General features: G+C 48.0%; 49 protein-coding genes and 2 pseudogenes (1 of these 51 only partly in view). 22 read left to right on the plus strand and 29 right to left on the minus strand.

What is annotated here, in order from left to right:
• Window positions 1-51: 51 nt before the first annotated feature.
• A complete protein-coding gene (locus tag DMB88_RS28130) occupies window positions 52-663 on the plus strand; it encodes a hypothetical protein (RefSeq protein ID WP_128103937.1) in 612 nt (203 codons plus the stop codon).
• Window positions 664-849: 186 nt separating this feature from the next.
• Here the strand turns inward: DMB88_RS28130 and DMB88_RS28135 are convergent, their stop codons facing one another.
• The 5 genes from DMB88_RS28135 to uxaC all read right to left on the minus strand — a co-directional run bounded on the left by DMB88_RS28135 (window position 850) and on the right by uxaC (window position 6,670).
• A complete protein-coding gene (locus DMB88_RS28135) occupies window positions 850-2,727 on the minus strand; it encodes an ABC transporter ATP-binding protein (protein ID WP_128103938.1) in 1,878 nt (625 codons plus the stop codon).
• Window positions 2,724-4,451 (minus strand): ABC transporter ATP-binding protein, encoded by a 1,728-nt coding sequence (locus DMB88_RS28140; protein WP_128103939.1) that lies wholly within the window; start codon window positions 4,449-4,451, stop codon window positions 2,724-2,726. Before DMB88_RS28140 ends, DMB88_RS28135 begins: the two co-directional genes overlap by 4 nt.
• The gene (locus tag DMB88_RS28145) at window positions 4,448-4,678 is read right to left on the minus strand and encodes a MarR family winged helix-turn-helix transcriptional regulator (protein ID WP_128103940.1); all 231 of its coding nucleotides are present in this window, start codon (window positions 4,676-4,678) and stop codon (window positions 4,448-4,450) included. Before DMB88_RS28145 ends, DMB88_RS28140 begins: the two co-directional genes overlap by 4 nt.
• Window positions 4,679-4,689: 11 nt before the next feature.
• Window positions 4,690-4,989: a helix-turn-helix domain-containing protein gene (locus DMB88_RS28150; protein WP_128103941.1), complete on the minus strand. Its 300-nt coding sequence runs from the start codon at window positions 4,987-4,989 to the stop codon at window positions 4,690-4,692.
• Between the two features lie 238 nt (window positions 4,990-5,227).
• On the minus strand, window positions 5,228-6,670 hold the full coding sequence (uxaC, locus tag DMB88_RS28155; protein ID WP_128103942.1) for a glucuronate isomerase: 1,443 nt from the start codon (window positions 6,668-6,670) through the stop codon (window positions 5,228-5,230).
• A 205-nt stretch (window positions 6,671-6,875) separates the two neighbouring features.
• Between uxaC and DMB88_RS28160 the strand changes: the two genes are divergently transcribed.
• Window positions 6,876-7,622, plus strand: coding sequence for an MBL fold metallo-hydrolase (locus DMB88_RS28160; protein ID WP_128103943.1), 747 nt, complete (start codon window positions 6,876-6,878; stop codon window positions 7,620-7,622).
• Between the two features lie 140 nt (window positions 7,623-7,762).
• Here DMB88_RS28160 and DMB88_RS28165 read toward each other — a convergent pair whose 3' ends face one another.
• From DMB88_RS28165 to DMB88_RS28175, 3 genes and pseudogenes are all read right to left on the minus strand, one after another.
• Window positions 7,763-8,365: a hypothetical protein gene (locus tag DMB88_RS28165; protein WP_128103944.1), complete on the minus strand. Its 603-nt coding sequence runs from the start codon at window positions 8,363-8,365 to the stop codon at window positions 7,763-7,765.
• Window positions 8,366-8,703: 338 nt separating this feature from the next.
• Window positions 8,704-10,182 carry an alpha-amylase gene (locus DMB88_RS28170; RefSeq protein ID WP_128103945.1) on the minus strand — a complete coding sequence of 493 codons (1,479 nt, stop codon included), beginning with the start codon at window positions 10,180-10,182 and terminating at the stop codon, window positions 8,704-8,706.
• A 200-nt stretch (window positions 10,183-10,382) separates the two neighbouring features.
• Window positions 10,383-12,718: pseudogene (locus DMB88_RS28175) on the minus strand (helicase C-terminal domain-containing protein).
• A 157-nt stretch (window positions 12,719-12,875) separates the two neighbouring features.
• Between DMB88_RS28175 and DMB88_RS31830 the strand changes: the two are divergent.
• Together DMB88_RS31830 and DMB88_RS28185 are read left to right on the plus strand one after the other, a co-directional pair.
• The gene (locus DMB88_RS31830) at window positions 12,876-13,373 is read left to right on the plus strand and encodes an antibiotic biosynthesis monooxygenase family protein (RefSeq protein ID WP_128103946.1); all 498 of its coding nucleotides are present in this window, start codon (window positions 12,876-12,878) and stop codon (window positions 13,371-13,373) included.
• 347 nt (window positions 13,374-13,720) lie between these two features.
• Complete coding sequence (locus tag DMB88_RS28185) at window positions 13,721-15,568, plus strand: LTA synthase family protein (protein ID WP_254438371.1); 1,848 nt, start codon at window positions 13,721-13,723, stop codon at window positions 15,566-15,568.
• A 377-nt stretch (window positions 15,569-15,945) separates the two neighbouring features.
• Here the strand turns inward: DMB88_RS28185 and DMB88_RS28190 are convergent, their stop codons facing one another.
• The 4 genes from DMB88_RS28190 to DMB88_RS28205 form a co-directional block, all read right to left on the minus strand.
• Window positions 15,946-16,617 (minus strand): GNAT family protein, encoded by a 672-nt coding sequence (locus DMB88_RS28190; RefSeq protein WP_128103947.1) that lies wholly within the window; start codon window positions 16,615-16,617, stop codon window positions 15,946-15,948.
• A gap of 63 nt (window positions 16,618-16,680) precedes the next feature.
• On the minus strand, window positions 16,681-17,364 hold the full coding sequence (locus tag DMB88_RS28195) for a GNAT family N-acetyltransferase (protein WP_128103948.1): 684 nt from the start codon (window positions 17,362-17,364) through the stop codon (window positions 16,681-16,683).
• A gap of 32 nt (window positions 17,365-17,396) precedes the next feature.
• Window positions 17,397-18,254 (minus strand): carbon-nitrogen hydrolase family protein, encoded by an 858-nt coding sequence (locus DMB88_RS28200; protein WP_128103949.1) that lies wholly within the window; start codon window positions 18,252-18,254, stop codon window positions 17,397-17,399.
• Between the two features lie 202 nt (window positions 18,255-18,456).
• On the minus strand, window positions 18,457-19,341 hold the full coding sequence (locus tag DMB88_RS28205) for a cidABC operon transcriptional activator CidR (protein ID WP_128103950.1): 885 nt from the start codon (window positions 19,339-19,341) through the stop codon (window positions 18,457-18,459).
• A gap of 163 nt (window positions 19,342-19,504) precedes the next feature.
• Between DMB88_RS28205 and DMB88_RS28210 the strand changes: the two genes are divergently transcribed.
• From DMB88_RS28210 to DMB88_RS28230, 5 genes and pseudogenes are all read left to right on the plus strand, one after another.
• Window positions 19,505-19,876 carry a CidA/LrgA family protein gene (locus DMB88_RS28210; protein ID WP_128103951.1) on the plus strand — a complete coding sequence of 124 codons (372 nt, stop codon included), beginning with the start codon at window positions 19,505-19,507 and terminating at the stop codon, window positions 19,874-19,876.
• Window positions 19,873-20,552 (plus strand): annotated as a pseudogene (locus DMB88_RS28215) (CidB/LrgB family autolysis modulator). The gene DMB88_RS28210 and the pseudogene DMB88_RS28215 overlap by 4 nt, the downstream one beginning before the upstream one ends.
• 105 nt (window positions 20,553-20,657) lie before the next feature.
• Window positions 20,658-21,176 carry an AbrB/MazE/SpoVT family DNA-binding domain-containing protein gene (locus tag DMB88_RS28220; RefSeq protein WP_128103952.1) on the plus strand — a complete coding sequence of 173 codons (519 nt, stop codon included), beginning with the start codon at window positions 20,658-20,660 and terminating at the stop codon, window positions 21,174-21,176.
• Window positions 21,177-21,337: 161 nt separating this feature from the next.
• Complete coding sequence (locus DMB88_RS28225) at window positions 21,338-22,033, plus strand: Crp/Fnr family transcriptional regulator (RefSeq protein ID WP_128103953.1); 696 nt, start codon at window positions 21,338-21,340, stop codon at window positions 22,031-22,033.
• A gap of 74 nt (window positions 22,034-22,107) precedes the next feature.
• Window positions 22,108-22,944, plus strand: coding sequence for a DNA alkylation repair protein (locus DMB88_RS28230; protein WP_254438372.1), 837 nt, complete (start codon window positions 22,108-22,110; stop codon window positions 22,942-22,944).
• 129 nt (window positions 22,945-23,073) lie between these two features.
• Here the strand turns inward: DMB88_RS28230 and DMB88_RS28235 are convergent, their stop codons facing one another.
• On the minus strand, window positions 23,074-23,442 hold the full coding sequence (locus DMB88_RS28235) for a DoxX family protein (RefSeq protein ID WP_128103954.1): 369 nt from the start codon (window positions 23,440-23,442) through the stop codon (window positions 23,074-23,076).
• 459 nt (window positions 23,443-23,901) lie between these two features.
• Between DMB88_RS28235 and DMB88_RS28240 the strand changes: the two genes are divergently transcribed.
• Window positions 23,902-24,174, plus strand: coding sequence for a winged helix-turn-helix transcriptional regulator (locus tag DMB88_RS28240; protein WP_128104642.1), 273 nt, complete (start codon window positions 23,902-23,904; stop codon window positions 24,172-24,174).
• 225 nt (window positions 24,175-24,399) lie between these two features.
• Here DMB88_RS28240 and DMB88_RS28245 read toward each other — a convergent pair whose 3' ends face one another.
• From DMB88_RS28245 to DMB88_RS28265, 5 genes are all read right to left on the minus strand, one after another.
• Window positions 24,400-25,404 (minus strand): Gfo/Idh/MocA family protein, encoded by a 1,005-nt coding sequence (locus DMB88_RS28245; protein ID WP_128103955.1) that lies wholly within the window; start codon window positions 25,402-25,404, stop codon window positions 24,400-24,402.
• Between the two features lie 67 nt (window positions 25,405-25,471).
• Window positions 25,472-27,130, minus strand: coding sequence for a glycerol-3-phosphate dehydrogenase/oxidase (locus DMB88_RS28250; protein WP_128103956.1), 1,659 nt, complete (start codon window positions 27,128-27,130; stop codon window positions 25,472-25,474).
• 390 nt (window positions 27,131-27,520) lie between these two features.
• On the minus strand, window positions 27,521-29,008 hold the full coding sequence (gene glpK, locus DMB88_RS28255) for a glycerol kinase GlpK (RefSeq protein WP_128103957.1): 1,488 nt from the start codon (window positions 29,006-29,008) through the stop codon (window positions 27,521-27,523).
• A 23-nt stretch (window positions 29,009-29,031) separates the two neighbouring features.
• Window positions 29,032-29,598, minus strand: a complete 567-nt coding sequence (locus tag DMB88_RS28260) for a glycerol-3-phosphate responsive antiterminator (RefSeq protein ID WP_128103958.1) — start codon at window positions 29,596-29,598, stop codon at window positions 29,032-29,034.
• A 218-nt stretch (window positions 29,599-29,816) separates the two neighbouring features.
• On the minus strand, window positions 29,817-30,566 hold the full coding sequence (locus DMB88_RS28265) for a GTP cyclohydrolase II (protein ID WP_128103959.1): 750 nt from the start codon (window positions 30,564-30,566) through the stop codon (window positions 29,817-29,819).
• 560 nt (window positions 30,567-31,126) lie between these two features.
• On the opposite strand from DMB88_RS28265, the gene DMB88_RS28270 reads away from it, so the two are divergent.
• The 5 genes from DMB88_RS28270 to gntK all read left to right on the plus strand — a co-directional run bounded on the left by DMB88_RS28270 (window position 31,127) and on the right by gntK (window position 35,937).
• Entirely contained in the window at window positions 31,127-32,188 is a 1,062-nt protein-coding gene (locus DMB88_RS28270; protein ID WP_254438373.1) for an ABC transporter substrate-binding protein, read from the plus strand.
• Window positions 32,185-32,400 (plus strand): hypothetical protein, encoded by a 216-nt coding sequence (locus DMB88_RS31635; RefSeq protein WP_254438374.1) that lies wholly within the window; start codon window positions 32,185-32,187, stop codon window positions 32,398-32,400. The genes DMB88_RS28270 and DMB88_RS31635 overlap by 4 nt, the downstream gene beginning before the upstream one ends.
• Before the next feature lie 122 nt (window positions 32,401-32,522).
• Window positions 32,523-33,452: a carbohydrate ABC transporter permease gene (locus DMB88_RS28275; RefSeq protein WP_128104643.1), complete on the plus strand. Its 930-nt coding sequence runs from the start codon at window positions 32,523-32,525 to the stop codon at window positions 33,450-33,452.
• Between the two features lie 27 nt (window positions 33,453-33,479).
• Window positions 33,480-34,307, plus strand: coding sequence for a carbohydrate ABC transporter permease (locus tag DMB88_RS28280; protein WP_128103960.1), 828 nt, complete (start codon window positions 33,480-33,482; stop codon window positions 34,305-34,307).
• A 79-nt stretch (window positions 34,308-34,386) separates the two neighbouring features.
• Window positions 34,387-35,937, plus strand: a complete 1,551-nt coding sequence (gene gntK / locus DMB88_RS28285) for a gluconokinase (RefSeq protein WP_128103961.1) — start codon at window positions 34,387-34,389, stop codon at window positions 35,935-35,937.
• An 894-nt stretch (window positions 35,938-36,831) separates the two neighbouring features.
• Here the strand turns inward: gntK and DMB88_RS28290 are convergent.
• Window positions 36,832-37,206 carry a nuclear transport factor 2 family protein gene (locus tag DMB88_RS28290; RefSeq protein WP_056701823.1) on the minus strand — a complete coding sequence of 125 codons (375 nt, stop codon included), beginning with the start codon at window positions 37,204-37,206 and terminating at the stop codon, window positions 36,832-36,834.
• 154 nt (window positions 37,207-37,360) lie between these two features.
• On the opposite strand from DMB88_RS28290, the gene DMB88_RS28295 reads away from it, so the two are divergent.
• The 3 genes from DMB88_RS28295 (at window position 37,361) to DMB88_RS28305 (ending at window position 39,888) form a co-directional block, all read left to right on the plus strand.
• Window positions 37,361-37,669, plus strand: a complete 309-nt coding sequence (locus DMB88_RS28295; protein WP_128103962.1) for an ArsR/SmtB family transcription factor — start codon at window positions 37,361-37,363, stop codon at window positions 37,667-37,669.
• A 312-nt stretch (window positions 37,670-37,981) separates the two neighbouring features.
• Window positions 37,982-38,797 (plus strand): hypothetical protein, encoded by an 816-nt coding sequence (locus DMB88_RS28300; protein WP_128103963.1) that lies wholly within the window; start codon window positions 37,982-37,984, stop codon window positions 38,795-38,797.
• Window positions 38,798-38,928: 131 nt separating this feature from the next.
• Window positions 38,929-39,888 carry an MraY family glycosyltransferase gene (locus DMB88_RS28305; protein WP_128103964.1) on the plus strand — a complete coding sequence of 320 codons (960 nt, stop codon included), beginning with the start codon at window positions 38,929-38,931 and terminating at the stop codon, window positions 39,886-39,888.
• A 340-nt stretch (window positions 39,889-40,228) separates the two neighbouring features.
• Here DMB88_RS28305 and cydC read toward each other — a convergent pair whose 3' ends face one another.
• The 4 genes from cydC to DMB88_RS28325 are packed head-to-tail and all read right to left on the minus strand — an operon-like array spanning window position 40,229 to window position 46,385.
• Complete coding sequence (cydC, locus tag DMB88_RS28310; RefSeq protein ID WP_128103965.1) at window positions 40,229-42,112, minus strand: thiol reductant ABC exporter subunit CydC; 1,884 nt, start codon at window positions 42,110-42,112, stop codon at window positions 40,229-40,231.
• 2 nt (window positions 42,113-42,114) lie between these two features.
• A complete protein-coding gene (gene cydD, locus DMB88_RS28315; RefSeq protein WP_128103966.1) occupies window positions 42,115-43,968 on the minus strand; it encodes a thiol reductant ABC exporter subunit CydD in 1,854 nt (617 codons plus the stop codon).
• Between the two features lies 1 nt (window position 43,969).
• Window positions 43,970-44,983 carry a cytochrome d ubiquinol oxidase subunit II gene (cydB, locus tag DMB88_RS28320; protein ID WP_254438375.1) on the minus strand — a complete coding sequence of 338 codons (1,014 nt, stop codon included), beginning with the start codon at window positions 44,981-44,983 and terminating at the stop codon, window positions 43,970-43,972.
• A complete protein-coding gene (locus DMB88_RS28325) occupies window positions 44,970-46,385 on the minus strand; it encodes a cytochrome ubiquinol oxidase subunit I (protein ID WP_128103968.1) in 1,416 nt (471 codons plus the stop codon). The genes cydB and DMB88_RS28325 overlap by 14 nt, the downstream gene beginning before the upstream one ends.
• Window positions 46,386-47,012: 627 nt before the next feature.
• On the opposite strand from DMB88_RS28325, the gene DMB88_RS28330 reads away from it, so the two are divergent.
• Genes DMB88_RS28330 through DMB88_RS28350 form a run of 4 tightly spaced genes read left to right on the plus strand, consistent with a single transcriptional unit; the run spans window position 47,013 to window position 50,971 of the window.
• Window positions 47,013-48,089, plus strand: coding sequence for a hypothetical protein (locus DMB88_RS28330; protein WP_128103969.1), 1,077 nt, complete (start codon window positions 47,013-47,015; stop codon window positions 48,087-48,089).
• Entirely contained in the window at window positions 48,089-48,880 is a 792-nt protein-coding gene (locus DMB88_RS28335; protein WP_254438376.1) for a glycosyltransferase, read from the plus strand. The genes DMB88_RS28330 and DMB88_RS28335 overlap by 1 nt, the downstream gene beginning before the upstream one ends.
• A 1-nt stretch (window position 48,881) precedes the next feature.
• Window positions 48,882-50,300, plus strand: a complete 1,419-nt coding sequence (locus tag DMB88_RS31640; protein WP_254438377.1) for a glycosyltransferase family 4 protein — start codon at window positions 48,882-48,884, stop codon at window positions 50,298-50,300.
• Window positions 50,297-50,971: a class I SAM-dependent methyltransferase gene (locus tag DMB88_RS28350; protein ID WP_254438378.1), complete on the plus strand. Its 675-nt coding sequence runs from the start codon at window positions 50,297-50,299 to the stop codon at window positions 50,969-50,971. Before DMB88_RS31640 ends, DMB88_RS28350 begins: the two co-directional genes overlap by 4 nt.
• 199 nt (window positions 50,972-51,170) lie before the next feature.
• Here DMB88_RS28350 and DMB88_RS30615 read toward each other — a convergent pair whose 3' ends face one another.
• The 6 genes from DMB88_RS30615 to DMB88_RS28375 all read right to left on the minus strand — a co-directional run.
• On the minus strand, window positions 51,171-53,261 hold the full coding sequence (locus DMB88_RS30615) for a glycosyltransferase (protein ID WP_217363762.1): 2,091 nt from the start codon (window positions 53,259-53,261) through the stop codon (window positions 51,171-51,173).
• A gap of 33 nt (window positions 53,262-53,294) precedes the next feature.
• Entirely contained in the window at window positions 53,295-53,435 is a 141-nt protein-coding gene (locus DMB88_RS30385) for a hypothetical protein (RefSeq protein WP_164848808.1), read from the minus strand.
• A complete protein-coding gene (locus tag DMB88_RS28360; protein WP_128103970.1) occupies window positions 53,417-54,505 on the minus strand; it encodes a tetratricopeptide repeat protein in 1,089 nt (362 codons plus the stop codon). The genes DMB88_RS30385 and DMB88_RS28360 overlap by 19 nt, the downstream gene beginning before the upstream one ends.
• Before the next feature lie 11 nt (window positions 54,506-54,516).
• Window positions 54,517-55,188, minus strand: coding sequence for a glycosyltransferase family 2 protein (locus DMB88_RS28365; RefSeq protein WP_164848809.1), 672 nt, complete (start codon window positions 55,186-55,188; stop codon window positions 54,517-54,519).
• Window positions 55,142-57,556, minus strand: coding sequence for a glycosyltransferase family 2 protein (locus tag DMB88_RS28370; RefSeq protein ID WP_164848810.1), 2,415 nt, complete (start codon window positions 57,554-57,556; stop codon window positions 55,142-55,144). Before DMB88_RS28370 ends, DMB88_RS28365 begins: the two co-directional genes overlap by 47 nt.
• Window positions 57,557-57,638: 82 nt before the next feature.
• Window positions 57,639-57,671 carry the 3' portion of a DUF6385 domain-containing protein gene (locus DMB88_RS28375; RefSeq protein WP_254438379.1) on the minus strand. 1,137 nt of this gene lie beyond the right edge of the window, so only the last 33 of its 1,170 coding nucleotides appear in the window; its start codon lies off the right edge, out of view; its stop codon occupies window positions 57,639-57,641.

Raw genomic sequence — 57,671 nt, forward strand, 5'->3', positions numbered from 1 at the left:
AACTCGTTCAAAACGGTTATATGTATACCATAAACGAATGGAGGGATTGCTATGATTCCAGCAACATTGGAACAATTGGAGCAAGTTCGCAAAGAATGCCGCACCATGGTTCGAAAAAGAGCCACCGCTTCCTTCGGCACCACACTCGTTCCGTTGCCTGGTACAGATGTGCTCGCCGATGTAGGAATGCTCATGCAGCTCTTGCCTGCCATTAACAATAAATTCGGATTATCACAAAAACAGCTTGAAGGCATGGATCCGGAGACCAAATCCATGATCTACGGATTCGTGATGTCCATCGGCTCCAAAGTGATTGGACGAATGGTCACCAAAGAACTGGTCGTCCAAATCTTGAAGCGCATTGGCATACGTGTAGCTACCAAATCAGTCGCCAAATTTGTACCCATTGCTGGGCAAGGATTAGCCGCAACGCTCAGCTATACAGGAATGCGTTATGTCGGGAACAAACACGTTGATGACTGCTATGAGGTCGTTAAACGTATGATTGAACAACGCGAAGCCATCCCAGGTGAAATGCCTCCTTCTGCGCTGAGTACATCGGATAAGGATGAAGCTACGCTTCAATTGCATGACTCCACAGAAGTCACTAAAGAGAACAAGGATAAGAGCAGCGCAGTTACGGGCAAAGCCAATCAAGACTAGTATTTCAATAGTCTGACCAACGAATTCATGCATGTATATTGTATGTTTCAGATTGAATGGGGCTTTAATGAAAACATTATAAGCTGAAGCCAAACAAGACTGAGCTCCCACTAGGGTTGCTCAGTCTTGTTTGGTTATTGTTTTTCTTTATATATCAACGATCTAACTTAACCTAACTTAAATATCTTAGATCGCCTGCGGCTGTTGCTCTGCGAACTGGCTATTATACAGATCCGCATAGAAGCCCTGTCGATCCATTAACTCCTCATGGTTACCCTGCTCAATGACATTACCATGATCCATCACGAGGATAAGATCCGCACCACGAATGGTGGACAGTCGATGGGCAATGACGAAGCTGGTGCGATCCTGCATCAGATCATTCATCGCTTTCTGGATGAACACTTCTGTCCGTGTATCGACACTACTTGTTGCCTCATCCAGAATGAGGATAGCTGGGTTAGCCAGAATCGCTCTAGCAATCGTGAGCAGTTGCTTCTGTCCTTGGGAGATGTTCGATGCTTCCTCGTTCAGTACCGTATCATATCCGTCAGGAAGGGTGCGAATGAAATGATCGGCATGCGCGGCTCTTGCAGCCTCATATACTTCCTCACTTGTTGCCCCTTCACGTCCATAAGCAATGTTGTCACGGATGGTTCCGTTGAACAACCAGGTATCTTGAAGCACCATCCCAAACAAGCTACGCAGCTTGCTGCGCTCCATATCCTGAATGTTCACACCATCAATCGTAATTTGCCCGTCTTGAATTTCATAGAAACGCATGAGCAAGTTAATCAATGTCGTTTTACCAGCACCCGTTGGCCCAACAATAGCCACCGTCTGACCTGGCTTCACATCAATGTTCATATTACGGATGAGTAACTCATCGTCTTTGTATCCAAAATTGACACCTTGGAAAGCTACAGCACCTTGCGGTTGCTGCAATGCCACAGGTTTGTTAGACTCAGGGACTTCTTCTTCTTCATCCAACAATTCGAATACCCGCTCTGCCGAAGCAATGGTGGATTGAATAATATTCGAGATGTTCGCAATCTGGTTAATCGGCTGTGTGAACTGACGAGAATATTGCGTGAAGGCAAGAATATCCCCGATGGTAATCGCGCCTCGTGTAACAAAGATCCCGCCGACCACACAGATTAGAACATAACCTAAGTTACCGACAAACGACATCAGCGGCATAATAATCCCCGAGATAAACTGGGCTTTCCAGCCTGATTCATACAGCTCTTCATTGACCTTTTCGAACTGTTCGACAGATTGATTTTCACGCCCAAATGCTTTGACGACCTTATGTCCTGTATACATTTCCTCTACATGACCATTCAGCTCACCGAGTGATTTCTGTTGTCCAGCAAAATGCTTTTGTGAACGGGAAGCCACGGCTACCACCACAACTACACTCAGCGGCAGAGTCAAAAGCGTAATTAATGTCATCCACGGACTAATGGTGAGCATCATAATGATGACCCCAACAATCGTAACGACAGAGGTAATAAACTGCGCCAAACTTTGCTGTAACGTATTACTAATGTTATCCACATCGTTCGTTGCCCGGCTTAATGTCTCCCCGTGAGTACGGGAATCAAAATATTTAAGTGGCAAGCGTCCAACCTTCGCACTGATCTGCTCACGCATGTCGTACACAACACGTTGTGCCACGCCAGCCATTAAGTACTGTTGGACATACATAAATGCAGCACTGAACAGATATAACCCCACAAGCAGATACAACACTTTGATTAATGCAGGAAAATCAACCCCTGCACCTTGTACGCCCTGATAGATGGCAATAGCGCCTTCACTTAATATATTCGTACCTTCTGCCATAATTTTTGGACTGATAATACTGAAGACGGTACTTAAAATAGCTGCGATAAGAACCCCTAGGAGCCGGAAACGGTGTGGCTGCAGATAGCGAACCAACCGACGAAGTGTACCTTTGAAATCCTTCGCTTTCTCCACTGGGGGACGCATTCCCATGCCGCCACCAGGAGGACCGGGCATACCGGATTTGGGCGCCTTGCGTTCTGTACGTTCACTCATGCGATCTCCTCCTCTGTAAGCTGGGACGATACAATTTCACGATACACTTCGTTGTTCGCGAGCAGCTCTTGATGTGTTCCTGAACCAACAATTCGACCTTCATCCATGACAAGAATCCGATCAGCATCCATAACCGTGCTCACCCGTTGAGCAACGATCAGCACTGCCGCTTCCGTCGTCTCTGATTTCAGTGCAGCTCTGAGCTTAGCATCTGTCTTGAAATCGAGTGCAGAGAAGCTATCGTCGAAGATATATACTTCAGGGCGACGCACTAGTGCGCGTGCAATGGACAAACGTTGTTTTTGTCCACCCGAAACGTTATTACCACCTTGTGCAATCAGGCTGTCATAGCCATCTTTCATCTCGGAAATGAAGTTCTCTGCCTGCGCCGTTTGAGCCGCATGTACAACTTCCTCCATCGTGGCATCATCCTTACCATGACGGATATTCTCTGCGATGGTTCCGGTAAACAGCACTGCCTTTTGCGGCACAAATCCAATAATCGCTCGTAAATTTTCCTGTTTCAGTTGACGCACATCCGTCCCATTCACTCGCACAGTACCTTCGGTAACGTCATAGAATCGCGGAATAAGGCTCAATAATGTGGATTTACCTGAACCCGTACCACCGATAATTGCCGTGGTCTCCCCAGGACGAGCCGTAAAAGAAATATTGGATAACGCAGCATTCTCCGCACCCGGGTAACGGAATGTAACATTATCGAATTCAATCGTTCCTTGAAGTGCATTCATCTTACGTGGCTGCGTTGGATCACTCAGATCTGGCTGCATATCAAGCACTTCGTTAATCCGCTCTGCTGAAGCCGATGCTCTTGGAATCATGACAAAGATCATGGAGACCATAATGAGGGAGAACATAATCTGCATCGCATACTGGATAAACGCAATCAGTGAACCGATATCCATATTCCCGCTATCGATTCGCATACCACCAAAGTATAGAATGGCGATCATCGAGAAATTCATAACAAGCATCATGATCGGCATCAGTGTTGCCATAAGTACATTGACCTTAATGGAGACATCTCTTAGATCGGTATTGGCTCCATTAAAGCGAGCACGCTCATGTGCTCCACGATTGAAAGATCGAACAACCCGAATACCCGTTAATTGCTCACGTAACACCAGATTGAGTCGATCAAGCTTCTTCTGGATTTTTTTGAATAGTGGCAGCCCCTTCGAACCAATCAGTGCAATGGCACCACCCAATACAGGAAGCACAACGAGGAAAATGGTAGATAATTTAGCATCCTGAGATACCGCCATGACAATACCACCGATACACATCAATGGAGCCATAATCATCATGCGCAGCATCATCGTTAACACATTCTGAACCTGTGTAATATCATTCGTAGTTCTGGTAATAAGCGAAGCTGTGCCCATCTTATCGAACTCCTGCAGGGAGAAGTTCTCTACGTGGCGGAACACTCTGCTACGAAGTTGTTTGGCAAATCCCCCTGCCGTGCGCGAAGATAGGTAACTGGCAATAATGGAACAGGCGGTTCCAGCAATGGCGATGAGTAGCATAAAGCCACCGATCTTCCAGATATAAGGAATGTCTCCCCGAATGATCCCTTTATTCACGATGTCTCCCATCAGGGTAGGCAGGTATAGTTCAGCCAGAGACTGCAATAGCACCAGACCTAGAATGAAATAAACGGAAATTTGGTATGGCTTCAGCATACGAAACAGTTTCATCATGGCGTATCGTCTCCTTGTGCATTTGCTTCTGATTCTTGGGGAACTTTGCTATCAAAAAAGGAGTACACCTTCGTAAGCAACGCAGCTAACTGAAGGCTGTCTTCCTCGCCTAAATGCTCGACAAGCTTATTGAAAATTTCCATGCGCTCTTCGTGAGCAGCCCGAATGATTGCCCGGCCTGCCTCAGTAATCGTAATGCGCACTGCACGTCGATCCTCTGGATCCATCGTTCGTTCTACTAAACCTTCATCCTCAAGTCCCGTATGACGGGTGTAATGGTTGGTGACTTCACGCGAAGCAAAGCACTAATCTCCGAAACCTTCAGTCCCGGATGATTAGATTTGAAGGAGTGATTGAAGTCAGGCGGATTATCCTGCCAATTCAGACGTTCTCCCGGATGCATACCGTGAAGCAAACACCCCAGTACCATAATTTCATTGTGATTGCGCCCATGCGGTTTATGTTGTCTCCATTTGCCCTTATTAAACTGCATGATGGAATATAAAAGCTTCTGAGCGACCGGATCTATGCCAGCCATATGGTCTTCCCCTTATCAGGCGATCATGCCTGTTGAATTCAATTACCGTAGTATACCTATTATATAGTACTACAATTAAATAGATGACCAATTAATTAGGTAACCTAATTATATTTCCGACAAATATGAAAGTCAACTCTGTTCTATTTTGTTCCAAAACACCAAAAAACCACGGCATAAGATCGCCGTGGTTGGGAAATGTAATTTTAAATGGTCGAGTTAATCGTATACGTTCGAATTAGCTCTGGGAAGCCGAAGCCGTCTGCAGTGCAGGGGAGAACGGGAAATACGTCTTAGCATTGTTGTAGGCAATGCCTTGTACAATCTCACCTAATAGCTCCATATCTTGCGGAGCTTCGCCCTGCTCAGCCCACTCGCCGATTAGATTACATACTAAGCGGCGGAAATATTCATGCCGAGTATAGGATAAGAAGCTGCGTGAATCGGTCAGCATGCCGACAAAGCGACTGATTAAGCCCACGTTCGCAAGTGCTCTCATCTGAGCTAACATGCCGTCCTTGGTATCATTGAACCACCAAGCAGCACCAAGCTGAATTTTACCTGGAATACCTCCGCCTTGGAAGCTGCCCATAATTGCGGCGAGCACTTCATTATCACGTGGGTTCAGAGAATACAGAATCGTTTTGGGCAGTGCCTGCTCTTGCTCAAGCGCATCCAATAGACCGATTACAGCCGAAGAAAGTGGTGTATCATTCACGGAATCATATCCGGTATCTGGCCCCAGCTTCGCAAACATCCGGCTGTTATTATTACGAGCGGCATTGATATGGAACTGCATCACCCAGCCCCGATCGGCATACAGCTTCCCTAGGAAGGTCAGCGTCACCGTCTTGTACTTATCCTCTTCCTCACGGGTGACTTTCTGACCCGCAAATGCTTTGGCAAAAATCGCTCCTGCCTCTTCACGTGTTGCTTCGCCAAATGGAACATAATCGAGCGCATGGTCAGACACACGGCCGCCAACAGAATGGAAGAATTCCACTCGGGATTCTAGTGCCGCAAGGAAGGAATCATAGTCCTCAATTGCCGTACCCGCAGCTTGAGATAGCTTGCCTACCCATTCGGTAAAGGATTCCCGATTCAACTCCAGTCCTTTGTCAGGACGGAAAGACGGCAACACAGCCGTTTCGAATCCTTCGATCTCCTTAATCTTGAGATGGTATTCCAAGGAATCGCACGGATCATCCGTCGTACATACCACTGTCACATTGGACTTCGTGATTAAGTCTCGCGCACCGAACCCTTCACTGTTCAGCTTGGCATTTACTTTTTCCCAGACGGATGGTGCGCTCTTCTCGTTCAATACTTCATAGACACCAAAATAGCGCTGTAGCTCCAGATGAGACCAAGCGTACAATGGGTTGCCAATCATCATCGGTACGGTTTTGGCATATGCCAGAAAACGATCATAGTCGGTAACACCCTCGCCGCCCGTGATGTATTGCTCTTCAATTCCGTTTGCGCGCATGAGACGCCATTTGTAATGATCTCCATATAACCAGGCTTCTGTGATGTTGCCAAAGGTCTTATTCTCATAAATCTCCTGAGGACTGAGGTGGCAATGATAGTCAATAATCGGCATGTCTTTGACGTAGTCCTCATATAACCTTACCGCCGTTTCGTTGTGCAGCAGAAATTGTTCATCAAGAAAAGATTTCATGTATCATGCACGCTCCCTTTAGGTGAGTTTACGTTCATATGGGTTCACTTCCCACCTTGTACGCTACACTGTTTGCCACCAAAGTTCAATACAAAATGATAGCGTTATCAAAAAAGGTTGATTTAGGCATATACGGTTGAACAAGGTATACTGGTTTTAATCACAATTATGCTGATCTGAAGATCGCATGTAAGGAGATGAAGGCATGAAAATTACATTTCTCGGTACAGGAGACATGTTCAGTGTAGACCAACACCATAACAGTGTATTGGCTGAATTCGGTGATACCCATCTAGTGATCGATTTTCCAGAATCGAACGCGAAGGCATTGAAGCAATATGGCTTGCCGATGACAGATATACATAACGTCTTCATTACGCATTTGCACGAAGACCATATTAACGGTGTACAGATGCTTGGATACTATGCTCAGATTGTGGGTGACCGGAAACCACGTCTGTTTATCCATGAAGAGCTGGTCGATCCGCTGTGGAGCATTCTCTCTCCTGGTATGCGTTATACGACAGATGGGGAACGTACGATGAGTGATTATTACGATGTGGTTCCACTACCCGATGGAGGAACGTTCGAGCTGGGCGGTGTTACGTTTGAAACGTTCCGTACGCAGCATGTACCGGGAATGGTCAGCAATGGGCTGATGGCCAAACCTTACTTCTACTACAGTGCAGATAGCACACTTGACTGGAAGCGTGTGGAAGAGGTTGCCGAGAATGTGCAGCTTATATTCCATGAATGCCATATGCATGACCTCGTTATCAAGTCACATACCTCTTTGAAGGATCTGGAGCAATTGCCTGCTCAAGTTAGAGCGAAGACTGTGCTCATGCATTATCACGATGAGTATGCGAATGCCGACAAGCGGGCTGAATTCAATCAACAGCATGACCTACGAATGGCGGGTACACTGGAATCGTTCGAGCTTGATACGTAGGTAAGTATAGGAGATTGCGTTGTTCCTCAAGCTTTCCTTTTCCTATACACCAATACACCAGCATATTTAACAAAATAAATGCCTACATCGACACTTGTCCCACTTCCAATGCTCTACTGGAGCGAGACAAGTGTCTGTTCTTATTCATTAGAAAGTGACTCCATGTATGCCTGAGCCTCTGTGGATGGCTCTGCCTGAATATAAAAGTAATCTTCCGTTCGTTCGTCTTCTGAGCCATACGAAATTTTAATGTACATACTCTGATAGTCAGAAAGGGCGCTCCGGCTGATATCTGCTTTGGGCTTCAATATGTAACTCCGACCTATGCTTAATCCGAGCGGTTCATTGTTCGGTTCTAGGTTAATTTCATAATCATTCGATGTATTGGTGTTCAGCAGATCCGTTGCGTCGATCACATTCATCATAGCGGGTGCAAGCGTAAAGGATTGAATAACGTTGGCAAGTGGGATCTGCACATCATTCACAAGAACATCATAGGTGATCCGATCTCCATCTGCCTCATGACTCACATTAACGGTCGCTGTCAGCGTGTATTTATCAGACATAGTCTGCTGAAAGGAATCTCGATTGTTCTTGATGCGCTCCTCGAGATCTCTCCTTTCACTGTTTAGTGTATAGGAGTCGGTGCGTTTCACCTGGCCCATCGCCGAATCAGAGGTACATGCAGTTAAGCACAGTATGAGCATGATCATGCATAATGCTGTCCATATTGGCCTGCTCAATGTCATCCCTCCCCTCGTCTTCATTGGTGTTGATTTATATATAACTCAAGCCGATCGAACGACCATCGAAAAGTTTAATTCATTTATACATTTGGCTTATAATACCAATTAAGGATATCACAAATAGATAAGGATGGGTTACTTTTTATGCGTATGACCCTACCTATACCTTCTCCTATCCTGTTCCTATTCCCGATCTTGTTATCTCCTCTTTTCTTCTCTAGCTCACACGTACCCAGCACAAAAAGGGCTTCCACGCCAGCCATTCAGGCTAACGCGCAACCCCCTTCTACACTTGAGCTATTGTCCTTGATGTAAGGCTATTACAGTACTAACAACTAGGATGACGTTGAGGTATGTTCCTCATCTGGCAGAGCCCATACCGCTACACTTCCACCATTAACATGGAACGTCGCCCAGCCATCTTCCTCAATCGTTACACTCTCCTCGCGGCTATGTGTAAGATCCGTCCAGACCTCTCCAGCCCGATGTTCACCAATAAACATACGCTTCTCCCCATCGTCTCCGTTGGAGATCACCACAGCACAGCCGGAGCCCTCGAACTCCTCCGCACCACGGCGCACCCAACCAATCGTATTGGCATGGTCGAAGTAGTCTTCCTGCTCGCCATACGCCTTATGACAGCGTGCATAGAGCAGAATGTCTAAGATCTCTTTTTTCCCCTCAACAGGTTCAGGGCCACCGATGCCGTAATAATCTCCGTAAAAGACTACCGGGTACCCGTCACGACGCAGTAGCGTCAGTGCATATGCACTTGGTTTGAACCAATCCCCAACCCAGGATTCAAGTGCCTCATGCGGCTGAGAATCGTGATTATCTACAAATGTCACGGCATGCGTAGGATGTGTGTGCACTAAAGTATCTTCGAAAATTTTGGAGAGATCGAAATCTCTACCCGCCAGAGACGCCTCATGCAATTTATAGTGTAGGGACACATCGAATAGATCGATCTGATAATCCACCGTATCCAAGAACTGCCGGCATGCATCCAGATTGGGGTTCCAGAACTCGCCTACAATGTAGAAATCCTGACCCCGTTTCCGTATCATCTCGGCAGCGAATGCTTTGATGAACTCATGATTGATATGTTTGATCGCATCCAGACGGAAGCCGCCACATTGCAACGTATCAATCAGCCATTTGCCCCACTCGATCATTTCGTCTTTGACTTCCGGATGATTATAGTCGATGTTGGCGAACATGAGATAGTCGTAGTTACCAAACTCATCGTCGACGTTTTCATTCCAATTCTTGCCCTCTTCGGCAATACGGAATACACCTGTGCGCTCTTGCCTTGCATCAAAATCCGTTCCGTTGAAATGCTTATAGTTCCATTTGAAGGAGGAGTACTGGTCTCCCCGACCCGGAAAATCAAACTTGGTCCAGCCCTCGATCTCAAAAGGCTTAGATATCTCCTTCATTCGATCATTCGGATCGACCTCAACCACGGGGAATACTTCCGTCTCGTCCGCGCCTGCCTTATGATTCATCACGAGATCGACATAGACGACAATGCCATTCTTCTGGCACTCGGCAATCGCCTCCACCAATTCTTGCTTCGTGCCATATTTGGTGCGTACAGTGCCCTTTTGATCGAATTCGCCCAGATCGTATAGATCGTAAACACCGTATCCGGTATCCTCGGCCGACACTGCTTTGGTTACAGGGGGTACCCACACCGAGTCAATTCCTATGGCCTTTAGCTCAGGAGCCATCTCGGCCAATCGCTTCCAGTGGTTTCCGTCTGCGCTAAGATGCCATTCAAAAAACTGCATCATCGTATGGTTTCTTTTCATTACAAACAGACCTCCTTTAGTGCTTACGAAGCGGACCTCGGAGTGTATACGTATCCCGTAGTTCGTTCGGTTGCTAACCAAGTAATAACCCGCTAGACCCCCTATTCAATCATGCGAGCAGAAAAATATAACCACTAGCCATGCTATGACAGAGCACATGTAGAGGTCAGTGTTGCCTCCTGATTTTGTTTCAGCCCAGCTTACCTGGCCTTATTCGGGTGAATCAGCGTGTAGTCTCTCCACTCCTCCGGTAACAGCGAATGATACGGTTCCTGCGTGAACCGGTCGTCAATCAATACCAGAATGCCGTGGTCTTGCTCAGTACGAATGAGCCTGCCACCTGCTTGCAGCACTTTGTTCATACCTGGGAAAATATAAGCATAGTTGAACCCTCTGCGCCCTGTGCGATCAAAATAATCTTTAAGCACATTGTTCTCTAGACCAATCTGCGGTAACCCTGCACCGACCACCACGACGCCGTTCAGTCGATCACCAGGTAAATCCACACCTTCGGCAAATACGCCGCCAAGAACAGCAAAGCCCAGTCGAGTTCGCTCCGGATTCGGCTGGAACGCGTTCAAGAACTGATCCCGCTCCTCTTCACTCATACCTTGTTCCTGCATGACAGCATCCACCTGGCTCCCTGCAAACACTCGCATATACGTCTCATGCACTTCACGCATGTACGGATAGGAAGGGAAAAAGACCAACAAATTATGACGCGGGCGTTCAGCAACAAGTTGATCGAGTAGCTGAGCAATGGCAAGCCGTGATGCTTCTCGATCCTTGTAACGAACAGATAATGGCATGAGGCGCACGTCCAACTGTTCGCGAGAGAATGGGGAAGGCACCTGTAACGTATAGTCCTCTTCCCCTGCTCCCAGCATATCCCGGTAATAGCTCATCGGAGATAGCGTTGCTGAGAAATGCACGACGCTGCGGAAACCTTTGGCCGTCTGACGAAGCAGGGCGGACGGATCCAGACAAAATAGCTTAATTCGCACTTCACTGCGCTCACATTCTGCATAAGTCATGAACCGTTCATCATACAACTTGGCGATGCGCAGGAAATTCTGAGCGGTGAAATAGCCATCCAGCAGCAATTCATCTATCTCAGCATGCCCCGATCCTCCCTCCAGAAGACACTGCTCGGCAGCCATCACAAACGGTTCAAGCAGATCAATAAGCTCTTCCGGCATTTCTTGGTTATACAATTTATCCTCATCTCCGCCATTCTTGCGGATGGTTAGCAGGTACGTATCCACACCACCGGCACGATCAGAGATGGCTTTAGCCGCAGGCACACTGCTGGCTAATTCTTTGAATTCTCTTTTTAGTTCAAGAAAAACAGACTTCACCAGCTCAGCCGAGAACATATTCCGGCCACGATCCACTAGATTGTGCGCCTCATCCACCAGAACGACGGTTCTGCGCTTCTGTTCCTCCAGCATGCGTTTTAACGAGATCCGTGGATCAAAAATATAATTGTAATCACAGATGACTGCATCAGCAGCATAGGCTGCGTCGAGTGAGAATTCAAACGGACAGACGCGATGCTTGCGAGCGTACTGCTCAATGACAGGGCGCGTCATTAATGTCTCATGTTCCAGCATGTCCAGTACTGCTCCATTGATACGGTCATAGTATCCCTCGCACATGCTGCACTGCCCTGCATCACAGGATTCTTCTTCTTTGAAGCAGATTTTGTCCTTGGCGGTTAGGCTGATCGCATGAATGTTTAATCCCTGAGCCTGCATTCGTGCGAAGGCTTCTTCTGCGGTAGCTCTTGTTGTCGTTCTTGCCGTCAGGTAGAACAGCCTTTCAGCCTCACCCTCTCCAATGGCTTTGACCGCAGGAAAAAGCACCGACATCGTTTTGCCAATGCCCGTGGGGGCCTTCGCCATCAACCCTTGCCCTCACGGATCGTCTGGTACACGGCTCCTGCTAACTTCCGTTGTCCTTCCCGGTATTTCTGAAAAGGGAACCCAAGCGCGCGTACACTAACATCACGCTTCTCTTCATATGCAGCAATCATCTCTGCATAAGGGGCGTAGCCAGCGATAACCTCTGCCGCAAATTGCTCAAGCTCATGCCGCTCCATCATGCGCCGGAATCGTCGCTCTTCGCTGTTCACCGTGTGCACATATGTTAATTGCACCTGCATTCTTGGCTCATCATTCACTGCTGCATACATATAAGCGTACATGATCGCCTGCGCCCAATGTACCGGAAGACCTTCGCCCAGCTCATCCAGAGGGCCAGCCGTAGACTTGATCTCATCTACCGTTAACTGCCCTTCAAGACGAATGATGCCATCGCAGCGCCCTTCAACAATATAAGTCAGGTCACCATGTTGAAGTTCTGCCTCTAGCACCACTTCCTTCTGGTCTTCCTCGGTGTACCCCTTCTGAACGCGCTGGTGGATTCTGGTTCCTTCCTGCATGGATGCATTGGTGCGGAATCCTGGCCGGATACTGCCACTACGATACACATATTCCACCAAAGGACGCACCGATATTCGAATAGTAGTTGTCATACGATCACCCGTTCTCATAGTATTCTCTATACTTTATCATAAATAGACACATCCTCGTCTATCCCATAATTGGACTCGTCCTATTTCGATGTGCTATGTTGTGGAAGATATGACTAGGGCATATTGAGACATGTCCTATACTAAGGAGGCCGTTACGATGTACATTTATTTGGTTCCTTCCCCTACTCCAGATGCTCTTGCTGCATATCCACACCTCACATTGCGCAGTGAAGATGAAGTTCGACTCGCGCTGGAGTCATCCGAACGATTGATGAACATCGAATCCGATGATCACGTTGCAGCCTATGAGGCTTTTGATGCCGCAGGAAGCTGGACAGGCGGTGGATTTGCTGTACTGAATAATATTCCTGTGACAGAAGACGGACGCGGCGACTTCGAGGAACGATTCAAAAACCGTGCGCGCAAGGTAGAAGAAGAACCCGGTTTTGTCGGTATTCGTGTACTTCGTCCACTTAAGGATGACACATATGTTGTACTTACGCTCTGGCAATCCGAAGCACATTTCAAAGGCTGGCAGGAGTCTCAAGCCTATAGCCACGCCCATCGTAACCGGAGTACGAGCGAAGGACTCACTGCTCAGAAGCCTAACATGTTTCCGCGACCTTCCTTTGTGACCACATATACCATAACGTAACTAGAACAAGATATACATCACGTGTTGTCCTGATGACCTCATCCTATTTGGATGGGGTCTGTTTGGGTTATATAGGCCTATATAGATTGAACAAGGCATTTACACGAGAACGAAAAGGACAGAAATAACATGGAGAAGCGGAGCGTTCGCCTTTATCCCCGGATTTCCCCTTTGGAAAAGGAATTCATAAAAATCTGGGGATAACAGCGATCGGAAGGTTGTTCTGTCATTGGAGTGGTCAGTGTAAATATTTATAGTTCAACCTACATAGGTACTTTTTTGACACAGGAACCCTCTAGATAGGATAATTATTGTTAAACGAAACTTCGGAAGGGAAGGCGGTACGTTTGTCACGCAGTTCACTCACCCGGTTTCTAAAAGGACCGTTTATATGGTTTACCCTGATTATGATCCTCAAAAGCTCACTTGCCTGGATCGTCATCTTCGATGATATCCCGCTGTGGAAACCCTTGCTCACGGAACTACCCATGATCTGGGCTTGCTTCTGTCTGATTGAATGGTTTGCAGCCAAACGGCGAATGTGGTTATACCTTGGGCTTAATCTACTGCTGTCAGGCATCTTCTTCGCCGCGATTATGTATTACAAATATTACGGTGTCATCGTCAACTATCATGCCCTCGCTCAGGTGAACCAGGTTACGTCTGTTAAGAGCAGTATGTTCTCTCTGCTTGACCCGTATTATCTCTTTATTTTCACAGATATCGTTATTATCGGTGGCTTGTTAATCCGTCGCCGGATGAAATTCGGTAAACCAGAACACCCCGCTGAGAAGCTGGTGGAGCGAAAAACGAGAAGGCGGATCGCGTCTGTTGTTCTAGTGATGTCACTCGTCATAGGTATGCTCAACATCTACCCTAACCGGGCAAGCATGAGTGAGATTACCCAAGCAGAACAGATGGGCATTCTTGGCTACGAAGCCTTTACCATTCTGGCAGATCGTCCAGATCAGCCTGTGCCTGTCAATCAGATCACTCAAGATCGAATTGAGGAACTGAAGCAGACAACCGAGCTGCCAGCGATCAATCTATCAGGAGCAGCCAAAGGGCGTAATGTAATCATGCTGCAGCTGGAATCGTTCCAGAATTTCCTGATCGGACTCCAAGTTGATGGACAAGAGATCACACCTCATCTCAACCAGTTGGTAAGGGATAGCATGTATTTTCCGAATTTCTATCAACAGGTGGGACAAGGAAATACGTCGGATGCAGAATTTGTGGTGAACACGTCGTTCTATATTCCGCCCAATGGTGCAGCGGCTACCGTATATGCAGACAAAGCGCTCCCTAGTCTACCCAAACTCATGTCTGCCAATGGGTATCAAACGGCTACTTTTCACACCAACGATGTGCGATTCTGGAATCGGGATCAACTCTATCAGGCTCTGGGCTTCGACAAGTATTATGACATTAATTATTTCGGTACGGATGATACCATCGCCTTCTCTGCTTCAGATGATGTGTTATACGAGAAAACGCTGGATCAACTAGAAGCTATGCAGTCCGCTGGCTCACCCTATTACGCTCATATTATTTCAATGTCGGCGCACCATCCGTATCATTTGCCAGACAGCAAGATTAGTTTAGAATTGCCTGCTCGATATCAAGATACGTTGCCTGGCGATTATCTCATCTCCCAGCATTATGCTGACCAAGCAGTTGGGGCATTTATAGATGGGCTCAAGGAACGTGGATTGTGGGATAACAGTCTGCTCGTAGTATATGGAGATCATCTTGGACTTCCCATCTACTCCCTAGATCCCGATGACGAAGTGTTAATGGAAGAACTCTATGGACGAGCCTATACTTCGGTGGACATGATTAACATTCCCCTCATCGTTAACGCGCCAGGAATAACCCCTGCTGTGCAACTCGAACAGCTCGGGGACAGGTGGATATTTTGCCAACGATTGCGGGACTTACTGGCGTATCTCTGCAAGATCAGCTTCATTTCGGACAAGATCTGCTGCGAGAAGGGGGAAACCTGCTGCCAGAGCGATATTACCTGCCTTCCGGTTCTGTCCTCAATGACGCGTCCTTATTCGTTCCAGCCACAGGCTACGGGGACGGGATGCATTATTCTCTTGCACATGCAGGTAGACATGACGCACCTCAATGGAATATTCCGAGCGAGCCATTGTCCCATCCTAGTGCGGATGAAGCTTCGACCACTTTAAGGGGCTCATCCAGCTCTACCGAGTTACCATCTACATCTTCTGCCGGATATGTAACCAAGGATCAATATGACCGAGCACTACAGCTTATGCACTTATCCAATAGTTATCTGATCCAGTTACCCGAGCATCGCGGAGCGAAATAGCCAAGTCATGTAGATGATAACCTCTTCTAAAAGTGCAACCAGTAGCGACCTTGCCTCCATAACATAGGGGACTGGGTCGCTTTATTTATTTGATAGAACCATAGAACGCCCCACTCTTTGAGTGGTCACTCGACATTCAGACTTGCCTACCATTCTAGCAAGGAATGAATATGTTCCATTTGTGAAAAAAATAACCCGAACCCTAAAAAGTCAGGGCTCAGGTTATTGGGCTTATTACAAAGGCAACAATGGAACGGTTGTACGTGCAGACAGTTTGTCCACCATCTCCAGCCATTCCTTCGGTTTGTTCGGCAATACCGCATAGTAACGATTCAGGAAATCAGCTACGAGGCTCGCTGGCAGTTCACCTTGGTTCTCATCACTTGGCATGAAGCACAGATCAAGTCCGCCTACAGCTTCGCCATCGCCTTGCCAGGATGGATGAACGTAAGGGAAGTCCAAGCGTTGGTAACCGAGGTGTGACAGCACTTCACGACGAACATACGGATTCATCGGTTTAATACCACCAAACTCATGGTCTTGATCCAGATAAGGATTGTAAATCTCAGCGAACATACCGAACAGCTCTTTGCCATTCGCCGCTGCCAGACTCTTCAGATCACGCTCGCGATGGCGAGCAAGGAAACTACCGATGCCCAATCCTTCACGACCGATAATCGTAAAATCAGTCATAGCAACGTTCCAATCCTCATAGTAGCGGTATTCTGTAGCGCCAACTACATTACCTTCATGAACAGCAACGAACACCCGGATGCCCGGATCTTCCAGTGGCTCTTCCCAGAGTGGGAAATCCAATACTTCCTCTGCCGGGAAAATCTCTTGCATTAGCTTGTGCATCTGAGCGAACAATGGGTCTTTAATCGATGTTATACGCGTAAATTCCATATGACCATATTCCTCCTTAATATAGATGCCCTCAGGCATCCTTCGTAATCAAAAGCTTACTTTTTAAACAACCTCTATAAATGGGTTGCTCCACTCCATTAATGCGGCGTAATCACAAGACTCTTCATCATCCAGATAATTGGCCGTCACACCTACCGGCATACGTCCACAACGTAGCAGGAATGATATGACGGGATCATGCAGTTCTCCTGCAACGACTTGCTCTAGATATTGCTCCGCAGACATCTGCTCTGCCACGAGATGGTATCCCGGCATTCTGCCAGCACCAAGCAGTCGATCCATTCCTTGATGAATAACTAATTGATACATCGCCTGCATCATTAACTGGGCAAGTCCCCATTTGCGATACTTCGGACGCACGCACAGATCCACGATGTACAACGTATTACCATCGGGCTGATGATTGCGGATATAACCATCATCTGTAACCTCAGTCCACGAATGATTAACTGGTTGAGCTGGGTCCCATTGCATTCGAAGTGACGTCATGGACCCTGCAAGTTCCCCATCCACTTCAATACAGATGGCTCCGTCCGCATAATGCGTAACATGACTCGCCAGTTGTTCATGGTTCCAGAGCAGCTCCTCCGGGTAGGGTGGAGGGAAGCTCTCTGCCTGAATGCGGATCAATTCATCAAAGTCCGCTTCCGCATAAGTACGAATGACTGCTCTCACCGGCTTGCGCTGGCGATCCGGGCCGGTGATTCGTATTTCTTTATGATACATCCTGACCGACTCCTCCTCTCAGGCAGTTCAATCTATTCCCAATCGGTATACAGATCTGTACGGCGGTCACGCCACGTAGTTACCGAACCACGCTCACGCACCTCATACAGCAAGTCTAGATCCAGATCAGCGGTTACGATCATATCGTTATTGATCTCACCTTCAGCCAGAATACCGCGTGGTGGGAAAGGTACATCGTTCGGTGTAATGATTGCAGCCTGTCCATAGTTGGCACGCATGAAGTCTACTGTTGGCAGATTACCCACCGTTCCAGTCAGCACCACATAGACTTGGTTCTCTACCGCACGAGCATGACTTGTATAACGCACACGGTAGAATCCATGACGGTCGTCCGTGCAGGAAGGACAGAAGATCACATCGGCACCCTTCGCTTTAGCCATACGCACGATCTCTGGGAATTCAATATCGTAACAGGTTAGCATCGCAATGCGGCCTTTATCCGTGTCGAACACTTCTAGCCCATCCCCAGCAGCCATGTTCCACTCTTCCACTTCTGTTGGCGTAATATGAATCTTCGCCTGGCGGGCGATACGACCATCTGGATAGAACATGTGAGCCGTATTATACAGCTTGCCTTCACGGCGAATGACGTGTGTACCGCCGATCAGATACATGCCATATTTGGCAGCGAGCGACGTGAACAATTGCTCATATTGCTCTGTAAAACTTGGCAGATCCTCAATCGTTAATGCATTTCCTTGTTCGTCCCCAATGGACATTAATTGGGTGGTAAAAAATTCGGGGAACAGCACAAATTCGGTTCCGAATTCGTCGGCTGTCCGTATGTAATGCTCTGCCTGTGCAGCGAACTGCTCAAACGAGCTAATCGTCTGTAATTGATACTGTACAGCGGATACCCGCAGTTTCATGACGCCACCTCCAAAATTAGTTAGATCCATTTCATACCATATCAACATGATTCTGATGTAACTATCTATAGATAGATTGAACCGTTCTGATCAATACCTAGCCCTGATTGAAGTAGCTGAAGATATTTATGAAATGGATTCTATTCTGCTCTCATTGTAACAACGAAATGCACGAATTTCTATTTTCATTTGTACAAGCGCCCTACTTATTCAGCATAGACTGGGTGAACCCAATCCACTCCCTCGTGGCAAAAGAAAGATACCGATCCTTCCGCCAGATCATGCCAAGCTGCCATGGGATTACAGGCTCCGTCACGGGGATAATTCGAACACGCATATGATCGACCTCTCGGCAGATCGTCTCTGGTAGCAATGCTACGCCCAGGTTGGCTGCCACCATCGCACTGAGTAGATCCCACTGGGAGCTCTCATAGACAACCCGTGGCTGAAACCCTGCATCCTGACAAGCGGCAATAATGCGATCATGTAACGCAAAATCCTCTCGGAATAACACAAATGCGTCCTGCTCCAGTTCACGAAGTGCAACCGATGGTTTGCCCGCAAGTGGGTGTGTAGGATGCACCAACAGATTAAGCTTCTCTTTTACAAACACAAAATGATCCAAAACCTCATCCATCGTAGGTAATACAGCCACCCCGATATCAAGTGCACCGCTTATGACGTCAGCCTCAACCTTTTTCGCTCCGTCTTCGAATAATTGAATACTCACTTGCGGATAAGCTTTGTGGAATTCACCAATAATCATCGGAAAAAAGCTGGACCCAACCATCGGCGGTAGTCCAATCCGCAAATGCCCCTTCTTCAGGTTCATCAGATCGTCCAATTCGGACGATAGACTGCGGAAGGACTTCTCAATCTCCACGGCCTGACGGAAAAAAACATGCCCTGCATCTGTCAGTTGAACCTTTTTGCCATAACGGTCCAACAGGGTGACACCTAACTCATCTTCTAAGCTTTTGACCGTCTTACTAATCGTTGGTTGTGTGATGAACAAAACTTCAGCGGCTTTGGTGAAGCTCTGTTGCCGAGCAACCTCTAGAAAATATTGCAAATGGCGGATATCCATCGTCTGATTCCAGCCTCTCATAGATAAATGGAATAGAAAACATTCTTAATATGCATTTTACTCATGAAAGGATGCAATGTAAAATTTGTGATATCAAAGCAAGTTTCATTTGTTTTCATAAAAAACGAACGCACCCACGTTGATGATATAAGGAGGGATTCATGTGAAGAAATGGGGTCTTGGCATTCTCCAGGTTGCGATCTTGATGGCCTTCTCACTGCTCATGAACCAGCTTGCTGGTGCTCTCCATCTGCCTGTACCCGGCTCAATTCTTGGTATGGTTGCCCTCTTCCTGCTGCTTCAGACTGGCGTTGTGAAACTGCGCTGGATCGAGGTCGGAGCCGCCTGGTTGCTGGGTGAGCTACTATTGTTCTTCATACCTTCCGCCGTTGGAATTATGAATTACATGCCTATGTTAGAGCATGATGGATTGCAAATTTTATTTATCGTACTGCTTAGCACATTTCTGGTCATGGTCTGCACAGGCCTCGTTGCCACTCGGATTGCCAAACGAAAGGAGCGTCACACGGGATGATTGGATTCCTATGCTTGCTGTTAACTGTCGGAATTTACTGGATTGCCAAACGAATGTATCGCAGCCTGCCCAAAGTGTATCTGTCTCCGCTGCTCATTACGCCTCTTCTTGTCGTTGGTGTACTGCTTGCAACTGGCACAGATTATGCCGCCTACAGCAGTGGTGGCAAGTGGCTTAGTTTATTATTGCAGCCTGCAACGGTTGCCTTTGCGGTGCCGCTCTATACCTTTTTCCATATTCTCAAAAAACATATTTCGGAGATTGTCTTCAGTGTCATGACAGGCTCTATCGTTGCCGTTCTCTCTTCTGCCCTGCTCGCCAAATGGATGCGTCTTGACCCCGGGCTGGTGCACAGCCTTATCCCAAGATCCATCACCACGCCGATTGCCATGAATGTCTCGGCTACGATTGGTGGAATTCCTGCAGTGACTGCCGTATTCGTGATTATCACAGGGCTACTCGGTGCCATTATGGGCCTTCCATTGTTAAAATGCTTCGCATTGATGGAGAGATTGCTCGCGGAACACTGCTTGGAACCGGTGCCCATGGAACGGGAACCTCGAAAGCATTTGAGCTGAGTTCGTTGACTGGAACCATATCAAGTATCTCCATGGTACTTGCCGCGTTGTTCACTTTAGCCGTTGCGCCTCTTCTCTCCAGTCTTATTTTCCCATAATAGATGGAATTATCCCTATTTTTTGAAATATTATTGTTGTATTAAAGCCCTTTCTTCCTTACAATAAGGACAGGTTTTAATTGCTAATATTGCGGGGGAGATGCGATGAAAAGAACCGGAATGAAGAGATCTCTGGACCGCCTTGGACGAATTGTCCTTCCCAAAGAAATGCGGGATACGATGGAAATCCATATCGGCGATCCTCTCGAGTTTTTCATTGAAGGGAAAGAGTTGATTTTGAGAAAGTACAAATCAACATTGTGTATTTTTTGCGGTGACGTGGATACGGAAATGTATTTCAAAGAGCAATTCATCTGCCGGACTTGTGCAATTCAATTAAAGCACCCAGATGACACTCCCGACTGGTTCGTACCTCAGACTAAACAGGCTCCTGCACCCGTGGAGCGTCCTGCTGGCAAACCCGCTACTAACTCATCTTCAGAATGGGAAGAAGGCCAAGCAGCTACAGGAACCGAATACCCGGATCTTCGTCCGAAAACGGCACGTATGCTGCAACAAATGAAGGAAATTGTTGAACAGAATCCTGGTTTAGCCCAACAGCAAATTGCCGAGAAGTTAGGCATTAGCCAAGGTCGTGTCTCTCAGCTCAAGAAACTGCTATAAGAGGTTGTTCAGTCTATTGAACCTGTACTAAAATATAATGCATATATTATTAATATTTTTGGAGACCTTCCGATTCCGGAAGCCCGCCTGCAAGAGAACCCGTTGATCACTGTGGGTTCTTTTTTTTGATTAATACATCCTATGGATTGGAAAGGAATCGTATGGATAACATTCAATATTTATCCCAATTTAATCTCATGGCTTGCCTATCGGAATCCGACCTGATTGAAATGGACAGCATGACGTCGATCACGACCCTCCCCAAAGATACATTGATACAAACTCCCGACCAGTTTAAAGAAGGGTTCTATTTTGTGAAAAAGGGAACCGTTCGCCTATACACGATTAATGTAGAGGGTAAGCAATTTACACTGGATATGTTGGGTGAAGGTAACGTGTTTGGAGAGATGAATGGCATTTCACTTGGCACTCGTATGCTGTATATCGAAACAATGGAGGAATGTGACATATGCCTGATGAACAGGCAACGATTTGAAAAATTTCTTATCGAACATCCCAGATTCATGATGAACCTAATGAAAGTGCTGAGTGAGCGCATCCAGAGTATGAGTGAGCTGACACAGAAGTTCGCTCTGGGGACTCTCCATGATAAAATCATGCATAATCTCATTCGGCTCGCCGCTCAGGTTGGATCAAGCGAAGAAGGCGAATACTTCCGAATGAATTGTGCCATTACTCATCAGGAGATCGCTTGGATGGCGGGAGCCACCCGGGAGTCCGTTACCGTTGCACTTCAGGAGCTTTTGAGAGCAGGCCGCATTCGTACCGGATATAAGACCATATCGGTACATCGCGAAGAAATGGCGGCCAACCGCAGTAGAAGCTCACAATTGTAAGGTTCATTACATCTCTGACCCTCCACACAATGTATCGTGTAGATTAACTACACACTTTTAAGGAGGATATCCTAATGAGCCACAAAACAGCTCAGCCTACAACTGAAGACATTCTTTCGCGCAAAGGTGCACGCACCGCCAAGGACATTCCCAAGCATGTCCTTCAGCTATTACAAGCTGGGCAGATCGAATCTGTAAATCTGACGGAATGGCTGGCGGTGGATCACCTGCTTCTATTTCAACAGATTATTGTTGAATGGAAACTACATAACGAAAGCCATGAAATCATTGAACAGCTAGCTCGAATGAAGGAGCATCGTATTATGAAGATCATTCCCGCTATTGCCAGTGGATGGCTGCAAATTATGGATAATCAAGATCTTCATGGACGATCGTCCCTCTTCTCCGCCCTTGCCGAGCATCGCTCGGATGGTGTACGCTGCTGGGCTGCATATATCATTGGACTGGATCCTCGTCTGAATCTAGCAGATAAATTAGAGCGAATCACTCCATTTGCAGCTGATCATCATTTTGGCGTGAGAGAAATCGCCTGGATGGCTGTTCGATCCCCTGTCACCGCCGAGCTGTCAGAAGCATTAGAACTCCTCGCCCACTGGGTAACCCACCCAGACCCACTTATTCGACGCTTCGCCATAGAAGTGATAAGACCGCATGGTGTCTGGTCCAAACATATTCAGCAGCTAAAAGAACAACCTGAGCTCGCCCTCCCCCTGCTTGAGCATGTAAAGTCAGATACGGTTAAATACGTACAAGACTCCGTCAGTAACTGGCTGAACGATGCCAGCAAGTCCAATCCTGATTGGGTTCGTCAGATATGTAACAACTGGGCTGAACAATCGGATACTAAGCATACACGGCGAATCATTACACGTGCACAACGTAGTCTATAAAGCGGAGCCATTCACCATGCTTGTGATTAGCCTTTGCGGTTGGACGGCTCTAGTGACATAAATCAAAGAGAGGATTGCTGTAAGATAAACAGCAATCCTCTCTTTGATATGCCTATGTGAAATTGAAAGTTAAGCTTGTACCGCTTCAATATCCGTATCTTCCATCTGACGCAGACTTACAATCAGAACAACAATATTAGCTACCAGCAGCACCGCTGGGAAAGGAATAGCTCCATACTGTCCATAGATCAAGTGGCTTCCTACAGCCCCAATCAGTATAAACGTCAGCAAGCCAGCAGCCAGAACACGGGTACGTGGAATTAACAATCCAACGGCACTCAGAAGCTCAACCCCGCCGATCAGATACATGGTCCATTTTGGATAAGAGAAGCTGTCAAAGGTCTGTACCATCATATCCGCACCTACAACCTTGTTATACCCCGTCATTACAAATACACCTGCAAGCACAACTAATAAAATATATCCTAAAATTCTCATATGTATGTTCCTCCGTTTTAATATGTCATGTTAGTTGTTGTACTAATCGTACTTCAATCTAAAGGTCTCTTCGTCTTCATTCTATGTAAAGGTTACCGAGGTAACTCTATCTTTCGCTTCAGCTAAAGGTGATACATCCCAGCATAATTATATGTATACATATAATACAGACTAAAAATCATTAACTTACTTTTATGAAGTGAGTATATAATAATAAGATTATTTAATCAAGTAATTTTTTGATAAATGGTGTATAATACGTACAAAAGGTATGTTACAGTATTATTAGTAGTAACTTAGTAACTTGCGTTGACTTGATTGTCCTTTATTTTCGTTAGAGTGGCAGAGAGCCAATTCTTTATATACATGAACTATGTCATCTATCTTCCTTGAATCGAGGTGAACACGTTGAGATTGAGAAAAGTGAAGTCCCCAAGTCCCTGTCTGATCACACAAGCCATGGATATTATCGGTAAGAAGTGGGTGCTGTTGATCATGTATCAACTCTTATCTGGACCCAAACGGTTTACGGAGCTTGAATCGGAGATGGCTATTAGCGGACGACTATTATCCGAGCGTCTGAAAGAGATGGAGACGGAAGGCATTGTCACAAGGCATATGTATCCTGAAATTCCTCCTCGGGTTGAATACGAGCTAACACCTAAAGGTAGAGCCATTGAACCCGTCATTAATCAGATTTATGGATGGTCGTCTGAATGGTTGAAACGATAGCATCATCCAGTTGGTTAAGCCATCTTATCCGCCAAAGTAATTGTCGTTATTGAGCTTGCTTAGCGATTGGCTGAATAAATATGTGCAACACGAAGACGCCTGACTGCGGTAGATCCTCGGATCACTTCCGCTGTCAGGCGTCTTTCATTACCTTTATATTCACCGATGTAATTTAATTAATAATCAAAGAATATGAATTACGCTTTAACGAGCTTTACCTGCGCTTTAATGAGAAAGCTCCTTCAGGGGCTGTAATTGCACGGGCAATCCAGACTCGGCTGACGCTAATGCTGCGGTCGTAATCTCTTGGGTGCGACATGCATCTGCATAATCGGAGAGAATGCGTGAACGATCCCCTGTGCGAAGAGCGTGGATGAATGCTTCATTTTCCCGTTCATATGGATTATGCCCTGCCGGAATTTCCTGTCCTGCCATTGCATGACGAGCTGCACTTGGAAGCAGAAGACGTTCCGGTGTCCAATCCCACACGCCTGCTTCGGTATAGAACTGTAGCCCTGCACCGCCCTCACCATCGGGTAGTAAGCAAGTGTTCGCAATACTGGCAATCGCACCACTCTGCAGCTTGATGGATACATTAGCTACATCCGATACCGTAACATGGTCGTGCTTCTCATGCATGATACGCTGAGCGGCAACAGCATACACCTCAGTCACTTCACCTGCGCAATACCGTAATAAGTCCACAATATGTGTAGTCTGTTCTACGAATTGACCTCCGGAGCCCTCTTGTCTACGCCACCAAGCCACGCCAGGCATGCCGCCCATCCAGCGTCCAAGCGCCATACCGACTGTCTGCTCTTGGATCGCTTCCCTTAGTACCTGAGCTGCCTCTTGGTATCTGAAGTGATAGCCTACGGAGGTTAGCAATCCCGTCTTTTGTACTTGTGACAAGATTTGTTTCGGGATATCCATGCCTGTGCTGAGTGGTTTCTCCACCAGGAATGGGATGTTACGACGTATCAGTTCAGCTTCTATTGAACCGTGAGACATTGGAGGTACACAGATGTAGACAGCGTCTAACTTCTGACCGTCCAACATATGCTCCAGCTCACCATAACCAGCAGCATCATATACAGAAGCCATTGCCTCCGCTTTCTCTTGTGTTGTACCAAGAACGGCAGCGACACGTACACCTTCCATTTTTGCTAGAATATCTGCATGAACCTTACTGAACCAACCTGTTCCAATGATTCCGATCTGCAATGTCATGGATGTAGCCCCTTTCTAAATTACGCGCTTACATGTTCCATTCGACCCCCAGTGTCGAAATCCTGCCTTACTTTTTGCCAGATGCCTCCAGCAGCAAGCGATCCAGTTCCTGTCTATACCCTTCTGTCTGTTCATCTGTCCACAATAAACGTTCGCTCATATAACGAACAACAGCGGTCTTCCACGCTCGAACTTCGTTAATACGGAAAAATAAATCACCCGTTCTCCTTACGAAGAAATCGGCAGGAGTCACCGTCATTTCTTCTTCTATCGAATACTTGAGCATTAACAACAGCTCCGGTGGCAACCCATGCCACTCGGCTTTCGTTCGTGGATCGGGCATCCGATCATAGAGAGCATCCACATTTGAACCATAGGTACGTGCCAGCCGTTCAGCCGCACGGCGCTCTAACCCAAGTGCAACGCCATCCTTAATTTTACGTTCTGCATAGGATTCGAATCCAGCAGAACCGCCTACATTGCCTCCGGAGATCGGCATCTTTTTGGTCAAGCACGCCTTCACCGATCGCCCTGTTTCCTTCTCCAACTGGCGAGCAGCCAAATCTACGACCATTTCAGCCATTTTACGATACCCCGTTAATTTACCTCCAGCAATCGTAATCAGCCCTGAAGGCGATACCCAAACCTCATCCTTACGAGAAATTTCAGAGGGATCTTTACCCTCTTCATGGATGAGTGGGCGCACCCCTGCCCAGCCAGACTCTACATCCTCCGCACGAATATTCATCTGAGGGAACATGCCGTTGATCGCATGGATCACGTAATCTCGATCAGATTCAGAAATCAATGGATGTGCCGGATCATCCGTATACACGGTGTCTGTTGTGCCTACATAGGTTTTGCCATCTCGCGGAACCGCAAATACCATCCTTCCGTCAGGTGTATCAAAATAAACAGCCTGCCTTAACGGAAATCGTGAACCGTCGAACACTAAGTGAATGCCTTTGGTCATCTGTAAAGTCTTGCCTTCACGGGAACCATCCGCCTTACGCAGCTCATCCACCCACGGACCTGAAGCATTGATGAACTTGCTTGCTCGAAGCTGATAAGAATGACCATGAATTTGATCCGTCGCCTGGATACCGATGATTTGACCGTTTTCTTTAATGAATCCGTCCGCTTTCACATAGTTCACAGCCTGCGCCCCAAAACGTACCGCTTCTTTCATTACTTCAATGGTCAGCCTTGCATCGTCCGTGCGATACTCAACGTAAAGTCCGCTGCCTAACAGTCCCTCTTTGCCCAGTAAAGGCTCCATGTCTGCTGTTGCCCCGGCATTTAACATTTTGCGCCGTTCACTATACTTCACGCCGGCTAATCGGTCATACACCATTAATCCCAGGGATGTACTGAACCGACCGAAAGTACCTGCCGTATAGATCGGCAACAACATCGGTTCAGGTGTGGTCACATGCGGTCCATTTTCATATACGACAGCTCGCTCACGACCTACCTCAGCGACCATCTTCACTTCAAACTGCTTCAAATACCGCAGACCTCCATGAACCAGCTTAGTGGAACGACTGGAGGTTCCCGCCGCAAAATCCTGCATTTCCACAACGGCTGTCTTCAATCCACGGGAAGCTGCATCCAGCGCAATACCTGCTCCCGTGATGCCACCTCCAATAACCAATATGTCAAAATGTGCATTCGCCATGTCTTGCAAATATGCCGTACGATTGATCGCTGAGAAAGAAGCCGTCATCCGTCTCACTCCCATTCATTCCCTTTATTTTATCCGCAAAAGAACAAAAAAAAGACCACGTCATTCGCTACAGCAATTGCTGAGCGGTACGTGGTCTCTCCCGATCTCCAGACATCATTTTTTAACTTGTAACCCAATCCTAACACACATTTTGAACGGCGTGAAGTCCTGAAATGACACATTATTCAAAAAAATTTTAAATTTTTCATAATGACAAGGATGGATTTTCAAACTGAACCACTAAGGCTTAACTTTTCCTAATAGTGGGTATATGGATTTTGTTACACAGGAAGATATCCCCTGTAATTTATGCATCATTTTCCACCAGTAAATCTCAGCCATTCCATATGTTTAATAAAAAAGTGCAAATGTATTTTTTCCTACTGCCACTTATTTAAAAGCCATTGCCGCCGCTACTGCACGCTGCCAACCTGCATATAGCTCGGTTCGTTGCTCAGGTGCCATCACCGGTTGGAATTCTCGCTCCGTGTTCTCATGATCCTTCAATTCCTCCGCGCTATTCCAGTAACCCACAGCAAGCCCTGCCAAGTAAGCTGCGCCTAATGCAGTCGTCTCATTCACTGTAGGGCGTTCAACGGGAATACCCAAAATATCACTTTGGAACTGCATTAAGAAATCATTGGCTGCCGCTCCGCCATCTACTCGCAGTTCATTTACCACAATTCCTGAATCGGTCTGCATTGCAGCAAGCACGTCTCTGGTCTGGTAGGCCAGTGCTTCTAGCGTAGCCCGGATAAAATGCTCCTTCGTCGTCCCACGTGTCAGACCAAAAACGGCTCCCTTCACTTCACTATCCCAGTAGGGACTACCTAATCCAACAAAGGCAGGCACCATGTATACGCCATCCGTTGATGGGACACGCGCAGCATAATCCTCGCTATCTCGGGATGAACGAAGCATTCGAAGACCATCTCGCAACCACTGCACCGCTGAGCCTGCAACAAAGATGCTGCCTTCTAGGGCATACTCCACCTTGCCATTAATCCCCCAAGCAATGGTTGTAATAAGCCCATGGTCGGATTGCACAGGCTCCTCACCTGTATTCATCAACATGAAGCAGCCCGTGCCATAGGTGTTTTTCATACTGCCCTTGGTGTAGCAGCCCTGACCGAATAACGCTGCCTGTTGGTCACCTGCCGCACCTGCAATGGGAATTGTATGACCGAAGAAATGATATTCTGTCGTGTATGCATACACTTCGGATGATCCGCGTACTTCTGGCAACATCACCTTCGGGATATCTAGAATATCCAATATTTCCTCATCCCACTGTAATTCATAAATATTGTACAGGAGTGTACGTGAAGCATTAGACACATCGGTGATGTGTGTGCCCCCGCTTAGCTTCCAGATCAGCCAACTATCAATCGTGCCAAATAACAGTTCTCCCTGTTCCGCACGCTCTCGTGCACCAGGCACATGATCCAGAATCCACTTCACTTTAGTTCCCGAGAAATATGGATTAATAAGCAGACCTGTTTTGCGATGGAAGAGATCGCTGAGTCCTCTCGTTTTCAGCTCGTCGCAGATCTCGGCTGTCTGTATGGACTGCCATACAACCGCGTTATAGATCGGCCGTCCTGTTTCTTTATCCCATACCACGACCGTTTCACGCTGATTCGTGATTCCAATTCCGGCAATCTGAGCTGGTTTAATTCCGCTCTCCGCGAGGCATGATGCCATAACTGCCAGGATGGAGCTCCAGATCTCATTCGCATTTTGCTCAACCCATCCGGGCTTGGGAAAATATTGCGGGAATTCCTGCTGAGCAGTATGCACAATCTCTCCATTCCGGTTAAACAAAATGGCTCGTGAACTCGTTGTTCCCTGATCCAGCGCCATAATATATTTTTCCATCCAAACAACCTCCTGTTTAATGACTATGTAAGCGATTCCCCAAAATGACGGATCAAGTCCGTATTGGACGTCGTAACGGTTGTTGCTCCGGCTTGTAGTGCAAGCTCCACCTCGTGAGCCGAACGAATCAGTCCGCCTGCAATGATCGGTATGCCCGTTCGATCAGATACTTCTGTAATAATATGCGGAATAATGCCAGGCAGCACCTCTATAAAATCAGGCTGAGTCTTCGTCAGCAAATGATAGCTCTTCTCCAAAGCATTGGTATCGAGCAAGAATATTCGCTGAATGGCCGTAATTCCTTTTTGCTTCGCTTTCTGTATAACACTTGCTCGTGTTGAGATCAGCCCTGCTGGGCGAATGTGCTGACACAGATACTCCGCAGCATATTCATCATTTTTGAGTCCCTGGATCAGATCAGCATGCAGCAATATTTGCTTGTCTCGCCGCCGTGCTTCATCCAGCAAACTCTGAAGCTGTGCAATATGCGTATCTAGCATGACCCCATATCGATACGGCCCTTCAATCATCGCTTCAAATTGCTTCATACTCTTGGCAGCTGGCAAAATACGCTGTCCCTGAAAAGGCATGCGGCTCCCCCTACGTAAATCAGATGCCTATATTGTATATTCCATGCTCTGTTAACGGCAAGCGATGCAGGTTATTCAGACCCAAAAAAGCTGCCGTCCCCTCACGAGGAGGTGATGACAGCAGCGTTTATCTAAACTCACATTGCTCTAACGATAAGCATTCCATTATCGAAACCCTTGTCGATCATTTCTAAACGGTACCAGCCTACACGTATACGTTAAGCTTGTGCGTGCGGAAGCAACGTATCCGTGTCCGCCAAGTGACCAGAACGGCTCACTTTGGTCTGCAAATACTTTTCGTTAAAGGCTGAACGATCACCCCATAGCGGAACACGTCCACCTACGTTCAATCCCGCCTCTTGCAGTGCAGCAAGCTTACGAGGATTGTTCGTAATCAAAGTAACCGGTGTTGAACGAAGCGCACGCAATACAGCAATCGCATCATCATAATTACGTGCATCATCAGTGAATCCAAGTTGCAGGTTCGCATCGACCGTATCCAAGCCTTCTTCCTGCAACAGATAAGCCATAGCTTTGCTGAACAGACCAATACCGCGACCTTCATGGTTAGCAAGATAGAACAGTGCACCCGCACCGTGAGCAGCGATCATCTTCATGGATTGCTCCAGTTGGAAGCCGCAGTCACAACGTTTGCTGCCAAAAATGTCGCCTGTATGACAGATGCTATGCATCCGAATCAAAGCTTCTTGTGCTTCAGCGAAATCGCCGTATACCAACACGCTGGATTGTTGACGCTCTGCAAGCTCTGCCGTAGCAAGTGATTCAATCAGTTCGCCACTTTCCATCGCTCGATCAGACTTCAACCAGCTATACCACTGGAATGTGTGTGTCTCTCCATCCAGGTTGACCGGAAGCTTAATCGGTCCCACGAGGTATATGAAGTCTTTTCCACTCGGAAAAGTCTGAATTTTAGGGGCAAGTAGCTTTATAATATGTGAATTAATCATGTTTGTTCCTCCTGTTAAGCCATCTCATCGTACTCTACATAAGTTCAACTTAAAAATGTTAACACTAACCATTCCGATGACAGAATAACCTTCCGATCGCTGTTATCCCCAAATTTTATTGAATCACTCCTCCAAGGATTAAATTCGGGGATAAAGGCGAACACTTCGTTTCTTTAGGTTATTTCTGTCCTCTCCATTATCGTGTAAAACGTTTAATTGAACGTATATTCACTGGCAGCACTATCCGAGAATGTATCTTCATTCTCGTGTGAGTGTTTGAGCAAATATATAGGACAGTACGTATCTATATTTTTGTTATTATCATTAGTTACTTTATGTAAGTTAGTTTAGAATAAAAATTATCATGTGTCAAGTAACTTTTAAATTTAAAGTAACTGTTAAAATAAGTGCAATATACTTTTCGAATAACTTCTCATATCGTCACAAATTCTTGTTTCATTTGAGGAATAATGGGTATGAGTTTAGAAACTACTCATACACTTATGTTGTAGTCCAAAGTAACATCATGCCTTGAACATATCGATGAGGGGGTTATGCACATGATCCGCCGGAAAAGAACATACTGGGTAGCTGTCATCCTGGTCTGCGTCCTGCTGGTAAGCGGATGCTCCATCTGGTCGGAACCAAACGATTCAGCGAACAACAAAAAGGTAGCGCTTACATTATGGTATTGGAATCGTTCTATCGACGACAAGCTGATTGCCAAGGCCAAAGAGAAATTCCCTAATATTGAGCTGACTGCTCAGAAAATTGGCGGTGATTTCAAAGCCAAGCTAAAGACGACACTTGCCGCACGTTCAGGTGAGCCGGATATCGTAGCCCTAAACGATTGGATCATGGAGCTTTTCCCCAGTGAAGATCGCTTTTATAATTTGTATGACCTTGGAGCAGGTGAAATAGAGGATCAATATTTAGAGTGGAAATGGAAGCAAGGCGTCACGCCAAGTGGACAGATGATTGGATTCCCTATGGATACCGGGCCGACCGCACTATTTTATCGTGCTGATCTATTCAAGGAAGCCGGACTTCCCTCAGAACCGGAAGAGGTTGCTCGTCAAATGGATAGCTGGGACGCTTATGCAGCAGCAGGAGAGAAATTGAAGGAAGCACTCGGAGGCAAGGTTTTTCTGACCGATAATATTGGAAGCGTTTACAATCAAGTGTTGTCCCAAGGGACTGAGCGTTACTTCCGACCTGACGGCTCCTTTATTGGCATGGATTCCCCTCTGGTGCGCAAAAGCTGGGATACTGCGGTAGCCTTTAAGCAAAAAGGACTGCTCGCCAATGCAGATGGCTGGACGCCAACCTGGAATGCAGCGATGAATAATGGTGAGATTGCCTCATTTGTCGGTGCGGTGTGGATGAAACAGGTGTTGCAGGAGGCTGCTCCTGATACATCGGGTCAATGGCGTGTAACGCGAGCACCTGGCGGAGATGGGAATAACGGCGGCTCGTTTCTATCTATTCTGAAATCCAGTAAACATCCCCAAGAAGCATTCGAGCTTATTCGCTGGCTGCAAAGCCCTGAAAATCAATTGGAGCAATATCAAACGTTAAACTTATTCCCATCGGCACCGGGGTATTCGATCAACCAGCTATGAAGGAAGAGGAACCTTTCTTCGGCGGGCAAGCGACAGGACCTGTATTTGCTGCCTCAGCACAGCAGGTTCCGGATGCTTTCTTCGGAGAACGTTATCCATCGGTACACAATATCATTACTCGGCGGTTGAATGACATTGCGAAGCAAAATAGTGATCCACAGCAAGTGTGGACAGATACGGTACAGCGCGTTGAACGAGAACTTCAGCGATAGATCAGCTTGGTTCCCTTGATCATGTTGATCAAGGTTGAAGTAGGATCATCGTCTTACCAAAATCCGAAGTCATTGTGAATCGCAAAGGAGGAATTGATATGGCCGCAACCGAAACGACGCGAATGAATCCTGACCCTGGAACTGCACGCCCAGATCTGATTCAAGAAAAGTCACTCCTGTCACGCATCTGGCAGCATCGGGCACTTTATATCGCCATCTCTCCATTTTACCTACTATTTGCCGTCTTTGGTCTATTTCCGATTGGTTTCTCGCTATACCTAGCCTTCCATAAGTGGGATGGCATCGGAGTCATGACGTATAACGGGCTGAACAATTTTAAATATCTACTGACAGATGTAGAGTTCTGGCAAGCGGTGGGCAATACGTTCATGATCTGGATCTACTCGACGATCCCGATGCTCTTCTTTGCCTTAATCGTAGCCTTTCTGCTACATGCACCGTTTGTGAAGTTTAAAACCCTCTTCCGGGTAGGCTACTTCCTCCCCAACGTAACGTCTATTGTTGCTGTCGCTATCATCTTTGGCGCATTATTTGCCAACAACTACGGCTTCCTCAATTATTTGCTGCAATCGGTCGGACTCCCCGTGGTCGAGTGGCTAAATGCACCATGGGGCATTAAGGTCGCGATTTCTTCCATGGTTGTCTGGCGCTGGACGGGATACAATGCCGTCATCTACCTGGCTGGACTACAGAGCATTCCTCATACTTTATACGAAGCTGCCAAGATTGATGGAGCTTCTAGCATTCAATCCTTTTTCCGAATCACCATTCCGATGCTCCGACCTGTCATTCTGTTTACTGTGATCACCTCCACCATTGGGGGCATGCAGCTCTTTACGGAACCACAAATTCTCGTAGGTAACGATGGTGGTGCAGGCGCTGCCGGTATGACGATTGTCCTCTACCTCTACCGCGAATCGTTCATCAACAATTACTTTGGCTATGGTGCTGCTGTAGGTTGGGGAATGTTCCTTATTATCGCTCTATTCTCGATCGTGAACTGGAAGCTCGTTCAAGGCAAATCATCCTGATGTGACCATGACAAGGGGGTAGTGCTCATGACGTCCAGATCTCTCAAATCGGTAGTGTTGTATATCGGACTCATCGGGGGCATGATCATTTCCATGTTCCCGTTCTATTGGCTGATCGTGATGTCTACACGGACAACATCGGATATTTATACTTTCCCACCCAAGCTGTGGTTTGGGGGCGAGATGTGGAACAATATTACGCGTGTGTTGCAGCAGATTGACTTTTGGGGTGCTTTTCTCAATACGTTATTTGTAGCTGGCATGGTCACTATATTGGTACTATTTTTTGATTCTTTGGCAGGGTTTGCGTTTGCGAAGTTCGAATTTCCGGGCAAAAAGTGGCTTTTTGTGCTGCTTATCGCCACCATGATGGTGCCTTCTCAGCTATCCCTGGTTCCATCCTTCGTGCTCATGGCGACGTTTGGCTGGGTCGGCTCGTTCAAAGCACTCATTATACCCGGCATGGTGAATGCCTTCGGTATATTCTGGATCCGTCAGTATGCGACGGAGTCCATTCCGAACGACCTGCTGGATGCTGGTCGAATTGATGGCTGCAACTTCTTCCGCTTGTATTGGAATGTGGCTTTGCCCATTTTGCGGCCTGCCTTTGCTTTCCTTGGGGCATTCACCTTCATTGGGGTATGGAATGACTATCTGTGGCCCTTGATCGTACTGACAGACGAGCGAAAATACACACTGCAGATCGCCCTTTCGCAATTGAATGGTCTGTACAACACGGATTATTCCATGGTCATTGCAGGTACACTGCTCGCCGTTATCCCTTTGATCATTATGTTTCTGTTTATCAGCCGTCAGTTTATTTCCGATATTGCCGCAGGCGCGGTGAAGGACTAAGAATGAATACATTTTGATCCATCCTTCAACTCTGATATTCTTATCTGTAGATAAATACCGCAGAAAGAGGGATGACAAAATGGCTTCTTCACCCTATATGATCGGCGTAGATATCGGCACAACCTCTACCAAAGCGGTTCTGTTCGAGCAAAATGGAACCATTGTATCTCAAGGCAGTGCGGATTATCCGCTGCACACCCCGACACCTGCCATCGCAGAGCAGGATGCGGAGGATATTTTTCAAGCCGTCATCGCATCGGTTAAACAGGCTACCTCCAAAGCCAAGGTAAAGCCGGATGAGGTCCTGTTTGTATCGTTTAGTTCCGCCATGCACAGCATTCTGCCTGTGGATGCACACGGTAAACCATTGATGCGTGCCATGACGTGGGCGGATAATCGCAGCGCCGAATGGACGAAAGCGCTCCAGTCCGATATGAATGGTCATGACATTTATCTTCGAACAGGAACACCCATTCATCCAATGTCGCCTTTGACCAAAATCATGTGGCTCACTCGTGATCAACCGGAACTGTTCCAACAAACACACAAATTGATCTCCATGAAAGAATATGTTTTCTATAAATTGTTCTCCCAATATGTGATTGATCATTCCATGGCTTCAGCGACCGGGCTTATGAATCTGGAGAAGCTGGATTGGGATGAGGAAGCATTGCAGGTGGCGGGCATTACACCGAAACATCTATCAAAGCTTGTACCAACAACGCATGTCCTCCGTCAGGGACTGCATCCAGAATATGCTCAGGAGATGGGCATTGCGGTTACCACACCATTTGTCATTGGAGCTAGTGATGGGGTACTTTCCAATCTAGGTGTAAACGCGATTGATCCTGGTGTTGTAGCTGTAACCATCGGTACGAGCGGAGCGATCCGCACTGTCGTGGATCAACCGGTAACCGATCCGAAAGGTCGGTTCTTCTGTTACGCACTAACAGAGGATCAATGGGTGATTGGTGGTCCTGTGAACAATGGCGGCGTGATCTTCCGCTGGATTCGAGATGAGTTTGCCGCCTCTGAAGTTGAGACAGCGAAACGTCTGGGGATTGATCCGTATGAAGTGCTAACCCGTGTTGCGGAAAATGTACCTGCAGGTTCGGAGGGGTTACTATTCCATCCATATATGACGGGTGAACGTGCACCACTCTGGAATCCAAGCGCTAGAGGCTCCTTTTTCGGGCTGACGCTGCATCACAAGAAGGAACATATGATTCGCGCTGCACTAGAAGGAGTTCTCTTCAACCTATATACTGTCATGCTTGCAATTGAAGAGAAAATTGGTCGCCCCACCAAAATTCAAGCCACTGGCGGTTTCGCTCGTTCCGAGCTCTGGCGTCAGATGATGGCCGATATCTTCGATCAGGATGTGATCATTCCCGAGAGCATTGAGAGCTCTTGCCTTGGTGCCGCAGTGCTAGGACTGTATGCTCTTGGAGAGATTGATTCTCTCAGCGTTGTATCCGAGATGATCGGCTCGACACATCGGCATAAGCCAGATCAGGAGCATGTTCGGGTGTATCGTGAGCTGCTGCCGATCTTCATCCGCATATCCCGTAAGTTCGAGGAAGAATATGCGGACATTGCTGCTTTTCAGAATAGAACGATGCATCAGTAAGAACATTCGTTCAAGGACTGAAACCAACGATTGAACAGCTGAACAACATAAATAACAGGCTTCCTGCTGATGAACAGTGGAGCCTGTTTGTTGTTGTGTTTGTTACGCAGATGGTGTCTTCGTTACACGTTTAGTCTCGCGATTCCTATTTCCTGTCTTCCCTTGGTTTCGTCGGCATCTTATGAACAAAGAATAATAAGGATAACCAAAATAACAAATTAGATATTTTCACGAATAGAGCAATGCCATCGCCCAACGCCTTGAGATCAAATACGATATGAAGTATAGCTATCAAGCCTGTAATAACAAGTGTGACCAGCGCAATAAGATACATAGCCAACCTCACTCTCTTATTCACGTCATCGCCTTGCGTACGTCTTGCGGATAGTAATTCTAATCATCATTTTAATGGAGCTTTGGGATTCATGCTTCAGTCTTTTATTGTTTTTTCTTCCTAAAAACTAAAACGTAAATAAGAATAATCGCGATGATAACAGATACGTCATAGATCACATTCAACACATCATAAGAAGTTCGCGATAGAAAAAAACTACCTGCCCCCATCGCCAAAATGACTAATCCCCATTTCATATTCTTCTCCAATTCAGACCTCCGCTGTATATATTTGGTCTATATTATATCATACAACGATGTCGAATCTCTTATACAGCAGATATGATTACCTCATTACTCCCTATTAGCATTCTCCACTTCTCAGCTCAGCTAAGAAAAGCATACAAAAAACTGCCTTTGCAGGCAGTCTTCTTAGGATTAATTCAGCTAAGTTTCATAATCAATAAGGATCGTTCCGTTAATCATACTTTTTGCATCAAAAGCAAATTCGGAGAACAGCTTCTAAGCGACGCCTAGCCGTCCGAGAATACTTAACCCAAATTACTGATTATATTTACTGAAGGCATCCTTATCGTTCTGCACGTTCTCCAGATATACAATCTGTCCTGCGTCGTTCAACCGGGCAATATCAATCCCTGTTTTGGCATATACGGTACCATCTGCAGACTGCCCGCATACCGCCCAATTCGTCTGATAGCTGCCATCCGGTTGAAGCTCCCATTTCTCCCACATATGTTTGACATCACTGTTGTACTCATAGAACGCCTTCATGAATCCTTCGAATCCTTTTCTGCTCGTTCCGTTTAATACAATCTCTGCATCAGGTGTAAATAGGGACAATAGATCTTGCATTGCACGCTCATCTGCTCGGGAAGCATCGAATAAGCGGAAATAGTTGTTTAATAATGTGGTCATTGTAATCCTCCTAATAGGCTAACTTTATATTTTAGTTCGATTTTTTTCGAAATGAACAAAAAGAAATGTAACACACTTTACAACCTATAACAATACTTAGTTCGAAATTTTTCAAACATTGAAAGAAGACGCTGATTATGCTAACGTCATAGATATGAGAACTCCAACTATTCCTATGGCTTCGGAAATGAAGCTGACTACAGTGTGTAACGCGCTCGGTGACCCCATTCGTATGAAAATTGCACATTGCTTAGCCAGCTCTGGTGAGAAGAACTGTTCCGCCTTCGAAGTAGATCGTATATCGAAATCCACGTTGTCCCATCACATCAAAATTTTGCGTGAAGCTGGCGTGATTAAGCCACGCATTGAAGGCAAGCAACACTTCTATTCCCTACGAAAGGACGATTTGAACACACAGTTTCCTGGTCTTGTAAACATGATTCTGAATACAGCAGAAGAATAAGGGATCTAACCGCTCTAAACTAAACAACTTAACCTATTTATCAAAAAACCTAGATTGAATTACAACTACAATAAGTGCGTGTTCAAAAAGGACGGTTTTCAGTACCGAGAAGATGGGATGAAGCTAGAAATGGAGTAGTGGAGCGTAGGTAAACCTACGTGAGCAACTACATTGTTTCCGAAGGAAACAAACTTCGTAAGCATCCCACTTATTTCGGCTGAATTCCATATTTGATGCTGAGATGCCGTCAGGCATTCTTCGTAATCAAAAGCGGACTTTTTGAATTACATCTACAATAAGGAGGCATCCTGTATGGACAAGAAAGCAGCTAAGATACTGATGAGTACGTTCTGGGGCGGCGGAGGCTGGAAATCCGTGTCCACTCCCTTCTCAGGGGAAGACTTTGAATATGCCAAGAGCCAAGGCGTTATGTTCGACCCGCTGACGATTACGCATGACGAAATCGTGCAACGATTGTATGAGATTCATCAAGACGATACACTCCAAGAGCGAGTGGTCACTGCATTTCTACATAGTTTGTCCACCAAAAAAGTACATTTACGCAGCGCCCTCTCCAGTTGGGCTTTAACATCACAGCTTCCTCTGCACACCTATCTAGAGCGGCGTGCCGTACACGCCAATACTAGTTCTTGTGGAGACTGTAATTTCCTCAGACTTCAATCGAGTCAAGAATATGTGAACGTAGATTTGAATGTACTCAATTTTGAACGGATCAAATGGGGTGGTGTTCGCCACGGCTGGCTTCTCTACTGTCTGATGGATCTAGAGCTTTTATATAAGGACACTGATGCCGTCTCCGAGGTTACCCCTGAAGATCAAGCCATCCTGGTTAGCCTTCTGGAAGCTGCACAGACTGGCGATCCGAAAGATAGTGCTCGTTCACTTGAGAAGCTGTGGAAAGGTCTCTTTCCTTCCAGCAAACAAGAACGGGATGCACTACTTGAGATTTGGGCCGCAGCTGGTCTGCTCGTTCCAACAGATAAGCCGAGAAGAGGCAAAGGCGGCTCTGGTGACTTTATATTTGTCGCAACCTGGCAAGGGGATGATGGCTACAATACAGATGCTGCCCATCGTTACTTTGCTCCGTATCTGCCTCAGAATCTCTAGGACGCGTCTCAAAAACAGACATGTAACACCAGTTTTAATCTAGTCTGGTTACAATAATGACATCGACAGATTTCCTGCTAAGCTCGTATAATAAGAGGAAATGTGAAGATAGGAGTGAACGAAGAGAAGTTATGATATATCTTGTGGCATTTATGTTGTCTTTTGCTGTCGTGCTGGTGCTCATTCCGCCGCTCAGTCGTTTGGCTCATCGCCTGGACTTTGTAGACAAGCCACGTGAAGACGTGGAGAGAAAATTACATAGACAGCCTATTCCATTAACAGCTAGTTACGCGATATTCGTCGGATTTTTCCTTACATATATTATGTTTACCAAAGAACTCTCGTGGGAAACGGCGGCTCTCGTGGCCGGCGGTATACTTCTCTTAACGATTGGTACCATTGATGATTGGTACAAAACCAAAGGTAAAGACTTTCCTGCGCTACCTAAGATGATTATTCAGATCTCCGCAGCTGTGCTTGTGTTCCTTTCGGGAATCGCCTTTACTGGGTTCGTTAACCCACTGAATTCCGAGTACATCATGCTCCCAATCTGGCTTCAGTTCATACTGACGATTCTGTGGATCTTCGGTGTAACTACAGTTATTAATTTCTCGGATGGTATGGATGGACTTGCGGGGGGATTATCGGCAATCTCGGCAGTGACATTGTTCATCGTTGCAGTCGTCAAAGGGCAGAGTGATTCTGCGCTCATGTCTATTATTCTAGTGGGTGTAACCTTGGCTTATCTCAAGTACAACAAACCACCAGCAAAAGTGTTTATGGGGGATGCGGGCGCTACATTCCTTGGTTTTATTCTCGCTGTTATCGCTCTGGATGGAGCATTTAAGCAAGCCACTACGCTATCGCTCTTTATCCCAATTCTAGCACTTGGCGTGCCGATCTTTGACAATATTTTTGTTGTCATCAAACGATTCATCCAAGGCAAAGCAATCTATCAAGCAGATGCAAGTCAGGCGCATTATCGGCTGCTCCGTGCAGGCTTAAATCACAAACAGGTGGTAGCCGTACTGTATCTCGTTAGTACATGCCTCTGTCTATCGTCTATTATTCTTTTGCTTGTAGAGGCCTAGAGTATACAACATTCAACGAACCTCAGTAACGCTATTCCGTCATAAAACGGTGTCAAAAAGTCCAAAATGCACTGAATTAACGATCTAACGACTCTATGATTCGTTAGATCTCTGATTCGGGAAAAGGATAGCGAATAGCGTGTGTCAGATTCATTACTTCCAAAATAACACTAAAAGGGCTATCTCCGTCTGATATGCTCCCCATATAGTAAACAGGTGAAATAATGAAAACCTGTTCCTATATTAGGGTGCATTTCATTACGGGATAGCCCCTTCTAATCTACTATTCACCGAACCAGTGAACCATCGTGCCATCCCCACAAGATTGCCTCCAGCAATCTTATCTGGAAGCTACAGGCGGTAATGGACTCTCTCGTTTCTGTCGATCTGCCCATCCAGGTCGATCAAGCTCAACGAGCCGTCGATAGCGCTCTTCCTTTGCCAGCAGTTGTTCGTGAGAACCCTGCATGACGATCTTTCCCTTTTCCATAAAAATAAGTTCATCCATCTGCTCTGCACCCATCAGATTATGGGTCACCCAGATCATCGTTTTGCCCTGCATGCTGTCCAGAATTGTACGCATCAGTGCACGTTCCGTCATCGGATCAAGCCCTACGGTCGGTTCATCAAAAATCACGATAGGTGTCTCACGGAGCAGAACCCGTGCGAGCGCAATCCGTTGCCGCTCCCCACCAGAGAAACGTAAACCGGTCTCCAGCATCGGCGTATTATACGCCTGTGGCAAAGACTCAATCAGCTCAGCCAGACCTACTTGTGCGGCCACTTGCCGAATCTCATCATTCGTAGCATCCGGACGCCCAATTCGGAGATTATTCGCCACTGTAGTATCAAATAGATGTGGACTTTGGTTCAATACCGCAATGGCATCCGTCATCTCTTCATGTAGCGTTGGCACATCTAAACCATTAATGAGTACTTGCCCACTCGTTGGTACAATTGCACCTTGGATTAGTTTCAGGAGTGTGGATTTCCCCCCACCGCTGCGTCCTAGGATGGCCAATCGTTTCCCCTGGGGAAGATCGAGAGATACTTCTTGAACAGCATCGGCATCACTGGAAGGATAACGGTAACTGACACGGTTAATCTCGATGTCTGCTCTCAGCTTAGGAGATATGCGCAAGCGAATACGTCGATTCGTCTCATTCTCATTCACAATCTCCTGCTCGTGGTCATCTCTCTTCCTTTTCGGAAGGGCATGCTCCTCATGATCTTCAAGCCGATGCAGACGGTTCAGCGATTCACGATATTGCGGAATATGCTCCACAGCATCTGCCACAGGAAGTAGAGCTTCCGTGAGTGGAAATAACACCAAGACAAAGGCCGCAATCATGACTGCAGGCAGCTGCATCGCTGCTACCTCGCCGCCTGCCCATACCGTGACAGATACAACCATAAGCCCAATGACAAGTTGTGCGACGAGATCACGCCATCTTCTCCACTGTCGCAACCTGCGACGAATGGCGTCTGCCTGCCCCTCTGCTTCATCGTGTTGTTGCACAAATTCCACAGCACGACCACTCGCCATCCAATCTCCTAGACCAAGAACGCCATCCGTAAGGCGAGTGTATAACTTACTATTTTCCCGTTTCAGCCTCACGTTTAACTTCCAAGTGACTTTCAGCGATATTACAGGCCATACACCGATCAGGAACAACATATACAGCCCCATCCAGCACGCAAATCCAACATCAACCGTGCCAAAAGTAATCACTGAAGCAGCGTAGATCACAAGCGACGTAATTGCCGGAAAGACGGTTCGTAGATAGATATCCTGAAGACGCTCCACATCCTCTGCAAGTGCCCCGAGTACATCCCCTGTCTGCATGCGGGAACGAAGAAATAGCGCCTGCGGCTCAAAAATTCGATACAGCTTCACACGTTGATCCGCAAGCACGCGCAGTACTGCATCATGCCCAGCCAATCGCTCGACGTACCGGAACACCGCTCGGAAAATCCCGAAGGCACGTACGCCTACAATAGGTACATAAACCATCAGAATATTCTCAGGACGGAGAGCCGATGCAGAGATGAGGTATCCAGAAGTGAAGAGCAGCAATACAGCACATAGCATCGCGGTTGTGCCCAGTGCAATGACCCCTGCAAATCTCCAGCGATACTGCTTCACATAAGGCGTGATCCAATCCCATTTTCTCTCTGGGTGGTGGTCACGTTCTGTCTCTATTGATTGATATCCAGCTCGCATCCTTACACCGCCTCCATCTGAGCCTGAATCATCTGATAATACACGCCTTGACGTGCCATCAATTGTGCATGTGTGCCGGTCTCCGCCACAGTTCCAGCTTCCATGACGATAATCCAATCCATATGTGGCATCCAGTGTAAACGATGGGTAGCGAGGAAGACCAGCTTGTCTTCAAATAGCGGCAACATCGTCTGCTTCAGCTCATATTCTGTCTCGACATCCAGGTGTGCTGTCGGTTCATCCAATAGCAACATGGGTCTCGCACCTAACAAAGCTCTTGCCAGAGCCACACGCTGCTCCTGTCCACCGCTGAGCTGTCGACCGCCAGAACCAATCATTTCATCCATTCCATGTGGCAATGACGACACCAGCGAACTCAATCCCGCTGCACCAATCGCTTCAGCCAGCTCTACGTTTGATGACTCAGGTCTATAGAGACGAATGTTATCTGCTAAACTACCGCTAAAAATATAGGGATGCTGTGGAATGACCGCAGTCTGACTTCTCCACAATTTCACCATCTCCGGCGATATGGGTTTCCCATTAACGACCATGCGACCGGAGGTAGGCAACTGAAAACCAGCCAATACATCAATCAGGGTTGACTTGCCCGCTCCACTGGCTCCGATAATGCCAACTTTGCTCCTGCCCGTAACCTGAAACGTTACGTCTGTAAGCGATGGCGGAGCCCCCTCTTCATGTTGCACCTGTAAATCTGTGAGCGCCAACCGACTGCTCATGCTCCATAGCCCATTGTGTATTGGAAGCTCGCCCTCTTGAGTCGATTGCTTCTGTTGATCTGCCAACCGCTGAGCATCTGTAAGATGAATCTTCACTGTTGCTGACGGCTTGTTTTCCCTCTCGGTATGCAGGATCATCTGATCATAAGCTTGCTTCTGCTCACGTTCTGCTTCCTTGCCTCGTTCAATCATCCGCTGAATCGCTTCTCCTGCTTCCTTGCCATCCAATGTTGCATGGTAATCCGCACCAACCATCCGTACCGGCAAGAAATATTCTGGCGCCAGAATAAGGACCGTTAACGCAGGACCAAGCAGCATATGTCCTTCCGTTAACCGTAGCCCTAGACCAACCGCCACCGAAGCCACCGATAACATTGTGAAGAAATCGAGGGCAAACGACGAAAGAAACGCCATTCGTAGCGTAGACATTGTAGCTTTGCGGTAACGCTGACTAACCAGAATAATCGTCTGTGCATGCCGCTCGCTCTGTCCCAATGTTTTTAGTGTTTCTAACCCACGCAGGGTATCGACAAAGTGATTGGCTAGTGCTTTGTATGATTTGAACTGACCATCTATTTTGCGTTGCGCAGCCAGACCAACCAGGATGAGGAACGTGATCAGAATAGGAAGAGTCAGCATGAGGATCACACCAGACATCATATCCAGTTTGAACACGTATAACAGCAGCACAATCGGTATAAATCCCATCCCTAACATTCGGGGAATGAACAGTTCCAAATACGTTTTATATTGAGCTGTTCCCTCTCGTGCCAAAGTCACCAAATGCCCTGTGCCTTCCGTCTTGGCAAAGCGTGGGCCTAACCGAAACCATTGCTCCACCAACTGTCTTCGTAGATCGGTTCCCGTTCGCTCAGCATATTGTGAGGTCACAAGCTGCAACCAATAAGATATAGCATAGCGGGCGGCAAAAGCAGCCAGGAACAGCAGCAGTACCGGGTACTGCTCTGTTACGGATGAACCTTCAAACAAAGCCGTGATGGCCTGTGCCAGCCATTTGGCCTGCATAATGATCGTCATCGCCTGCAGCAGCACCAGCGCTGAAGCCAGCGCCAGTACAGGCCGGATGCCCGGCAGCTTTATCAGCCCGCGCCCCATATCAGTACTCCAGGTGGTGCTGCTCGTTCAGGCGTTTGCGGAACACATAATAACTCCAGATCTGATAACCAAGGACAAATGGCAGTAAGGTGCACGCTACAATCGTCATTACTTTTAAGGAGTAGCCGCCTGAGGAAGCATTATATACGGTAAGGTCAAATGCAGCGCCTAACGAACTGATCATCACTCTTGGGAACAGACCGATAAATACCGAAGCAAAAGCAATCGCAATTACAGCTCCCGTCATACCAAAGGCCCAGCCTTCACGTTTCTGACGAATGAAGTAAGTTGCCAGAGCGAGCGCTGCCGCTCCAAGGATCACCATGATCCAGAGCGCCCAGCCACGTACAGTGAAAATGTCAGTCATGAGATAGGTCATCACCGCGTAAATGGCAAGTATAGCCGCAAGCGGAAGCATCAATTGGCGCGCTGTATGGAGAGCACGCTCTCTTAGTTCGCCAACAGTGCGCAGTGAGACAAATAATAGTCCATGAACGAGACACAGCAAGGTCACACTTAACCCGCCCACAACCGTATATGGATTAACGATATCTAGAAAACTTGCACGAAGCTGCATCTCTCCATCAATCGGCAGTCCCTTCATCAGCGTTGCAAACACAACACCAAACAGGAATGGCAGCAATGCGCTGGATACAACGATGATGATATCCCACGTTTTGCGCCACTGCTGCTGTTTCATTTTACTGCGGAATTCAAATGCCACCCCGCGTCCGATCAGAGCTAACAGCACCACAACTAGCGGCAGGTAGAAACCACTGAACAGCGTGGCGTACCAGTGCGGGAAAGCCGCAAACATGGCGCCTCCTGCGGTAATCAGCCACACCTCATTTCCATCCCAGAACGGGCCTATCGAATTAATTAGTGTACGACGCTCCCGGTCTGTCTTGGCGATGATGCCTGATGACATCCCCACACCAAAATCGAATCCTTCAAGGAAAAAGAACCCCACAAATAATACGGCGATCAACAAAAACCACAGCTCACTTAGTGACAACGGAATACCCCCCATCCACGCCGAACGGATCGGCTGACTCGTCCTGATCTTCTGGCTTATCTACGGCATATGGCCCTGCTTTGATCTCACGCACAAACAGATAAACCATTACGATACCCAGAACGGTGTACGCAGCCGTGAAGGCAATGGTAGAGAATAAGATCATACCTGCCGATACATTCGGTGAAACACCGGCCTCTGTCGTCATATAGCCAAATACCGTCCAAGGTTGTCTACCTACCTCGGTCATGATCCATCCAGAGGTATTGGCGATAAACGGCAGTGAAATGGCAAATACCATGAGGCGCATAAACCACGGCTTCGCCACTTCCAGCTTCTTGCGCATAGCCAGGTACGTACCGTATAGAGCAAGTGCAATCATCAAACCACCCGCTGCAATCATGATGCGGAAGCTCCAGAAGGTCGTACGCACCGGTGGGATGTAATCTCCAGGGCCGTAGGTCTGCTGGTATTCTGCATTCAATTCCTTCATCCCCTTGACGCTGCCCGAAAATTTACTGTACGAAAGGTAACTTAGCAATCCTGGGATTTTGACCTCCCCTGAATTCTCCTGCTTATCTGGATCGATGAAGGCAACCACCGTCCATGGTGCAGGGTCTTCTGTGGTTGTCCACGTTCCTTCACTGGCTGCCATTTTCATCGGTTGGGTCTCTACCAGGTATTGTGCCTGGAAGTGCCCAGAGAAGGCTACACCGAATGAGGATACAAGACCAATGATGATCGCGATATTGAATGATTTGCGGAAAATCTCAACGTCCTGCTTTTTCATCAACTTATAGGCGCTAATTCCTGTTACAACAAACGCTCCTGTCATTAGTGCTCCAAAGATCGTATGCGGGAACTCGACGAGAAGCTGACCATTGGTAATTAGAGCGAAGAAATCATTCATCTCGGCTCGGCCGTTGTTAATCTCGAAGCCAACCGGGTGCTGCATGAATGAATTGGCTGCCAGAATCCACAGCGCTGATAAGAAGGTGCCGACAAACACCAGCCAAATGCAGGCCAGATGGACTTTTTTGGACAAACGATCCCAGCCGAATATCCATAACCCAATAAAGGTAGACTCCATAAAAAACGCCAGCAAGGCTTCCACAGCCAGTGGCGCACCGAATACATCCCCAACAAAACGGGAGTACTCTGACCAGTTCATACCGAACTGGAACTCTTGCAGGATACCTGTAACGACGCCAACCGCAAAGTTGATCAGGAACAATTTGCCCCAGAACTTGGCCATCGTTTTGTAAATTTCTTTCCCCTTCATGACGTACAACGTCTCCATGATCGCTACCAGCAGCACTAGACCGATGGACAGCGGCACAAAAAAGAAATGGAAGATCGTTGTGAGCGCATATTGGATTCGCGATAGCATGATCGGATCCATACCGTTACCCCTTCTTTCTGTTCTATTCGCATTATTTATGTATGTACTTGGTATTGAAGCTGCACCTTCGCTGTCAGTCCACCAAATACATTGATGAACGTATTGTGCCAGATTACCTATTTTATACATGTGACAATAATCACAAACTTAATCAAAAAATCCACAAAAATGTGACGACGGTCACACATTAGTACAATTTTAAAAATATGGTTTCCAGTTATTTTGAATGCTTGTCAACTTCGTCTATTCACGGAAGTTGCTCATGTTTGAGACGGAATGCCCATATGTTAATGTCAGGCAACCTATTCCTTGTGCGAAACAGGCTTTACATATGGAGTGAGTCGAATGAATTTTATCCGTGTTATCCGAGTCAAAATGCAAACAAAGTGAGGTGATCCAGCCCGTGGAAGTACCTGTACAATCCAGCGAGAGCCAGATTCATCCGAACGAGACTACTCAAAATTATAAGGAGACGCCCCCTCTCTAATTCACTATGTTCTATTTCCCCGTAAAGGGGGATGGTCGACTTTCCCTTATCCAGACATTGCTGCACTACTGGCTGCTGAAGGGGCAGTCTACTATGTTAGCCATCTGGAACGATCAGACGATCTACCCACAGCGATTACGTTGATATCCTTACTGGAGGCGGAAGCACTGCTACAACAGCCTCGTACTGTTGCAGTCGTTGCGCATCCGTACTGGCTTACCGCAGTAGCCTCCATTCAGCCTGATCTGTTCATAACGCTCCTGCCAGAACCTGTCCAAGAGGAAGCTGACTCGCCACTCTGGGAGAGCTGTATTAGCAAGCTGGTAGGCATTTCTAATCTGGTATGTACGTCCTCAGAGACGCGTTATATGAAACTGGTATTTCAAGGTGTCCGCACCGTCTGGCTTGGTGGAGAAGATCCTACACCTACGGGGATGATGCAAAAGGATGAGCTTGAAATTCCGCTACGGGATTACGAAATGCTTTTTCTGCACGCACTCAAACAGATACTCAGCAGTGCCACAGATACGGTTACCCAGCTTCAATGTAAGCTACGAGCGGATTATTATCGTAAGCTCCGTTCCAAAACAGGCGCACATGAGACAATATCCTTTTTGCTCGCTGCTTATGAATATATATTGGAAGACTCGCGGGCAGCCGCCACAGTTCAAGAAGCATTTGCCCATGCAATCACATGTGGGCGCTCTGACTGTGTGCAATCACACTACCGCTTCCTCTCTGCCATTCAGGCAAAAGCCGGGGAGGTGGAGCACGCTCTGCAGGTGTATGGAACTACCGCCGCCACAGATCAGGAACGGCATCATTATGAGCAGCTGTGCCGCTGGCTGGAGGCTGGAGAGCATCAGCTGGTGCAAGCAGAACTATTGCGTCTGAACGATGACTATGGAACGGCATTAAAGGTACTGGATAAGCTCGGCGGAGAAACGGCTCGGCACTGGAAGTTTCGTATTTTCCAGGAAACCGGGCGTGTAGAGGAAGCACTTAAACTGGTTCATGCCGCAGATATTGTTGATCAAGCCAGCCAGCAAGATTATCGCCAATTGTCCGGCACCGCTCTAGCCCTGCGGGGAGAACGCCATGGAGCAGTGAAGTTATTTCTGGAATCAGCTCTTGATGATGAACATGCGCTTGCCCGAATCGTCGAAATGGAACTACTCGAACAAGCGATACAACAGCTGCTTGGGGAGGTGCCCTAATGTTTGACCCGAAAAAACGCAAACAGCATATGCGGGAGCCAATCCTCGAAGTAGAACCAGCCACCTTCCGGCGTATCCGCAAAAGCCAAAACAACAAACTGACCGCCATGCTTCAGGTTCGAAACGAACGTGGGCGATATCTGGAGGAAGTGCTGCACAATCTGAGTGATTTTGTAGATGAGATCGTGATCGTAGATGATGCCAGTACAGATAGAACGCCAGACATCTGCCGTTCCTATCCCAAGGTTGTCCGCTTAGAAGTGCTTGAACAACCGTTATTTGCTGAGGAATGGCGTCTACGCAACGTCCTGTGGCAAGCGGCCGTGAGCACCTCACCAGACTGGCTGCTGTCTGTCGATGCAGATGAATTGTACAGTGCAGAAGCCAAACGAGCCATGCGGGATCTAATTAACCAGAAGCATGCGGACTGGGTGGCATTTCGATTCTACGATATGTGGGGCGGGCGTACTCACTACCGAGAGGATGACCTATGGAACCTGCATCAGAGGCACACGGCCTCACTTGTGCGATATATACCTGAATATCCTTATTTCTATCCACAGCAAAATCATCACGTTCCTCGTCTCCCCCTATCCTGCATGGTCTTGCCTGGCATAAATACCGAATTAAAAGTACAACATCTCGGCTGGGCAGGGAGTCTGGAAGATCGGGTGCGTAAATATCTGCGTTACAAGCGCATTGACCCGGATGGACGATGGGGCAGTCTCGAACACTATGAATCTATTCTTGATCCGGAACCCCGGCTGGTTCCTTGGAAGGAGGAGCAGTGACATGGGGGTAGTCAGCATTCTCACACACAGCTTCACAGACGGGTACAACCGGGAGTTTGCACGGGTATTCGGGGGTGGGCTGGAACGATATATTTTGGATCTATGCAGCGTCATTCATGAGATGGGACACATTCCTGAAGTACATCAACTCTCCTATTTCGAGGCTTTTCAGACACGTACAGGACAGATTGATGTCTTCGGTTACCCATATGATATGAACGATGTTCCTGAAGCTTTCGCTCGAATGGCCGAAGCCGCACGCGGTCCTATCATTTATGCTAGCTGCATCTGGCAACCGATTGCTTATAAACCTGGCAGCCTCGGTATCTGCCACGGGATAAACTGGGATCGACCTGGTCTACCGCTCGAAACGAAGCAGCAGGTTGCCGAGCATATTCAGCAGGCCGTCGATGGTCTGCTGAATATCGTATCTGTGGATTCTCATTTTCAGACCTATTGCCGTGCTTCATGCACGTTCAGTGACCCTGCACAGCTCATTTTAATTCCGAATGCAGTCGACACCTTATACTTCACCCCTGCTCCTCCTAGGCGTCAGATGCAGCAAGATCAGGAGGCACAATGGCTATCCCAGTGGAAGGAAGACCTGGATCAGCAGGAAGACAGTCTGGATCGTATCTTCATCTCCAGCACGCCTGATGCCCCACCTCCTAGTCTAGAGCAAGATCATAATGCAGTTGATGATATACCCGAGAACATGCTTAAACAGGAGCATGAGGTGCAGAGCGAAGAAAATGAAGAAAGTAAAAAAAGTGAAGAGAGTAAAGAACATTCTGCAGGGTTTACTGTAGCTAGTAAGTTAAATGAACAATCTGCCAGCTCCCGTCCGGTACGTATCCTCTATCCTCGTCGTGTCAGCCTGGAACGCGGCATCATTCCGATGATGCTGGCGGCAGATCAGTTGCTTGGAGCCTTTTCTGATCTGGAGATTGAGTTCGCCGGGGAACTGGTTGAAGGCAGTACCGTAGGTCGTTCCTTCCGTTACTGGCATCGTACACACCCTCATGCTGATCGGATATTTCACCGTACGTATGATTTCAGGGATATTCGAGAGGCATATCATCACGCCGATATTGCGGTCATTCCAACGATTTTCTCGGAGGGCACGTCCTATGCCTGCCTGGAAGCGATGAGCTGCGGGTTACCTGTGGTCGCCTCTAATGTGGGTGGGTTAAACGATCTAATTCAGGACGGATTCAATGGGTTGCTCGTTCCGCCAAACCAGGAGGCACTGACAGCGGCTCTCGTCCGACTTGTCCAAGACAGAGCCGAGCGGGAGCGGCTTGGCATCTACGCACGCGAAACAGCACTCGCCTATGACCTATCCCGATGGAAACGCAAATGGAGTGAGGTACTCCGCACATTTCTTGCTGACGCAGATATGAAGGAAGGGGTTCGATGATGATGGATACAGCGGATCAGACAGAATTAATGGAGTCTAGATATGTTCGACGTAACGACCCGAAGATAGATACACTGATATTCCCCTTACATCCGGCATGGTGGAGCAGACCTTATGAATACGAATGGGCACGTCAATTTGCCCGTCCGAGTGATGTTGTTCTAGATGCTGCCTGTGGCATCTCACACCCCTTCAAATTTTGGCTCGCGGAGCAATGCCAGGAGGTTCATGCCTGTGATTGGGATGATCGCATATTGTCGGAGGAAGCCATCCGTCTGGACATCATCTCGGACTTTGGCGAAGAAGCCGCTCGTGAATTCCCTGATTTCTATCTAACCAAACTACACCGTGCACAGGCTAATCTCGCTCAGTTACCCTATGAAGCAAGCACATTTGACCGCGTCTTCTGTATCTCTGTACTGGAGCATCTAGATACAGGCACAATGTTGCGTGCATTTCGAGAGTTTGCACGAGTTATGAAGCCAGATGGAAGGTTAATCGCGACGTTTGACGTGCCCGAAATGCGTCCCGACCTGCTGGAAACCATCATGGCCGTTACCGGATTAACGATTGATGGGAATCTGAACGTAGAAGAGCCTGAGGATGCCATCTGGTCTGACATGTATGGCACCCCCATTCGTTGTTTCCGGGCAGTCATTCGTAAAAGTTAATAGATGAACGCTGGGATCTATAAGCGCGAGTTCAAAAGGGGTGGTTTTCAGTACCGAGAAGATGGGATGAAGTTAGAAATGTATTAGCGGAGCGTAGGCAGAACTTCGTGAGCAAGGATATTTCGGCTAAATCCTAGATTCGATGCTGAGATAACGTTAGGCATCCTTCGTAATCAAAAGCGGACTTTTGGAAAAAACTCTATAAATGTACCCACAGCAGCTGGCATTGCGCTGCATAGCTGCTAGCAGAGGTTGCGCCAGGAGCTGTCAGGCGCAACAATGCACGTACCCCCGGCGTAACGGTCGTCGCCGGGCGGTCTGCGGCGGTGGCTTGCAGCGAGCTGCGCTGGGCCCATTCGGCCCATGCACGCGCGGCATGCCGCCGCCCTGCGAGCAACGCGAGCGTGCCCGCCACAAGAGCCTCCGCTGTGCGGATGGCGGCGGGCACTTCGTCCGCGGAGGGCTGCTCTGCGGCTGGAGGCTCGCCGCCGCAGAGCTGAAGCAGCCCTTCGCGGACGCTCGCGGGTGCGCGCAGCACCCCGCAGCGTGCCGCAGGCGCAAGCGCCGCGAGCAGCGCCGGTGCGGCGCCGGGCGGCAGCGCCGCCAGCAGGCGCAGCCACGCCGCCCAGGCGCCCACGCGCGCAAGCGCATCGGCGGCGGCGTGCACGGCGCCCTGCGGCGCTTGCGCCGGGCTCGCGGCGGCGGACGCACGGTTCCCGCCGTCGCCGTCGTCGCCGCGTGGCGAGGCCTCGCGCAGCAGCGCCTCCGCTGCGCAGGCTGCCGCAGGCCACGGCGGCGTAGCCGCATGGCTGTGCGCGAGGCCACCGGCATGCGCACAGCCTGTTGCCTCGCCTGCACCGCCTACTGCATCACCTGACGCTGCGGCAGGCACACCGCGCCGCTTGCAGGCGAGCGCCCATAGCGCCAGCGTTGCGGCTGGCCTGTGCTGCGCATGCAACGCCCAAGGGCGCAGCTCCACTTCGGCGGCAGCATCCTCGCCGAGCTGAGCCAGGGCAAGCCCTGGTGCCAGCGGCTGTGCCTGCATCACACCAGCGAGCGAGCCCGCATGGCGCAGCAGCCATTCTGGCCGGTGTGCATCCAGCGCAGTCTGGAGCATCACATGCCATGCCACTAGTGGCAGGTGATGCCTTGTAGCAACGCGTGCCACCGCATTGGATCGTCCTGTAACCGCAGCCAGCCATAGCAACCGCTGCCATGCAGCCATGCTGTCTGACTTGGTCTCGATTGCAGCCGTATAGGCATCTTCTGCATACTGCCACTGACCAAGTTGCTCATACACCATGCCCTCTAAGATCAAACTGCGATATGATCCAGCTCCCGAAACAGACGTGTACTTTGAGCCTGATCCAGCAACAGATTTGGCTTGCTTCAACCAATCCAGCGCGTCTTCTTCATGTCCCAGATCGAGCTGGAGCACAGCTCCAAGCTCCAACAGATCAGGGAAGTCCTCATAAACAGGCGCCCAGACCTGCACAATAGCTAGTGCCCGTTCAGGATGTCCGTACTCTCGCCAGGCATACGCTGTCTTGAGTACCAGATCAGAGTGGTATCCACAACCCGGTTCAAGTCGTGCTAACAGAGGAACCAGTAAGCGCAATGCTTCCTCGTAATTTTCTTGTTGAAACCACTCGGCAGCGAGTGCATACAACAATTCAGGTTGGTCTGGTGTTTGATTTAGAGCGGAGCGGATTAACCGCATGTTCCGCTCTATTTTATTTTTACTCGTAATGACCTTATCTAGATATCCATCATGTAGAATCTCTAGCTTACACGCTGCAATCCCTTGTGGTGCAAAGGCATAGATGGAAGAAGCGACCTCCTCATGAATCATCCCCGTAAAGGCAATCCGTGGATCGTTCCTGAATAGACGACATACTGCATCTGTTACTCGTTCTTCACCGGAGTGACCGAGCAAGCTCGTAATTTGTATCCAGTATCCCCATATCTCATCCTGGTCACTTGATAGTAGACGCTGTAGCTCAGTATGCATTGACTCTGTTGGCAGCCACACTTCATCTGCATCCAGCACTAGAATCCACGGATTTGTCGCTAAGGCGAGGGATTGGTTACGCGCTCTAGCAAAATCTCCCGACCAGGCGGCACGCATCACGATTGCACCGTAGCGACGGGCAATGTCAGGCGTATCATCGGTTGACCCTGTGTCCACAACGATAATTTCATCGACCACATTACGGACTGCGTTCAGACACCGCTCAAGATGCTGCGCTTCATCCTTAACGATCATACACAAGCTGATTCCCATCCCCATGTTTATCCCCGCCCTTATCCGCCTCTACTCTACTTAAGACCCGAAACCATCCGGCCCTGGCAGTTCCAATCGAAGCCGTTGCACCAGCGGCCAACACCGCTGCCGTTGTCCATTTACGCCTTCACTCCAGTCACGAAGCTGTTCATCCGCTGCACTCAAGAGCCCACGAACCAACCAACTCGTACCCGCTGCCGTATTGGCTGCCCCAACAAAAGGCTCTTCTGCTTGCTCCTGATGCGTCTCTCCCCCGATGAGACCCCAGTCGCGAGCTGTTGCCGACCCATCTGAATCAGCGCATGAAACTCTCCCCACTGGCCTGATTGTACACAGCCTTCCATTAGCAACCCAAATGCCTGCCATCCCTCGTATCCGGCATTGGCTGAATCTCCTTTGGTCACAGGTGTGTTACTTTCCTCATCCTTGCCATGCCCTTCTCCCTCCAGTCTATCCGGTCGGGAATGATGATAGAGCCAATTGCATAGTCCATCATTTCCTGCTATGGGTCTTCCCTGAGCCCAATGTAATCGATCTAGCCATCGGGAAGCTTGCCCTGCATACAGACCCTTTTTGCGCTGAATTGGCTCCAGCTTGAGTCTGGCAGCCTTCCATTTTCCCCTCTGAATCTGAAGCAATGCCTCTGCCATGGATAATCGCTCTCGTTTCTCTATTGAATCACCCGATGATGTAAGCTCTGTTAACCACTCGACTGCCGCCTCATAACAGCGGCTTTGCTCCATTACACCCAGCACTTTGTATATCGCTTCTTCCGACTCCAGTGCAAAGCGTTCTTTAATTAGTTGGGGTATCTGCTGCTCTTGCCCCGATACCCGCATAATGCGGAATATCCGGTACAACGGGGGCAACAGGCTCGATTTAGCACGAACAGCCTCTACGTAGGCATCTACCGCACCCTCCAGATCTGCCTTTCCTTCCAGCAGTCTTCCCAGTGTATACCACGTCTGATAGGTTCCAAGGCCTTCTTCCGTATGGTACATTGGCGGCGGCGCTCCCACACGAACAGCTTCACGTAGCCAGAATTCTGCCTTCTCCACGTGTCCGAGCGCATCCTCACATACCCCGCGATGATGGATTAAGTCCGTATAATCCGGAAATAGCTCCAGCGCTGCATCAATATGCTCCAACGCCTCCTGCCAGCGATTCAGATGTTCGAGACATCTGATCTCATACTTGCATAGCAGATGCGCATAACTTGTTATGGTTGGATCAATGCCAGCCTTAGCCACGCCAAATGTCTTCAGTGCCCGCTCTGCTTCCCCACACGTAAATATTCGACACCTAGGTTATAGTGATGAAACGGCTGCTCCGGCTCTTCCTTCACCGCTTGTTCTAACAAACGTAAATTGCGATTCACTTTGTCCTTATGCTCCACCACAGCCGTCTGGTAGCCATAGTGATGGATAATCATATCCGTTAGGTGAAACGCCGCCTCTGGATTCCTACGGCAAATAGCCGCCGCGATCTGCTCATGTATCCGTCCTTCGAATCGGTGCTCTGGTGCATTCCTGAACAACCTCAACACCGGATTAACCGTAGCCCCTTGCTCACCCGAACCTGTATAGTTATGGATATTTAAAAACAATCCGTCACATCCGCTGACTGCCGTCCAGCTCCTGATCTGCTCCTGAGCAGCCTGATCCAGCGCTTCATCCGCATCCAGAAAGAGAATCCAATCGCCGGAAGCTCGCGCGAGTCCAGCATTACGTGCCGCAGCAAAATCATCGCTCCACGCCAAATGCACAACCATTGCTCCATACGACTTCGCAATTGCTACACTACGATCCGAAGAACCTGTGTCTACAATGATGATTTCATCGACCGCTGCTTGCACGCTGTCCAGACATTGAGGTAGCCACTGTTCCTCATCCTTTACGATCATGCATAGCGAAATGAGATTGTTCGGCAACATGATTCCTCCTTTCCTTCGCATGGAAAACGGTACGCCAAGGGAGCCCATCGGCAATTCGCAATTTTTGCTCCAGCACCGTCAGTTGAGCTGTCAGCTCAGCGACAGAAGGAGAGCGTGTTATCTCCTGCTTCATGACCTCCGTAGCCAACTGCAAATAACAGTGAGATGCTCCTGCTCTGGCTCGCTGTAGTCCTGGTTCTTGCTCTAATGCTTGTTGAAACAGAGCTAGAGATTGATCATAATGCCCTCTGGTATACACTGTTTCTCCCAGAATAAATAGACTTTGCGCCTGTAACTCCCCTTCTGCCATACACTGAATTAACATCTCAGCCGCTGCCATCGTATATCCGGCTCGATACAGCACCTCGGCGATCCATTGCTTGTGCAACAAACGTTCATGAGGTTCCACATACAGCTCTGCGACCTTCATATGCAACCGTTTCGCAAGGGGTAACTGTCCTGTATGCACAGCCCGTTCTATGATTGTTCTTGCTAGCGTTCGTACGCCTGCTGAAACTTGCGATGTCGTTACCTTTTGACGATCTTCGTCACGCTGAATGATGCGCTTATCCTGATCCCAACTCTCATCTTTCAAGTGTGATTTCACTCTTGTCTCTGTATTATTAAGTGTCTTTATCTTTATGTTGCTCTTTTTCTTCGTTTCGGTATTGGTTCTCGTTCCTATCTCTATCTCAATCTGTGGCTGGTTCTCGCAAAGTAAACTGTCCAATGCTCTCCATGTAGAGCCTTCCTCTAGTTCATTTACAGCCAGAAACGAAGATGGTAGCGCTGAACCATGAGCCCAGCACGCCACTGCCCAGTCCATTTTCAGCTCAGAATGTTTAAATAGATGACGATCTTTCCCATCTCTATACTGCCTTTCCGCCCATTCTTGCACTTCGGACACCCTGTTCGCACACAGCATCCAGCGCACGAGGTCAGCTTCCGGTATGTTATGGTTGCGATCCTGATCTTGCAGGAGGCGGAGTGCCCGTTCGTATGCTCCACAGGAGGCAAGTGCTTGAACAACCTCTGTTATGTTCCGATTAACCTCAATGTCATCTCGTTGCAGTCCCTCTTTCCATTGCACCTGCAATTGTTCCGCAATCCGTTCATCTGGCTCACCAGACTGTTGCAGCACATCCGCTAAGCCTCTCCACGCTGGCGTATAGGTTGGCATTTTAACTAGTGCAATCCTATACAGTTGATCTGCTTCTTGCAGGAAGCCTTTCTTTTGCGCTAACCGTCCCATCGCTGTATAGGGTTTATAGGTAGCCGAGCCTTGTTCTGTGACATAAGCCGGTTCGGATTGAGTCGTCTTTGCTATATCGCTCTTTCCCTGCCATTCAATCTTCGTTATGTTCTCTGGTGTTCCAACGTCTGTATGATGCTCAACTGCTTCTGCATAAACCTGATAGGCGCGTTCTTCCAAACCCTGCTGTTCCAACGTCTCCCCGAACAATAGATGCAGATCGGCATAGCCCCAATAATGCTGTCTCTCCGTAGCCAGAAGTCCATGTGCTTCATCATATCGTTCCAGCACGATTAGCACCTTCGCATAATCTCGAACTAAGGTTGGACGGTAGGGTGCCTCCAGCGGAGTAGAGTGAAGAGATTGCGCGAATACTTCTGTCGCCTTCTCCACCTGCCCAAGCTGGCAGTACGTCACACCAAGATTGTAGAGGTGAAAAGGATGGTCTGGTTGCTCTGCAAGCTGCTTCTGCAACAGCTTGAGATTGCGACGTGGTTTATGTCCTATCGCCATAGTAGACGGCAAGTAACCGTCATGCATGATCACTAATGGAGCGAGAGGTTCCTGCTCCACCGATACGTTTTTTGATATATCGATAGGTAGCTCGATCTCTATGCTTTCATCCGCAGTTATCGCTCTTTCCCGATCTCCTATGGTGCCACGAACAAGCTGCTCATGGATTCGTCCAATGTACCGGTATCCTCGACCTGCTCGAAAGAGACGGACAGGCTGGAACAACACACTCGCTTGCTCCTGTTCGCCGATTCGATTGATTATGGTGACTCGTAATTTGGTGATGCCAGGCTCGACCGTTGGAAGGAACGCAAGTAGCTCATCAATCCCTTCTACGGCATATTCATCTGCATCCACACACAGAATCCAGTCCGTACTCGCCAGCGGCAGACTGATATTACGGGCAGAAGCAAAGTCCTCATCCCACTTCGCATGTAGCACCGTTGCCTGATGTTGTCTAGCAATCTCAACCGTGCGATCTACGGAGCCGGTATCAGTAACGAAGCATTCACTTGCAAGTGATTGGAAGCTGCCCAGACAACGGGGCAGGTAATGTTCTTCATTTTGCACAATCATGTGGATTCCGACTAACCCTTGCTTCACAGCACCATCACCTCCCTTGCCAAAAAAAATACATGAAGCCCACAAAAGCGGACTCCATGTACCTATATGATGATCGCTCTGGTTATGTGCCTTGTCCATTGAAGATGACATCAAT

This window comes from Paenibacillus sp. DCT19, assembly GCF_003268635.1.
In the GTDB taxonomy this organism is placed as follows: Bacteria; Bacillota; Bacilli; order Paenibacillales; family Paenibacillaceae; genus Paenibacillus.

Bases quoted from the DNA above. Each gene is read 5' to 3' on its own strand.
- DMB88_RS28290 (WP_056701823.1), bottom strand. From the start codon at position 37,206: ATGACCACATTATTAAACAACTATTTCCGCTTATTCGATGCTTCCCGA.
- DMB88_RS28200 (WP_128103949.1), bottom strand. From the start codon at position 18,254: ATGAAACTGCGGGTATCCGCTGTACAGTATCAATTACAGACGATTAGC.
- DMB88_RS28195 (WP_128103948.1), bottom strand. From the start codon at position 17,364: ATGTATCATAAAGAAATACGAATCACCGGCCCGGATCGCCAGCGCAAG.
- cydD (WP_128103966.1), bottom strand. From the start codon at position 43,968: ATGGGGCGCGGGCTGATAAAGCTGCCGGGCATCCGGCCTGTACTGGCG.
- DMB88_RS28150 (WP_128103941.1), bottom strand. From the start codon at position 4,989: ATGGCTGGCATAGATCCGGTCGCTCAGAAGCTTTTATATTCCATCATG.
- DMB88_RS28160 (WP_128103943.1), top strand. From the start codon at position 6,876: ATGAAAATTACATTTCTCGGTACAGGAGACATGTTCAGTGTAGACCAA.
- DMB88_RS28230 (WP_254438372.1), top strand. From the start codon at position 22,108: ATGAGCCACAAAACAGCTCAGCCTACAACTGAAGACATTCTTTCGCGC.
- DMB88_RS28280 (WP_128103960.1), top strand. From the start codon at position 33,480: ATGACGTCCAGATCTCTCAAATCGGTAGTGTTGTATATCGGACTCATC.
- DMB88_RS28305 (WP_128103964.1), top strand. From the start codon at position 38,929: ATGATATATCTTGTGGCATTTATGTTGTCTTTTGCTGTCGTGCTGGTG.
- DMB88_RS28325 (WP_128103968.1), bottom strand. From the start codon at position 46,385: ATGGATCCGATCATGCTATCGCGAATCCAATATGCGCTCACAACGATC.
- DMB88_RS28205 (WP_128103950.1), bottom strand. From the start codon at position 19,341: ATGGATATCCGCCATTTGCAATATTTTCTAGAGGTTGCTCGGCAACAG.
- DMB88_RS31640 (WP_254438377.1), top strand. From the start codon at position 48,882: ATGGGGGTAGTCAGCATTCTCACACACAGCTTCACAGACGGGTACAAC.
- uxaC (WP_128103942.1), bottom strand. From the start codon at position 6,670: ATGAAATCTTTTCTTGATGAACAATTTCTGCTGCACAACGAAACGGCG.
- DMB88_RS30615 (WP_217363762.1), bottom strand. From the start codon at position 53,261: ATGGGGATGGGAATCAGCTTGTGTATGATCGTTAAGGATGAAGCGCAG.
- DMB88_RS28240 (WP_128104642.1), top strand. From the start codon at position 23,902: ATGGATATTATCGGTAAGAAGTGGGTGCTGTTGATCATGTATCAACTC.
- DMB88_RS28365 (WP_164848809.1), bottom strand. From the start codon at position 55,188: ATGTTGCCGAACAATCTCATTTCGCTATGCATGATCGTAAAGGATGAG.
- DMB88_RS31830 (WP_128103946.1), top strand. From the start codon at position 12,876: ATGTACATTTATTTGGTTCCTTCCCCTACTCCAGATGCTCTTGCTGCA.
- DMB88_RS28335 (WP_254438376.1), top strand. From the start codon at position 48,089: ATGTTTGACCCGAAAAAACGCAAACAGCATATGCGGGAGCCAATCCTC.
- DMB88_RS28135 (WP_128103938.1), bottom strand. From the start codon at position 2,727: ATGAGTGAACGTACAGAACGCAAGGCGCCCAAATCCGGTATGCCCGGT.
- DMB88_RS28235 (WP_128103954.1), bottom strand. From the start codon at position 23,442: ATGAGAATTTTAGGATATATTTTATTAGTTGTGCTTGCAGGTGTATTT.
- DMB88_RS28145 (WP_128103940.1), bottom strand. From the start codon at position 4,678: ATGGATCCAGAGGATCGACGTGCAGTGCGCATTACGATTACTGAGGCA.
- DMB88_RS28260 (WP_128103958.1), bottom strand. From the start codon at position 29,598: ATGCCTTTTCAGGGACAGCGTATTTTGCCAGCTGCCAAGAGTATGAAG.
- DMB88_RS28265 (WP_128103959.1), bottom strand. From the start codon at position 30,566: ATGATTAATTCACATATTATAAAGCTACTTGCCCCTAAAATTCAGACT.
- DMB88_RS28275 (WP_128104643.1), top strand. From the start codon at position 32,523: ATGAATCCTGACCCTGGAACTGCACGCCCAGATCTGATTCAAGAAAAG.
- DMB88_RS28130 (WP_128103937.1), top strand. From the start codon at position 52: ATGATTCCAGCAACATTGGAACAATTGGAGCAAGTTCGCAAAGAATGC.
- DMB88_RS28350 (WP_254438378.1), top strand. From the start codon at position 50,297: ATGATGATGGATACAGCGGATCAGACAGAATTAATGGAGTCTAGATAT.
- DMB88_RS28220 (WP_128103952.1), top strand. From the start codon at position 20,658: ATGAAAAGAACCGGAATGAAGAGATCTCTGGACCGCCTTGGACGAATT.
- DMB88_RS28295 (WP_128103962.1), top strand. From the start codon at position 37,361: ATGAGAACTCCAACTATTCCTATGGCTTCGGAAATGAAGCTGACTACA.
- DMB88_RS28250 (WP_128103956.1), bottom strand. From the start codon at position 27,130: ATGACGGCTTCTTTCTCAGCGATCAATCGTACGGCATATTTGCAAGAC.
- DMB88_RS28225 (WP_128103953.1), top strand. From the start codon at position 21,338: ATGGATAACATTCAATATTTATCCCAATTTAATCTCATGGCTTGCCTA.
- DMB88_RS28170 (WP_128103945.1), bottom strand. From the start codon at position 10,182: ATGAAAAGAAACCATACGATGATGCAGTTTTTTGAATGGCATCTTAGC.
- gntK (WP_128103961.1), top strand. From the start codon at position 34,387: ATGGCTTCTTCACCCTATATGATCGGCGTAGATATCGGCACAACCTCT.
- DMB88_RS28300 (WP_128103963.1), top strand. From the start codon at position 37,982: ATGGACAAGAAAGCAGCTAAGATACTGATGAGTACGTTCTGGGGCGGC.
- cydC (WP_128103965.1), bottom strand. From the start codon at position 42,112: ATGCGAGCTGGATATCAATCAATAGAGACAGAACGTGACCACCACCCA.
- DMB88_RS31635 (WP_254438374.1), top strand. From the start codon at position 32,185: ATGAAGGAAGAGGAACCTTTCTTCGGCGGGCAAGCGACAGGACCTGTA.
- DMB88_RS28140 (WP_128103939.1), bottom strand. From the start codon at position 4,451: ATGATGAAACTGTTTCGTATGCTGAAGCCATACCAAATTTCCGTTTAT.
- DMB88_RS28245 (WP_128103955.1), bottom strand. From the start codon at position 25,404: ATGACATTGCAGATCGGAATCATTGGAACAGGTTGGTTCAGTAAGGTT.
- glpK (WP_128103957.1), bottom strand. From the start codon at position 29,008: ATGGAAAAATATATTATGGCGCTGGATCAGGGAACAACGAGTTCACGA.
- DMB88_RS28190 (WP_128103947.1), bottom strand. From the start codon at position 16,617: ATGGAATTTACGCGTATAACATCGATTAAAGACCCATTGTTCGCTCAG.
- DMB88_RS28270 (WP_254438373.1), top strand. From the start codon at position 31,127: ATGATCCGCCGGAAAAGAACATACTGGGTAGCTGTCATCCTGGTCTGC.